The following is a 57,671-nucleotide window of genomic DNA, read 5'->3' as shown; positions in this document are numbered from 1 at the left end:
ACCATCCCGCTGACGCGCGGCAGGCGGTGAACCGCCTCTTAAGAGCGGCAAACACGCTCAAGTTTTACGGCTGAGGCAAGGCGCGCCAACGCCGGCGCTACGGGAATCGCTCAAGTCGGCGCACGCGGCATCAGGGTTGCTTGGCCGCGCTAGCGGTTCAAGACCGCTCGATTAGGGGCAGGGCCAGGCGCGGCGGTCTCAAGGGCGGAATGCGCCAGGGACGCATGCGCATCCTCAAGCCGCGATTGCTGCGCCGCGTCCCGCCAGGCGCAGCGGCTCTTGAATGGCTAGGCAAGAGGCTGTATCAACGTCTCGCGAGCCGGAGCGAGTCAGGGCGGAAACCGCTGAGAAAGCGGGATGCGCGCGCGGTGCGTCAGCATTTCGAAGCGGCGCTCGCCGCGCCGTGTCTTGTAAAGCGCGGCAGGCTTTGAACCGGATCTAAGGAGAGCCGGCGGCTGAGCCGCGGCGGGGACGGCAAATCCATTGCCGGGTATGTTGTAAAAAGAAAGGCTTGAGCGAAAGCGGGCCAAGGAAAGGCTTGCGTTTGATAGTTATCAAACAACAATGATGCAATACGAACATAAAATTTTCGTGAATCAACAATCAGGGCAAGCGCAGACGCGGGAACCAATCAAGGATGACAGCCAACCAAGCCAATGCCGGAAGCAGGCCGGGCCGGGCAAAATCCGGCAAAACCTGAAAACGGCATCAGCAGTTGATAGGCATTGCATCAAGATGGACCCGCGGCTGGCGGCGTTGCCCAAGCTCGCGAAATGAAAAACATGAATCACGCCTCCACACTCGCCTACGTCGCGGCAGAAGCCGCCGCCAAACAGACCGTGCTGCGTCAGCACCCCGGCCGCTATCTATTGAGCGCCGGCATGGCCGGCGCGCTGATCGCCGTGGTGCTCAGCGTCAGCCTCAAGCTGGGCCAGGTCTTCTTCGCCGTCGGCTCCCCCGGCTACTACATCGCCGTGGCCGGCTTCTTCGGCGTGGCCCTGGTCAGCATCATCGTCTGCAAGCTGGAGCTGTTCACCAGCAATGTGATGTACTTCAGCGTGGGCGTGCTCAGCGGCGACTGCCGCGTCTGCAACCTGCTGCGCAGCTGGACCATGGTCTACCTGGGCAATCTGCTGGGCGTGTTGCTGTTTACCGCCGTGTTCGCCGGCGCCGGCGGCATGGGCAGCCTGCCGGCCGACCACCTGCTGTTCAATGTGGCCGCGCACAAAGTGCACGCCGGCGGCTGGGAAATCTTCTGGAAGGGTGCGCTGTGCAACTGGGTGATCTGTCTGGCGGTATGGGTGCCGCTGCGCATGGCCGGCGACGCCGCCAAGATGCTGATGATCCTGCTGCTGGTCTTCGTGTTCTTCTTCTCCGGCTTTGAGCACAGCATCGCCAATATGGCCTTCTTCTCGCTGGCCCTGCTGCACGGCATGCAAGGCCTGGACGCCGCCGCCATCCTGCACAATATGATTCCGGCCACCCTGGGCAATATCGCCGGCGGAGCGCTGGGCGTGGGCCTGGTGGTTTATCTGCTGGAGCGCCACACCCTGCCGGCGCGGCGCGAAGCCGCAAAACCGGCCGCGGCGGCGCTTGGAACGAGTGTTTGATGTTCGTTTTCGAATGTAATGCGCCGGCTACAATGACGTCGTGTTGATGTGGTTTTTCAGGATATTGAAAATAAAGAGTTTTTTGAGGGATTTTGCCGCCGTCCTGGGCGGGGCCGCACGCGCGTTTTAGTCTGCGGCAGTTGATCTTTATCAAACGATTTTTTTCGAAACCGAATGTACAATATGTTCAGTACTCAACATTTACTGATAGTTACTAGGAGGCACACATGGATGCTCTGAATCGTGACGCGACTCAAGCCAACCCCTGGCGCGATTTCACCGGCGGTGAATGGCAAAGCAAGGTGGATGTCCGCAACTTCATCCAGCTGAACTACAAGCCGTTTGAAGGCGACGCCAGCTTCCTGGCGCCCGCTACCGCGCGCACCCAAAAGCTGTGGGACACCCTGAGCGAGTTGCTGAAAGAAGAACGCGCCCGTGGCGTGCTGGATGTAGCCGCTGACCGCGGCAGCTCCATCACCGCGCATGACGCCGGCTACATCGACCAAGCCAGCGAAGTCATCGTCGGCCTGCAAACCGATGCGCCGCTCAAGCGCGCCATCATGCCCAACGGCGGCCTGCGCATGGTTGAGAACGGCCTGGAAGCCTTCGGCTTCAAGCTGGACCCGGTCATCAAGGACGTGTGGACCCACTATCGCAAGAGCCACAACCAGGGCGTGTTCGACACCTACACCCCGGACATCATGGCCGCGCGTAAATCCGGCGTGATCACCGGCCTGCCGGACGCCTACGGCCGCGGCCGCATCATCGGCGACTACCGCCGCGTGGCCCTGTACGGCACCGACTTCCTGCGCGCCGAACGCCAAAAAGTATTCCATGAGCTGGACGACGCCGTTTTCAACGAAGACGTGCTGCGTCTGCGCGAAGAACTGTCCGAACAATTCCGCGCGCTGGACGAACTGAAGCAGATGGCCGCCAAATACGGCTTCGACATCAGCCGCCCGGCCGTCAACGCCCGCGAAGCGGTGCAGTGGACCTACTTCGCCTACCTGGCCGCCGTGAAAGAACAAAACGGCGCCGCCATGTCCTTCGGCCGCGTCGCCACCTTCCTGGACGTCTACATCGAGCGCGATCTGGCCTCCGGCGCGCTGACTGAAGAACAAGCCCAGGAAATGATCGACGACCTGGTGATCAAGCTGCGCATCGTGCGCTTCCTGCGCACCCCGGAATACGATCAACTGTTCTCCGGCGACCCGACCTGGGTGACCGAATCCATCGGCGGCATGGGCGAAGATGGCCGCACCCTGGTGAGCAAGAGCAGCTTCCGCTTCCTCAACACCCTGTACAACCTGGGCCCGGCGCCGGAACCCAACCTGACCGTGTTGTGGTCCACCCAGCTGCCGCGCGGCTTCAAAGACTTCTGCGCCAAAGTGTCCATCGACACCAGCTCCATCCAGTACGAAAACGACGACCTGATGCGTCCGCACTGGGGCGACGACTACGGCATCGCCTGCTGCGTGTCCGCGATGCGCATCGGCAAGCAAATGCAGTTCTTCGGCGCCCGCGCCAACCTGGCCAAAGCCATGCTCTACGCCATCAACGGCGGCGTGGATGAAAAATCCGGCGTGCAAGTGGCCAAGGGCTTCGAGCCGATCAAGAGCGACGTGCTGACCTACGACGAACTGATGCCCAAGTTCGACCTGCTGATGGACTGGCTGGCCGCCACTTACGTCAAGGCGCTGAACTGCATCCACTACATGCACGACAAGTACGCCTACGAACGCATCGAAATGGCGCTGCACGACCGCGACATCCTGCGCACCATGGCTTGCGGCATCGCCGGCCTGTCCGTGGCCGCCGACTCCCTGTCCGCCATCAAGCACGCCAAAGTGCACATCATCCGCAATGAAGCGGGCCTGGCGGTGGACTACAAGATCGAAGGCGACTACCCGGCTTACGGCAACAACGACGACCGCGCCGACAGCATCGCGGTATGGCTGACCGAAACCTTCATGGACAAGATCAAGGCCCAGCCGCACTTCTACCGCAACGCGATGCCGACTCAGTCCGTGCTCACCATCACCTCCAACGTGGTGTACGGCAAGAAAACCGGCAACACCCCGTGCGGACGCCGCGCCGGCGAACCGTTCGCCCCGGGCGCCAACCCGATGAACGGCCGCGACGTGAAAGGCTTTGTCGCCGCGGGCGCATCGGTAGCCAAGCTGCCGTATGAAGCCGCGCTGGACGGCATCAGCTGGACCGCCTCCGCCACCCCGGACGCATTGGGCCATAGCGAAGAAGAACGCGTAGCCAACCTGGCCAACTGCCTGGACGGCTTCTCCGACGCCGGCGGTTTCCACGTCAACGTCAACGTGTTCAAGCGCGAAACCCTGATGGACGCGATGGAACACCCGGAGCTGTACCCGCAACTGACCATCCGCGTGTCCGGCTATGCGGTGAACTTCGTCAAGCTGACGCGCGAGCAACAGCTGGACGTGATCAACCGCACCTTCCACGGCAGCATGTAAGTCCAACGCCGCTGGCCACCGCGACGGCCAGCCGGCACAGCGCCAAGCCTCCCTTAGGGGAGGCTTTTTTTATGCGTGCGGCGAGATCGCCAAAATTGTCTACCATGACAAATGTATGTTTCGGGCATGCGGCCATTGCTCGTTCTTGTACATGGCAATGGCTTGTCTTTGAGCGATATGAGCCAGCAAAGGGATGGGGAATGGGCAAAAACACCATCTGCCTGTGGTACGACGGCGACGCCGAAGACGCCGCGCGCTTCTACGCCGCCACCTTCCCGGACAGCCGCGTCGGCGCGGTGCTGCGCGCGCCCGGCGACTACCCGGCCGGCAAAGAAGGCGATGCGCTCACTGTGGAGTTCACCGTGCTGGGCATTCCCTGTCTGGGTATCAACGGCGGCCCAGCTTTCAAACACAGCGAAGCCTTCTCCTTTCAAGTGGCCACCGAAGACCAGGCCGAAACCGACCGCCTGTGGCAAGCCATCGTCGGCAACGGCGGCCAGGCCAGCGCCTGCGGCTGGTGCAAGGATAAATGGGGCCTGAGCTGGCAAATCACCCCGCGTGTGTTGACCGAGGCGCTGGCCGATCCCGACCGCGCCGCCGCCAAGCGGGTGTTCGACGCGATGATGGGGATGGTGAAGATTGATATTGCCGGGATTGAGAAGGCGAGGAGGGGATAGTTGTTATTGTTCAGGTGGCTGTTGACGGCCAAAAGTGGCTGATGTCGGGCAGCAACACGCCATTGGCTTACTCCTGAGCCCAATGCTTTTCTTGTTTCAATTGCGTAGAACGTGTTTACGATCTTGCGAGCAAGAGCGAGACAAGGCGAAAACGGCTGAGAAAGCGGAATGTATAAGTGGTACATGAGCATTTCGAAGGCGTACTCATCGTGTAACGCTCCACGCAGCGCAGCAGATCGTAAACAGGTTCTTAGAAACGTCAGGCGCCTGCTACAGGAAATTTAAAGGGGCCAGATTGCAGTTGCATGCCTTTCGCCGATCGTTCTTCGAGCAGGACTCACTTCGAATATCCGGCTTGGTCAGTCGAAGCTGGTTATGAAAACCGAGAATAAGCAAGGAGCATGTTGTGGCTATCACCCTCGTTTTGGCTTGCAAACAAAGTGACTTCAACGCACGGCATAGTGGCTCCTGCGAAGGCATTTCCTTTTATTTCTGCATGCGCGCGCTCGACTTGGGTCCGGTGCCGGGACTTGCCGACATGTTGGAACAGCGGAATATCAGTCGGAAGGTTGAGCGCATCATGGCTTTGCAGGACCAGATCTGTGATGGCCTCATGACATCCGGCGCCTATGAAACCGACATTGACGACCAACCGATCAGCGACCCCAGAGGGGGCAACCTTCCCGGTATTCGCAACCAGGGCAAGGCCATCCAGGCGTTTCATAACCTGTACTCACAGGAGGCGCAGACCCTGGGCTGCAAGTCGATTGGAACCTTGTCTTCCTTCTTCGAAGGAGGCTTCGTCCAGTTGCTGACGCACACCATCGAACTGTTGGTGAGCAGCAGGCGCGGCGCGGCCCTGGTCGCCATGCAAAGCTCTACGCCCCACTCTGTGGCGCTTGCCTATGACGGTAGCGATCTCTATTTCTTCGATCCCAATTCTGGCGTTCACACATTGACGAACCTCGCCACGGCAGCGACGGAGCTGGAGAACCACCTGATGACTTACTATGCCGTCCCCTCCTGCGTTCACGTCAATATGTTCAAGTTGAACCACTGAAACGAACTTCCCAGTGAACGGTTGGGGACAGTTCCATTTGATGGACAGACTGGCCGCTTGCGGCCCTCCACGAGGGACAGCTAAGGGGCGTAAGAGGCCGTAAGCTAGGCAATTATTATTTCAGAAAGCGTCACGCCCCAAACCAAGCCCCGGCCAAAGCCGGGGTTCGTTCTTCCTTACTTCTTCTCTATCCGCCGCGCCGCGCGGCTTTCCAGGGTTTTGCGTTTGAGCAGCGCCCGCTGCTGGCGATGCCATTCGTCAACGTCCTCAAACACGTCCACCTTGCGCGCGGCCTGCGTGAGCATGGCTTCCAGAGTGTTGAAGAAGCCCACCCGGAAGCCGCGTTGTTCCGGCTTGCGGAAGTCGATGTCGCGGCTGAGTAGGCTTTTTATGCGCGGCTGTTTTGGATCAATGCCGCGGAAAATGCCTTTGTGCTATAAAATGGTTTAATTTATACGTCATTTTTCCTGGCCGCCAGCGACAGATCAGCGGACCAGAGGAGGGGCCATGCACAAAAACACCATCTGCCTGTGGTACGACGGCGACGCCGAAGACGCCGCGCGCTTCTATGCCGCCACCTTTCCGGACAGCCGCGTCGGCGCGGTGCTGCGCGCGCCCGGCGATTACCCGGCCGGCAAGGAGGAGCACCCAAAAGCACGACCATAACTGCGCCATCCGCGGGTACTTGTAAAGATAATAATGCAATGGGCATATTGTTGCTCAGTCTGTAAGCTGTACTACTGATACCGGAGGCGCTCACACAATTGGTCTAATACCTTGACTGAGCGTAACGGTGGCAGAGATTTGGTGCAGGCTTTCATGCGCGGTAATGCTGCAAACGCATTCAGCATGTATGGTTGCCTGCAGCCAAAGGGGTCTCATCCTTGCCACGGTGACGATAGCTATGCAGTAAGTTCAATGTTACGCGGTAGTACTGTCTCACTAAAATGAAGTTAGGCTTCTCGTGCCCGTCAAATATTGCCTCAACATCAACCAGCCAAAAGAAAATCATGGAACACAGAATACTTCAATCTTACGTCACAGATTTCTCTTCATCTGCACAAATAAATAACCTACCAGACTTCAAGAAGTTCGAATATTTCACAAACTATTCAATCATCTCAAATATCCATCCAGAAGCGTTTACAGAAATTGGAGACTTGGCGGCAGTCGATGTGGATGAGTCGGGCACATTTGGAATAGATGCGATTGCGATCATAGTAAACAACAATATCGTTCAATGCACAGATGACATTGATATTCTAGCAAAAAGCAATCACATAGACATTACAGTTCAATTCATTCAATCAAAGACATCAAAATCAATTGAATCCGGCGACGTATTGAAGTTCATGGAGGCAGTAAAGACCTTTCTCTCCAACTTGGCAGGGGGTGATGACCAAGAGTCCCTTGAGCGTCCAAGAGAATTGCTTCAATATATATTCGAGCCAAAGATTGCAAAGTTACATTCAAAATATTCGCCCAAGTGTCATATGGCGTTTTCGTGCACTGGTAGTCACCAGACAGATGGTTTTATCGAGAGCCTTGCGAAAGGTCGTTGCCAAGAATTAAAGAATTCCATACCTGATTTCAAAGAGTTTTATTTGGAGTTCTACAATGCGGAGCGGCTAATTGATACTTACAAACAAGTAGAGAATCAATTTGAAGTGGAGATTAGATTTAAAAATAACCTGCCGCTAGACACTATTGCCGGCGTGGAGCAAGCGTATATTGGCTATATAAATGCCAGCGAATTTTTGAAGTTAATTACAGATCCAAAGGATCAAATTAGAAGAAACGTTTTCTATGACAATGTTCGAGACTTTCAAGGTATAGAGAATTCTGTCAACAATGAAATAAATGAAACAATATCATCGGCAGATCAGGTTGATAAATTTATTCTATTTAACAATGGAATAACAGCAGTTGCTGGTCTGGTAAAAAATCTAGGTGCAAACAGATTTTTGCTAAGGAACTACCAAATAGTAAATGGATGCCAAACGAGCAATGTACTTTACATCAATAGAAAAGCCGAGCACATTGACTCTATTTCCATCCCTATAAAGATAGTTCACACCAACGAATCCGAAGTTGTGGGAGCGATCATTAAAGCCAATAATCGGCAGACGCCCATCCCAAACGAGGCTTTCTTTGCACTGCAGGAGTGGCATAAGCGACTACAAGAGTATATATCCGTAGAGTCGCGTCGAATCGGAGAGATTTTGTTTTACGAACGAAGATCAAAAGAATTTACCCTCCTTGAGCAGGCCCCGGAAAAAAAGAGGATCATCGGCCTGCACAGCTTGATTAGATCTTACACCTCGACGGTTCTGCAAAAGCCACACTCAGTTATAGCGAACAACCCAAACGAAATACTTCGATCACGTGCCGGGCAATTATTTGGGGCAGATCACACTCACGGCCTATATTTTGCGTCTGCACTGCTGCTGTATAAGATCGGTGAGCATCTTGGCAGTATCCCCAAAGATAGTTTTACCTATAAGCATAGGTATCATATAGCAATGTTGTTCTGCTACGACAACGCAAACTTTCAAAGTTTGCCTCCGCCAAACTCAAAAGCTGCAACAAAACTTGCGGACGAAATTATTTCAAAAATCATGAACACGAATCTATTCTCAGAAAATGTGAAAAATATTGCAACCTTTATAAAGGCAAGGCACAGCGATTTCACGAAGGAAAACGGCTTCACCCCCAGAAACCCACCTATGAGATCTACAGATTTCACTGATTTCCTGCTTGGCACATTTCCAAATTCCCAAAAAGCCTAACTGGGCACTTAACGCGGATGCCACTACAGGCTATGACTTCGGCACTTTCATGACCTATGTCGGTACCCTCCGCACTTCGTGCTCCGCGCCGGTTAACCAAGGTGTTAGTGTCAGCTTTTCCATGAAGGCTTAGACTGTTTTGGGTCGTAAATTATCATAAGCTAACCACCCATTACCCCAACAAGCCCACATCCAAACCAAACCCCGGCCAAAGCCGGGGTTCGTTCTTCCTTACTTCTTCTCTATCTTCCGCACTGCACGGTTTTCCATATTCTTGCGTTTGATCTGCGCCTGTTGCTGGCGGTGCAGCTCGTCAACGTGCTCGAACACGTCCACCTTGCGCGCGGCCAGCGTGAGCATGGCTTCCAGATAGTTGAAGAAGCCCACTCGGTAGCCGCGCTGCTCCGGTTTGCGGAAGTCGATGTCGCGGGTGATGCGCGCCAGCAGGCTTTGGCCGCAATAGCCGGGGTTGTCCTTCAGCCATTGGACGAAGTGAGCGCCGCATTCGCGGCCATAGGCGCAGTCGGCGGCGTAGTCCGGGTGGGCGGCCGGCATCTGCCAGTAATCGGCTTGCGGCCGTCCTGGGCGTCGGGACACGAAGGGGAGCAGGGTTTCGCGCGCTTCCAGCGAGGCTTGGCGATAGCGGCGGCGAGTGGGAAAGGTTTTCGACATGGTGTTTCTCCTGCGCTGACACAAGATAAACCACCTGCCTGTGAGTCGTTGGGTAGGTATAGGCAAGCGCGAGACAGGATTGGCGTACCGAGAAACAAGGAATCGGTGAGCGCTAGGCGCTCTCCCACCACGCACCCGCCAGCCATGCATGAAGTACAGACGTAGAGCGGGTACGGATGAAGGCGCAGACGCGCCTTCATCCCCCTGTTTCGAACGGGACGCCAATCCCGGTGCCGTGAATAACAGCACCCGGCGATTGTTACCGAGTGGGCCGGCAGGGTCAAGCCAGCGGGGACGCGAGAGCAGGGGCTGGCAGGAGGATTTGTCCGTGATTTGAATGTCATGATTCTGCTGCGTTGCGGTATACTTCACTGCCCATTTCATCACTTTATTTTTTGAACCTGTTTACGTTCTCACGAGCAAGAGCGAGATAAGGCGAAACCGGCTGAGGAAGCGGAATGTACTCGTGGTATATGAGCATTCCAAAGCGGTTCTCACCATGTCACTTCTCATGAAGCGCACAGAACGCAAACAGGTTCTTAAGACAGGGCATTTCTTATGACCACAGTCTCTCTCCCACCGGAAGCGGTGGGCAGCGCTTTCTCCCTGGACAAAATGATCGTCGCCCGCGACAAAACCATGGCGGCGGTACGGCGCATCGCCGCGCAGATCCGCCCCGGCATGACCGAACAGCAGGCCAAGGATTTGGCCAAGGCGGAGCTGGAAAGCATGGGCATGGACCGCATCTGGCACGGCATCATCATCCGCTTTGGCCGCAGCACGCTGAAAATCTTCAAGCAGCAGATCGACCCGGACAATGTGCTGCTGGACGACGATATCTTTTTCATTGATCTGGGCATTGTCTGGGACGGCCACGAGGGCGACGCCGGCGATACCTTCGTGGTCGGCGACAACGCGCGCAAGCAGGCCTGTGCGGAGGCGGCGCGCCAGCTGTGGCAGGAGGTGGCGGACAAATGGCGGCGCGAGCGGCTGGCCGGCCCGGCTTTGTATCAGTACGCGGCGGAGCGCGCCGAGGCAATGGGCTGGCGGCTGAATCTGGACATCAAGGGCCACCGGGTATCGGACTTTCCGCACGCCATTTACAAGGCCGGCAGCCTGGGCGATTTCGCCCAATGCCCGGACACCGGTTTGTGGATTCTGGAAATCCAGATTGCCGATCCATCTGGTGAATTCGGCGCTTTCTATGAAGACCTGTTGGTGATCGAGGGCTGATCCATGGAGGGCGGCGGCGAGCCGCCCGCCAGCTTTGGCGCTTGGCCGGGGTTTGCGTCCGCGACGCGGGCGAATTGAGAAAGGCTGGCAAAACCCCGCAGAGCACCTGAGGCAAGGCGGTATCGCTGACGCGCAGCAGATTATGAACTGGTTCTTAGAACGTGTTTACGCTCTCGCGAGCTAAGGCGAGACAAGGCGTTGCGGCTGAGAAAGCGGAATGTACGCGTGGTACATGAGCATTTCGAAGCGGTTTTCAACGCCGTATCGCCGACGCGAAGCAGATCGTAAACCGGTTCTTACTGCACCACCGACTGCACCTTCCAGGCATTGCCTTCCACCGCGGAGATCGTCACCGGCGCTTGCTTCAGATTGCCGTTTGTGTCGAAGCTGAAGTCGGCGCTGACGCCCTGATAGCGGGTTTGGGCCAGCAGCGGCAGGTATTTGGCCGGTTCCGGCGAGTTGGCGCGCTTCATGGCGTCGGCCACCATCATGACCGCGTCGTAGAAGTGCGGGGCGAACAGGACGACGTTTTGCTGGTAACTGGCCTGGTAGCGCGCTTGAAATGCCTTGCCTGCCGGCCGCGCTTCAAGCGGCCCGCCGGGTACGGCGGAGATGTGGCCAAGCGCATTGGCGCCGGCCAGTTTGATAAAGGTCTCGGTGCTCAGCATGTCGCCGCCCATCAAGGTGGCGCTCATGCCCAGGCGCTTCATCTGGCGCGCCATCGGCGCGGCTTGGGCGTCCGCGCCGCCGTAGAACACGATGTCCGGTTTCTGCGCCTTCAGCGCGGTCAGGATGGCGCTGAAATCGGTGGCCTTGTCATGGGTGTATTCACGCTTGATCGGCGGCTTGCCCAGGCGGGTGATGGATTTGATGAATTCGTCGGCAATGCCCTGGCCGTAAGCGGTGCGATCGTCGATGACCGCGATGCGCTGCGCCTTGAGCTGCTGTACCGCATAGCGTCCCAGCGCGCCGCCCACCTGGCTGTCGCTGCCCACCAGACGGAAGGCGGTTTTGTAGCCGGCGGCGGTGTAGGCGGGGTTGGTGGAGACCGACAGCTGCGGGACGCCGGCCTTGGCGTAGATGCGCGAGGCGGGAATGGTCACGCCGGAGTTGAAGTGGCCGATCACCGCTTTGACGCCGGCATCCATCAGGCGTTGAGCGGCTTGCGTGCCGGCCCGCGGGTCCGCCTGGTCGTCTTCGGACCGCAGTTCGAACTTCACTTTTTGGCCGCCGAGGGTGATGGGCTTGGCGTTCAGCTCGTTGATCGCCAGCCTGGCTCCGTTCTCATTGTCCTTGCCGTAGTGGGATTGCGGGCCGGACAAGGGCGAGGAGAAACCTATTTTCACCACGGTGTCGGCATGGGAGGGGCTGAGGGCGAAGAGGGTCATCGTGCCGCCAAGAGCCAATAGGGCGGTCAGGCTGCGAGGATGCTGCTGTTTCATGCGTGTCTCCTTTGCGCTGCTCTGTTTTGATGGCTGGCCGCGCCATCGCCTTGCGCGGCCGGGGGCCGCCACGCAAGCGTTCAATGCAGTAGAAAGCCCCGGCCAATCAAATCGTCAGGCTCCAATGACCAACTGGCTTTGCCGCTGTAGTGGGCGCGCCCGGCCACGCGTACCGTCACCGCGTCATGGCCCGGCAGTTGGGCTTGGCGGGTCACTGTGCCGCTGAACAGCGCTCCGGTCAGGCTTTGGAATTCGCAGGTTTCCCCAGGCGCGACCAGCCCCTTGGCGTGTCGGATGGCCATGCGCGCGGTGACGCCGGAGCCGGTGGGGCTGCGGTCGACTTCGGCGTCGGCAAAAACGCAGACATTGCGGCTGCCGCCATCGGCGGCCCGGTCGCGGCCATCGGTGAGGATGCTGCCGTACAAGAAGCTCAGGTCGTCGGCAATGGGGTGGCGCACCGCGATGGCGTCGCGCACCGCCTGGGTGAGGGCGGAGGCGGCGTCCACCAGCTCGCGCAGGCGGCCATCCAGCGACACGCCCAGTTTTTCAGCGGCGACGACCGCGTAGAAGGCGCCGCCGTAGCCGATATCGACGACCACTTCGCCAACGCCCGGCACGGTGACGGGCAGGTCCAGGGCAAAGGCGAAGGCGGGCACGCTCTCGAATTGCACGGCGCCGGCCTTGCCGTTCTGGATTTCCACCAAGGCTTCCACAAGGCCGCATGGGCATTCGATGCCCACCCGCGTCAGCGGCGCCACGGCGGGCACTTTGCCGCTATCCACCGCAAAGCGGGCCAGGGCGATCACGGCATGCCCGCACATGGTGCTATAGCCTTCGTTGTGGGTGAACAGCACGGCGAGGTCCGCGTTTGGCATGGAGGGCTGCACCAGCACCGCGCCATACATATCGTAATGGCCGCGTGGTTCATGCATGAGCAGGCGGCGCACGGGGTCCAGGCGCTCGCTCATGAAACGGCGTTTGGCCAGGATGTCCGCTCCTTGAATCCTGTCGCCAAGGTTGAGCACGATGCGCACCGGCTCGCCGCCGGTGTGCATTTCCACGGTCTCGATGACAAAATCCGCAGGCAATGGATTCATGTGTTCACTCCTCCTAGTTATCGTCGGGTGCGTTGGCGCACCGTTCGTTTAGACCCGCTAACAAAACCCCTGATCCAGCGTTGCGCCTCCTTGTCGTACGGCTTGTACTGCCTGCGTCGGCGCGCCTTGGCTCAGGTACGCTGCGCGGTTTTGTTAGCGGCTCTTGGCTAACTGGACGTTGCCGCCCGGCTAACCGGCCTTCCAATGCGCCAGCGCGCAGCGCGCCGCCGCCAAATCCCAGGCCGCGGTGCCCACGCTCTTGAACAGCCGCGGGCGCTTGGCGTCGTAGCGTCCTGCTATCGCCTCAGCCAAGGGCCGCACGGCGTCCCAGTCCACGCCCGCCTGGATCAGGTCTCCGGCTTCATGCCGCGCTCCGACAGGGTCGTCAGAGAACAGCTGGCTGCCGGCGATGGCGGCCGGCCCGATTTCGGCCATATCCGGACGAAACGCTCCCACTCCCACCAATAGCCGGTTGCTGCGGGCGTCCTCGTGGTAGATCGGCGCTTTGCTGGTGGTCAGTGTGATCACCACGCCGACATCGTCCGCTACGCGGCCGCGGCATGGCCGTAGCGCTAAGGGAAGGGGGGCGTGCCGGCGGCAGAACTCGGCGCTGTCCGCCATTTCCCGGCCATGCACATCCACGCGGATGTCCGGGAACAGGGCGGCAATGGCTTCCAGATGGCCGGAGGCCTGCTTGCCGGTGCCAATCAGCGCGATGGCGGCCGGCCTGCCGGCGTACAGGCTGTTGATCGCCAACATGGAAATGGCGGCGGTGCGCTGGGCGGTCACCGTGGGGCCGTCAAGAATCAGCAGCGGCTGGCCGGTGAGGGCGTCGTACACGCTGACGATGCCATGGATGGTGGGGAGGCCCTGCTTGAGGTTGTCCGGGCACACGTTGACCAGTTTGTGAATGCCGATATCGCTGGCGCTGGCCGGCATGGACAGCAGCACGGCGTCGCCCCGCAAGGGCAGCACCTGCCGCTCCGGGCTGACGATCCGCCCTGCCGTGTATTCGGCGGCGGCAAGGGACAGGGCCTGACAAAGATCGGCAATCGGCAACAAGCTCTTGGTTGCGGAGGCGGGCAGTACGGGGATGGACATGGTGCTCCCTCATCGATAAGTGGCAAAATTCAGACCAAATCCGCGGTTTACCCTTGGGGGTTTTGCCGGAATCCATAAAACTGGTCTTAAAATTACCTTGTTATATCGTTAACTTGTTTTGTAAATTACCAATTTAGAGGCGGCGTCACAAGGGCTTCTGCTGCGGCGGCGGGGGCATGGTCGTAATTGTCACCAATTCACAACAAATTGGTTTTGGGGTAACCAGAATGGATGCCAGTACTCTGGAACAGAGCCACTTTCAGCCGCTTCCCATCTATGAGCAGCTTGCTGAACAGATCCGCAACGGCATTGTTGGAGGGGAGTTTCCTCCTGAATCGCGGCTGCCCTCGGAAAGAGAGCTCGCCGCCCGCTACCGCGTGAGCCGGCCTGCCGTACGGGAGGCCATTGGCGCTTTGCAGAATCAGCAACTGGTGATGACGCGCCGCGGATCGGGCACCTATGTCTGCCAGGATGCCTTGCAACGGCTGCGGCAAGCCGTGCCCGCAAACGAGCGCGGGCAGGCGGACGACAGTCCGATATCGACGCTGGAAGTTAGGCTGATACTAGAGCCGGCCATTGCCCGCATGGCGGCCAGAAAAGGCCAGCGCGATGAAAGGGCGGAGTATTACCTGGCGCAAATGAAGGGGGTCAAAAACATAGACATTCCGGCGCAGCAAGTGCTCTGGAGCGAAAGCGACCGCTTGTTCCACCGGCAACTGGCGGTGATGACAGGCGATGCGCTGATGGTGCGCATCGCGGATGAGGTGGCTAAAGCCATGGCGCAGCCTCTCTGGCAGCGCTTGCGCGATGATGGCATCTATGACGAGGAGCGTATTGGCTTGTACGTTGCGGAACATCAGCTGATTTACGAATCCATCATCATCGGCGATGAGGATGCCGCGGCCTTTTACGTTGAGCAGCATTTGCGACGGGTAAGGCGGGATATCTCCGGCTAAGCCGCCAGCGCATGGATCCGCATGGCCGAACGGCTCCGGCCCCGCAAGCAGCCCTGTCCAGTGACGGGCGCGCCTGCGGGGCCGGAGCCGTTCATTCGTATCCTGCCGTCAAGGCCTTGCCAGACCGGGCATGGCCAGGCGCTATTCCTCCCGGTGCGCTCCCGGATAACGCACTTCTCCCTCCGGTATGCCGCAGCCCCACAGCGAATAGGGGTCGGCCATTTCATTGACGCCTTCGCCGTAACGATTCTCCGCCGGCCGCAGATGCGCCAGGCAGCAGGCGCCCAGTTCGGTGGCGTAGAGCCCGTGCACTGTGCTGAGCACGCGGTGGCTCATGCTGTGCTGCGAGGGGAAGGCGATGGTTTGTTGCGCTTCCACGCGGCTGTAGTCCGCGCTCATCTTCACTTGCACCACGCCGTTGAGGGCGTTGGCGCTGGCCATGGACGAGGCCAGCAGATACAGCCGCGGCTCCGGGCCGGCGGCGGGCGGAAAGCCCAGATGGATGAAGCCGGCGCCGGTGGCCGGGGCGGTGGTGAGCTGGAACCAGTCGATGTCGCCGCCGGCCAGCACGCGGCCGAAGCCGCCGTTGCCGCCGGAGGCGTTGCCCAGCAGCGCGAACCACAGATTGCCGTCCGGCCCCGGCACCATGCCCACCGGGGTGTTGCCGTGTTCGGCGGGGATTTCTATGGCGGCCGGCGCGTCGCCGTTGGCCGGGATGCGGTAGAGCTGGCTGGATTGGTCCAGCGTGGCGTACACGTCGCCGCTGTCCGGGTGGAGCTGGACGAAGATGGGCCGCGGCGGGCAGGGATAGAGGGTGGCGTCCGCGGGCATGAGGCTGTTGATGCGCACGATGTGATGGCTGTCCTTGCAGGAGGTCCACAGGATGTCGCCGTCTTCCGCCACCACGTGCGGGCCGCGCGCCGGCGGCGGCAGCGGCACCCGCTTGAGGATTTTTGGCGGCGTGGTGAGGTCAGACGCTATCGGGTCTATCAGCAGCAGCTCGGACTGGAATTGCAGCGTCACCCACAGGCAGCCGGGGTGGGTTTTGGAAACGGTCAGCCCGTGCAGGCCGGAAAACGGATTGTCGATGACGTGGGACACGGCGGCGCGCGGCTGGCCGCTGTGCGGGTCCACGCGCATTTTGACCAGGGCGCCGGACGGTTGCTGGGAGATCAGCAGCAGGTCCGCCCCGATGGCGGCCACTTCATGGGTTTGGCTGGAGGCGGGCAGCGGATATTCGATCACGCTTTTGAGGGCGAGGCGCAGTGCGTTCATGGCGGTTTACCGAAGGTTTGAAATCCCTTTGGCATAATAGGCGGCGGCCATGACGTTTGCAAAAACGGGGCTTGCCTTGATCCAGCTCAGCCGCGGTCCGGCGCTTGCGGGGCCGGGTTTATGACCCCGGCGTGTGATGACGATGTTCGTGAACGAGCGGAAATATTGCAGTGCAAGGTAAAACTAACGACTGTTTTAACTAGAACTCCACGTAAATCAAGGGTTTGCCGGGTGGGGTGTGTGGGGCGATGTGGCGTGCGCACATCACAATGTACGCTTTTGACCTGTATCAAACACATATTTTCGTTTTAGAATATAAAATGTGTTCGTAAAATAACATTTGTGTTCGGCTCTGGCGTTTTGGGCTCGCCCCCGTTCGGAACCGCGCACTATGCTTTAAAAGGCGGCCTGTTAAGGGCCGGCCTCTGTCGGCCATAGGAGCACAAACGCATGCCAGATACCCAAACCGCCGTGGACACGGTCCCGCAAGAACACGCCATGTCTCCCGAATCCGTGGTGGGTTACCTGCACTCCACGGAGAGCGGGGCCGGGGTGGATGGGCCTGGCATGCGCTTTGTCTTCTTCACCTCGGGCTGCCAGTTCCGCTGCCTATACTGCCATAACCCGGATACCTGGAAGCTGCACAACGGCCGCCAGGCCACGGTGGAGCAGGCGATGGCGGAGCTGGAGCCGTACGCGCGCTTTTTGAAGTTCGCCGGCGGCGTGACGGTGTCCGGCGGCGAGCCGCTGATGCAGGACGGTTTCGTGGGCGCGCTGTTCCGCGAGGCCAAGCGCCGCTTCGGCCTGCACACGGCGCTGGATACCCAGGGCTTTTTGCACGAGCGGGTGAGCGACGAGTGGTTCGACGCGGTGGACCTGGTGATGCTGGACATCAAGCATTCGGACCCGGAGCGCTATCACGCGCTGACCGGCCAGCCCTTGCAGCCGACGCTGGACTTTGCCCGCCGGCTGCAACGCCTGGGCAAGAAGATGTGGGTGCGTTACGTGCTGGTGCCGGGTTTGACCGACGGCGACGAGGACATCAGCAGGCTGGCGGATTTCGTCGCCGGCCTGGGCAGTGTGGTGGAGCGGGTGGAGGTGTTGCCCTTCCATCAGTTGGGCATGGACAAGTGGCAGAAGCTGGGCATGGAATACCAGTTGGCGGATACGCCGATTCCCACGCCGGAGCAAGTCAAACGTGCCCGCGAGTTGTTTTCCTGTAAAGGCTTGAAGGTGACTTGAACGCCTTCCGGCCGGTGGTTTTTGGCTGGCAGCGTCGCCCGGAGCGGCGCTGCTTGTTTATCGAATTATCTATCATGAATCGCTGATATATTATGACGACATCTTCTGAAATTCTGGTGATCAACTGCGGCAGTTCCTCGCTGAAATTCGCGCTGCTGCCCAAGGGCTCCAGCGAGCCGCTGCTGTCCGGTCTGGCCGAGTGCCTGGGCCTGGCGGATTCGCGCATCATTTTCAAAACCGCGGAAGGCAAGAAGACGGAGTCGCTGAACGGCGGCAGCCACGCCGAGGCGATGGAAGCGCTGACCCGTTTCATGGGCGAGCATGAGTGGCTGGACAGCGTGGTCGCCATCGGCCACCGCATCGTTCACGGCGGCGAGCGCTTCCAGGCGTCCGCGCTGATCACCGACGAAGTGCTGGCCGGCATCGAAGAATGCTGCGCGCTGGCGCCGCTGCACAACCCGGGCCACTTGGTGGGCATCCGCGCCGCGCAGAAAGCCTTCCCCAAGCTGCCGCAGGTGGTGGTGTTCGACACCGCCTTCCATCAGACCATGCCCAAGCCGGCCTATATGTACGCCGTGCCGCAGCGCTTCTACAAAGAATACGGCGTGCGCCGCTACGGCATGCACGGCACCAGCCACCGCTTCATCGCCGGCGAAACCGTGGCCGAGCTGAAGCTGGACCCGGCTAATCACGGCATCCTGATCGCCCACCTGGGCAACGGCGCGTCCGCTTCCGCAGTGAAGAACGGCAAGTGCATGGACACCACCATGGGCATGACCCCGCTGGAAGGCCTGATCATGGGCACCCGTTCCGGCGATATCGACCCGGCCGCGGTGACTTTCATCGCCCGCAAGGAAGGCCTGGATCTGGACGGCATCGACAATCTGCTGAACAAGCAGAGCGGCCTGCTGGGCATTTCCGGCGTGTCCAGCGACTGTCGCGCTCTGGAAGAAGCGGCGGCGGAAGGCAATGTGGACGCGCAACTGGCGCTGGACATGTTCGCCCACCGTCTGGCCCGCCTGCTGGGCGGCCTGGCCACCTCGCTGGACCGCATCGACGCGCTGGTGTTCACCGGCGGCATCGGCGAGAACTCCAGCCTGCTGCGCGAGAAGACCCTGAACCACATGAAGGTGCTGGGCTTCGCCGTGGACGCGGCCGCCAACGAGCGCGCCGTGCGCGGCAACACCGGCGTGATCAGTCAGCCGGGCAGCACCACCGCGCTGGTGATGGCCACCAATGAAGAGTGGATGATCGCCAAGGATACCGCCGACCTGGCCGGTATCTGATAGGACTTCGCGGCGCAAGCCGCGTCCGTATCGCGCGGCCGGCGCTCCGTCGGCCGCCGCCTGATTCTGAACGCCGGGCCGCTTTGCGGCGGCGCGCGCGTCGAAAGTAAAACTCATGACATCGCAACAACCGAAACGAGTGTTTTTCCTGGCTTCCTATGGTTCGGACGCCGGGCTGACCTCCATGACCCTGGGCCTGGTGCACGCGCTGGAGCGCGACGGCATCAAGGTGGGCTTCGTCAAGCCCATCGCGCAGCCCGCCAGCGTGGGCGCAGAGCTGTCCAGCCACTTCGCCCGTCAGCTGTGCAATATCGACGCGCCGGCGTCCATCCCGTTTGCCCGCGCTCAAGCCATGCTGCGCGAAGGCGAGCTGGCCACCTTGATGGAAGACGTGGTGCGCCTGGCGGAACAGGCGCGGGACAATCACGATGTGCTGATCGTTGAAGGCCTGGTGCCGGACAGCGACGCGCAAACCGCCATCCGCCTGAACGCGGAAATGGCCGGCAGCCTGTCCGCGGAACTGTTGCTGGTGCTGTCCGGCGCCGGCCGCGGCGCGCGCGACATCGCCGAATGCGTGCAGCTGGTGCAGCGCCAGTTCGGCGCCGACGGCAACGGCAAACTGGCCGGTCTGCTGCTGAACCGCGGCGCGGAGTGCGGCAATCTGGCCGGCCTGCGCGCGGAGCTGGCGGAGCAGGGCTGCGCCACGCCGCTGCTGGGCTGCGTGCCTTACGACGCCAAGCTGGACGCGCCGCGCGTGCTGGACGTGGTCAGCGCGCTGGGTTTGAAGATCGAACACGCCGGCCAGATCGAGCAAGCGCGCATGCGCGAAACCGTGGTGGCGGCCCGCACCGTGGAGAAGATGGCCGAACGCCTGCTGCCGGGCACCCTGGTGGTGACGCCGGGCGACCGCAGCGACGTGGTGTTGGCCACCTCGCTGGCCATGCTGCGCGGCGTGCCGCTGGCCGGCCTGCTGCTGACCTGCGGCGAACCGGTGTCCGGCAGCATCCTGCCGCTGATCCAGTCCGCGCGCCAAGCCGGCCTGACCATTCTGTCCACCGAGCGCGACACCTATGAGACCAGCACCATGCTGGCTAATCTGGACCGTCACGTGGCGATGGAAGACGCCGAGCGCATGCAGGCGATGATCGACTTCGTGGCCGAGCGCATCGACACCGCGGTGCTGGTGCAGAAGATCGGCGAGCCGCGCGAAGTGCGCCTGCCGCCGCCGGCCTTCCGTCATCGTCTGATCGAGAGCGCGCGCCGCTCGCAAAAGCGCATCGTGCTGCCGGAAGGCGACGAGCCGCGCACCATCCAGGCCGCCGCCATCTGCCACGAGAAGGGCATCGCCCGCTGCGTGCTGATCGGCGAACCGGAGCGCATCCGCCAGGTGGCGGAAGCCCAGGGCGTGACCCTGCCGGCCGACATTGAAATCCTGGCCCCGAAAGAGGCCGCCGGCCGCTACGTGGCGCCGATGATGGAAATGCGCAAGAGCAAGGGCCTGACCGCGCCGCAGGCGGCGGAGCAGCTGGAAGACAGCGTGGTGATCGGCACCATGATGCTGGCCCTGAACGAGGTGGACGGCCTGGTGTCCGGCGCGGTGCACACCACCGCCAACACCATCCGTCCGGCGCTGCAGCTGATTAAGACCGCGCCGGGCGCGAGCATCGTGTCCAGCATCTTCTTCATGCTGATGCCGGATCAGGTGCTGGTGTACGGCGACTGCGCGGTGAACCCGGACCCGAACGCGGAGCAGCTGGCCGACATCGCCATCCAGTCCGCGGATTCCGCCAGCGCCTTCGGCCTGAGCCCGCGCGTGGCGATGATATCTTACTCCACCGGCACTTCCGGCAGCGGTTCGGACGTGGAGAAAGTGCGCGAAGCCACCCGCATCGCCAAGGAAAAGCGCCCGGATCTGATGATTGACGGCCCGATGCAGTACGACGCCGCCAGCGTGGAATCCGTAGGCCGCCAAAAGGCGCCGGACAGTGAAGTGGCCGGCCGCGCCAATGTCTTCGTGTTCCCGGACCTGAACACCGGCAACACCACTTACAAGGCGGTGCAGCGCTCCGCCGGCGTGGTGTCGGTGGGCCCGATGCTGCAAGGCCTGCGCAAGCCGGTCAACGATCTGTCGCGCGGCGCGCTGGTGGACGACATCGTCTACACCATCGCCCTGACCGCGATCCAGGCGGACGCGCAGTAAGCGTCGAGAGCGCTTGATCTGAAAACAGCCCCCGGTGCGAAAGCGCCGGGGGCTGTTGTCTTATGCGGCCTTGTTAGTGGCGCTGCGCGGCGATGGGGCGCGTCAGCGCCACCCATTGCTCGGAGGCGGGAGAGCCGGCCAGTTCCACGCCGTTGTCGGCGAAATACACTTTGGAGACTTTGCCGTCGAACAGCTCGGGCTGACGCAGCACGGAGCGGACTTCGGAGTAGGTGATCGGCTCGTAGCTGTGCTGGAAGCGGCGCTGCTGTTCTTGCCAGGGTTTTTGCCGTATCGCTTCAAGGTCCATCTTGCCGCGGCCGGCGTCGTTCCAGGCAAAGGCGATTTCCGCGCCTTGCTGGGCGAAGAATTCCAGGCCCAGTTTGCTGGAGTTGCGGAAGAAGTGCTTGATGAACAGTTCGGACAGGTCCAGCAGGTCGCGTTGTTCCAGCGTGCGCTTGCCGAGCGCGGCGGCGACGTCGTCGGCGTTTTTGCAGCCGCAGGCGTGCACCAGATAGAGCAAGGTGTTGACCGTGGTTTCCGTGCGGCAGCCGCCGCTGGTGTTCTTCAGCACAAAGCGGGTGGCCACGGCGGAGCGCTCCGCCGGCGGCACGTCGGCCAGCAGCGCGTTGAGCCGGACAAACGGGTCCAGCCGCGTGTGATGGGCGCCCAGGTAATCGGCCCAGGCCTGGAGGATGGGGGCGACCGGCTGCGGCGCGCGCTTGACCAGCTTGCCGGCGGCGGCGTCGCTGATGTGGCGGCTGAATTCCTGGATCAGCTTGCGAGGCGAGATGCTATACATGGCGTCGTCGCGGCTGTAATGGACGATGTTCAGCTGCTTATTGTAATTGGCGATGGTGGCGACGTTTTGCATGTCCAGTTCGCCGCGCACGAAACGGGACAGCTGCATTTGCGCGTGACTCAGGCCGTATAGCGCCACCGCTTGGTCCTGACGCGCAGGGGAGGCGTTGACCTCGCCGTTGGCCACCCGGAACAACAGCGACTGGAAACGGGCTTGTTGCGGAACGGGCCCTTGCGTGGTTTGCGGGCGGTCCGGCGCGGCGGCGCAGCGATTCGAGGCGCTGGCCAGCTGCCGGCCCAGGCCCAGTTGTGGCTGAGCAGCGGCGGCGGCGCGGGCAGTCGGCAAGGCCGCGGGAGCGGCGAGGGGGCGAGTGGCGCTGTGGGCGGTGATGTTTGGCATGGGGTCGGCTTTCAAGTGGAAGACATGGAGTGATTCGACCCCGCTACTGTCGTCAAAAAGCCGGAGGGCGGCTTGCAGAATTCACTCAGCGCGCCACCCGCGGCGATGGGCGCGAGTTTGCCCGGCGTTGCCGTTTTTTTGCCGAAAATCAATGCAGATGGGATTGTGTTATAATCAAGGCGAGGTTGAACTTCCGATAAACACTTAATTAGAAAGGGAACCTGCTTATGCTGAGCCTGTTTTTGATTACTGTTTTTCTGATTATCAGTCTGGTCCATTGCTATTGGGCGCTGGGCGGCACCGTGGGCATGGGGGCCGCCGTGCCCGAAGTGGACGGCAAGCCCTTGTTCCAGCCCACCCGCGGCGGCACGTTCGCCGTGGCCGGCGTGTTGGCCTTGTCGGCGCTGGCGGTTGCGCTGCATGGCCATCTGACGCGCTTCTGGCAAATGGAGACCGTGCGCTGGGGCTTGCTGGCGCTGGCGGCGGCGTTGCTGCTGCGCGGCATCGGCGAATTCCGCTACGTCGGCTTGTTCAAGAGCGTGCGCGACAGCCGCTTCGCCCGCAACGACACCCGTTTCTATTCCCCCTTGTGTTTGTTGCTGGGCAGTTTGTTGCTGATCCTCGCCTGGTAACGCTCCTGAAAGCGGGCGGCTAGCCGCCCGCTGTTCTCGTTGGAATCTGTTTACGATCTGCTGCGCGTCGTGAGACGTGACACGGCGAGTACCGCTTCGAAATGCTCATATACCGTGTGTGCACTCCGCTTTTTCGCCCGTTTTCGCCTTGTCTCGCCTTGGTTCGCGAGATCGTAAACACGTTCTTAGCGCTTCTTATTCTGCGCGTAAATCAATTGCGCTTTCCAATCCTGCCGCTGCGGCTGGCGCGCGATGCCGACGCGGAAGCGTTCGCGCGGGCCGACGCCGGGCTGCCATAGATAGAGCTGGCCATCGTGAGCGCCGCCGTTCCAGGCGGTCAGATAGTAATCGCTCTGCCGCGCCCAATCCTTGAAACTGACGATGTCGCCGTCCCGCAGGCAGCCGTCCGGCCGCTCCTGAATCTGCAGCCGCAGTTCCGTGGAGGCGTTGAGCGGGCCTTGCTTGGTGTAGTAGGCGTATTGATTGGCGTCCAGGCCGCCCCACCAGGTCCAGAACCAGCCGGGGCGGTCGGCGCGCTCCACCCGCAGATAGTCGCCTGAGCGCAGGCAGCCGTTGTCGCGCATGGCGAAGTTGTTGGACAGATTGAAGCGAGCGGCGGGGCCGTTGCCGGGGCCGGTCTTCAGCCAGCCGTCGTTGGCGGCGGCGCTTTGCAGCCATTGGCCGTTGCCCAGGTTTTGCAGGCTTACCTGGCGGTAGCTGCCGGCCTGATCGGTATAGGATTGCGTGGGCGTGGCGGCGTCGGCCCAGGCGAAGGCCTGTACCGGGTAGTGGTCGCTGTAGTCGGTGTAGGCGTAGGTGTGCTTGCCGACGGATTGCACCGTCCACTGCGGGGACGGCGCGTCCAGCGCCAGATTGTGCCAGGCGGACGGCTGGCGGTGGGCCTTCAGCGTCAGGATGTAGTCCAGGTATTCCGGGATGTCGCCGCCGCGCGCGCCGTAGCGCTCCAGCGCCAGGCCGTTGCGCGCGGTGTCGAAGCTGTCGGCGACGCCGGCGTAGCGCGGCTCGCTGGCTTGAAGGATGTCCAGCATCGCGCGGTATTCCGCCGGCTTGCGGCGGTCCACGTTCATGTCGCCGGCAATCAGCACCATTTCGTCCTTGGGCAGTTGCCGCGCGCGCAGCCAGTCGGCGATTTCGCGCAGCTGGGCCTGGCGCACCGCGGCGTGGTCCTTGCAGCCGCTGTCTTCCGACTGCAGGTGGGCGCCCAGCACGTGATAGTAGCGGCCGCCCGCTTGCAGCTTGGCGTAGGCGAAGCCCTTGAGCGCGTATTGTTCCCAGCTGCAGCCGGCGGTGCGGAACAGATATTGCCGTTTTTCCACAATCGGCCAGCGGCTGACGATGGCGACGCCGCCGTCTTCCGGCCTGGCTCCGTTCCAGCCTTCGGTGCCGTCCCAGCCGCTCTGGCTGCGGCCTATCACCGGGGTCTGGTGCGGGAAGCGGGCTTTCAGGCCTTGCAGCAGCGCTTCGGAGCTGCTGTTGTCCTGCAATTCCTGAAACACCGCCACGTCCTGGTTTTGCAGGATGGGGGCGGCGGCGATCAGCCGGGCGCGCTGTTCCTGGCCGTAATTGGGATAGAGCGACTGCGGCAGCAGCATCGCGTTCCAGGTGGTCAGCCTGAGGTCGTCGGGATAGGCGGCGAGGGCGGGGGCGGCCAGCAGCGCGGCGCACAGTGCCAGGCAAGCTTTCATCATGTCTCCGATGGGTGAGGGAGCGCAAAGCTTGAATGGCCTTGTTTGCAGAATTGCTATGTCATTTAAATTTGATCTGGCGTAGAATGAGCGTCTGCGCCGCCAGGCTTGCGCGGTTTGAATCTCTTCTGTGTTGTCCCGATAGGAGCGCGCCGGAATGAAGCTGTAATGCCCGTCACTCGTTTGCCCAGCCAGGGCCGTTTGCCGCATTGCCGTTTCGTTTGGTCTTCCGCTTCGTCTTTGCCCCTTCGCGGGGGCTGTCCATTTCGCTATGGATGCGGTTTTGGCTGGGTGTCCTCAATTTTCTGAATGGAATAGGACTCCCCATGTCGGAACACGTTTCTCTCGATATTTTTTCGCATAATCAGGCCGCCTGGGACCGCCAGGCCGAGCAGGCCGGTCCGTGGTCGCAGCCGGTGGACGCCGCCGCCGTCGCCGCCGCGCGCGCGGGCGATCACCGGGCGCGGCTGACGCCGGGGCCGTTGCCGGCCGGCTGGCTGGATCAGGTGGCCGGCTGGCGCATTCTGTGCCTGGCCAGCGGCGGCGGCCAGCAAGGCCCGCTCCTGGCGGCGGCCGGGGCCGAGGTCACGGTGTTCGATGCCTCGGAACAGCAACTGGAGCGCGACCGCCTGGTGGCGCGGCGCGAAGGGCTGGGCCTGGCGACCGAGCTGGGCGATATGCGCGATCTGTCGCGCTTCGCCGACGCCAGCTTCGACTGCGTATTCCACCCGATTTCCAATCTCTATGTGCCGGATGTGCGCCCGGTGTGGCGCGAGTGCTTCCGGGTGCTGCGTCCGGGCGGGCGTTTGCTGAGCAGCTTTTTCAATCCGGCGGCCTTCATCGGCGACCGCGATCCGGAATACGCGCGCCAGGGCCTGATCCGGCCGCGCTATCCGGTGCCGTATTCCGATCTGCGCGATCTGGCGCCGGAGGCGTTGGCGGCCAAGCGGGCCGGCGGCGAGGCGCTGGTGTTCGGCCACAGCCTGGCGGAGCAGATAGGCGGCCAGCTGGAGGCCGGTTTCTTGCTGGCGGGGTTTCACGAGGAGATGCAGCCGACGCCGCGCTTTGTCATCGACGGCTATCTGCCGGCCTTCATCGCCACCTGGGCGTGCAAGCCGGGGGCCGGCGGCTTGCCGTCATAGCGGCCGCGCCGGCCGCGTCAGCGGGCGGGATGCAGCCGGCTGTTCAGATAGCGTTCGCCGCGTCGGCGCAGCGGCGACGGCGCCAGTTTCAGCCATTGGTTGAAGTGCAGGCCCAGCAAGGTGTTGTTGCCGGCTTTTTCCTGCAGGGCGATGGCCAGGTTGTCGTAGACCGGGTCTTCGTCGTGGAGGTCGTCGGCGCCGGCTTGGCAGAAGCTGTCGGCGTCCGCGCTCCAGCGGCAGTCCGCGCCCAGGCGCAGGCCGTAGCCGCGGGGCAGGCCGGAGGCGAGCAGGCGCGCGTATTGGCGTTCGAAGCCGTCGGGGTCGAACAGATAGCTGTCGCAGTGCAGCCAGCGGCCGTCCAGCCGCGCTTGCACCAGGCCGTGGAACAGGTGTTCCGGCAGGCAGAGGTAGATCGGGGCCGGCACCGCGTGGCGCAGCACGCGCTTGTCCAACCGCACGAAGCGCAGCCGCGCCGGAATGCCGGCGGTGGTCAGCAGCGCGCGCAGCAGATCGCCCTGGGCGTTGCAATGGCCGCGGCCCAGCGCCAGCGTGCGTTCCGGCGTGACGGTTTCAAACTGGCTGGTGAAGCCGAAGCGCACGCGGTCGCGCACGAAGTCGTGCAGCGCGCGGCAGTAGTCGCGGTCGTTGTCCGGGGAGGCGTCGCTTTGCACCTGGCGCAGGACTTGGCTCAGGCTCAGCCCGGCGCAGGGCGCTGGGCGGACGGGGTCGGGCTGGGGGCTTGGGTGCATGGAATGCTCTGGCGGCAAGTGTTAAGCATATTGAATATTCTGAGCCGGGGATTGTCAATGCACAGTTTGATGACGGTGGGGCGGAAAAGCCGCCGGCCCGGAACAGGGGCCGGCGGCGAGGGGTCCGCGCCTTAAGAAGCGGTTCAAAGTCCGCAGCGCATTGTGAAGCGTTGCACGGCGAGTACCACTTCGAAACGCGCGTCTACCGTGTGCGCGCTCCGCTTTCTCAGCGGTTTTCGCCTTGTCTCAGCTTGGCTCGCGAAACGGTGAACACGCCCTAAGCGCCGATCAAACGTGCAGCAGCAGGAAGCGCCGCTCCCACGGGCTGATCACGTCGAAGTATTCGCGGTACTCGGCTTCCTTGATCGCGCTATAGGTGCGGATGAAGTGTTCGCCGAAGAGATTGGTCAGCGGTTCGCACTTGAGCAGCATGTCGATGGCGTCGTCCAGGTGGCGGGGCAGCTGGTGCGGTTGCTCGTAGGCGCTGCCGCTTAGCGGTTCGGACGGCATCAGGCCCTGTTTCATGCCCAGATAACCGCAGGCCAGGCTGGCGGCGATGGCCAGATAGGGGTTGACGTCCACGCCGGCCAGGCGGTTTTCCACTCGCCGCGCCTGCGGGTCCGAGTGCGGCACGCGCAGGCCGCAGGTGCGGTTGTCGTAGCCCCAGGACAGATTGATCGGCGCCGAGGTGTAGCGGCTCAGCCGGCGGTAGGAATTCACATAGGGCGCGAAAAAGGGCATCGCCGGCGGCAGATAGTTTTGCAGGCCGCCGATGAAATGGAAGAATTTCTGCGAGGGCTGGCCGTCCTTCAGGCTGAAGATGTTCTTGCCGCTCTCCCTGTCCACCACGCTCTGATGCAGGTGCATGGCGCTGCCGGGCTGGCCCTGCATCGGCTTGGCCATGAAGGTGGCGTACATATTGTTGCGGATCGCCACTTCGCGCACGGTGCGTTTGAACAGGAAGACCTGGTCCGCCAGCGCCAGCGGGTCGCCGTGGTCCAGATTGATTTCCATCTGGGCGGTGCCCATTTCGTGGATCAGGGTGTCCAGCGCCAGGCCCTGGGCTTCGCACCAGTCGTACATCACGTCGAAGATGCCGTCGTATTCGTTGACGGCGTCGATGGAGAAGCTCTGCATGCCGGCTTCAGTGCGTTTGGTGCGGCCAACCGGCGGGCGCAGCGGGATGTCTTCGTCCGGCTGGATTTCCACCAGGTAGAACTCCATTTCCGGCGCCACCACGGCCTTGAGGCCTTCGTCTTCGTACAGCTTGAGGATGCGCTTGAGCACATTGCGCGGCGCCAGGTCCACCGGGCGGCCGTCGAAAAAGGCGCAGTCGTGGATGATCTGGGCGGTGGGCTCCAGGTTCCACGGCACCGGACGCAGGGTGCTGGCGTCGGGAATCAGCCGCATGTCGGGATCGGCGAGGGAGGTGAAGTCCTGGTCCGGGTAGTCCCCGGTCACGGTCATGGACAGCACGGCTTCCGGCAGGCGCAGGCCTTCGGCCGGATTGTATTTATGGCGCGGCACGATCTTGCCGCGGGCGAGCCCGGTCATGTCCGGGATCAGGCATTCCACTTCGGTGATGCGATTGTCGTCCAACCATTTGTTGATTTGTTCTGCGTTATTCATAAAGCCTCTGTTGTCATGTGTGCGCGCCCGAGCTGCTGTCGCGCTGGGCGTCGTGCCTCAGCGTATGCGGCCGCTGCGCTTGTACTAAAAATAATCTACGGTCCAGTGTGCGGCAGCCGGGGCTGCGCGGGCAGGCGGGACGGGGCTGGAATCGGGCCCAATGATGGATCGGCAATCCGTTTGCTCCTCTCTAGGTTTGGTGGCGCGACACAATGCCGCTTTGAAAGCATTGATCGTTTTTGGTTCGAAATGTTCAATATTTTGAACGAATGCATGCTAGTCCCGGCGCGTGGACATTCGCAATGATTATTGATTGGATGCCGGTCAGTTGTTGGTTTGCGGCAACAGGGAAATCTGCCCAGGGGACTGTTAAGACCTCTTTATGAGTATTAGAATTAGACGATATGGAAAACGATACCGAACAGATCACTCCCGCTTCAGATTCCAAGCCGCCAGCGTCTAAACCGCGCCGTCGTTGGCTGCGCTGGCTGGCGGTTCCCATCGTCTTGCTGGCCCTGCTGTGGGGCTTCCTGGGCTGGCTGGCGCCGGGCATGATCAGCGACGCCGCGGCCAAGTGGGCAAAGAGCATAGGCCGCACGCTGAGCATGGGCGAGGTGAGGATCACGCCTTGGGACATGTCGCTGGAGGTCAGGGATCTCAAGCTGAGCGAGGGCGACGGCCGGCCGCTGTTCGCGGTGAAGCGGGCGTATCTGAACCTGGATCCGTCCATGCTCTTGATCGGCCGCTGGCAGGCGCAGGAGTTTTCCCTGGAAGAGCCGCGGCTGGCCCTGGCGCGCAACCGCGCCGGGCAGTGGAACTGGGCCAGCTTCGTCGCCGACGCCGCCGGCCCGGCCAAGCCCGAAGGGGGCTCGGACAAGCTGCCGCGGCTGATGATCAAGGCCTTGAACATCCGCAAGGGCCAGGCGCAGTTGTCCGATCAACTGGGCGGCGACGAGCGCTTCACCCTGGTGCCGTTGAATCTGTCGCTGCTGGACCTGTCCACGCTGCCGGAAAACGGCAGTTATACGATGCAGGCGGCCATGACCGACGGCACCCGCTTCAACTGGAAGGGCAGCATCAATCTGCAACCGCTGAAGTCGGACGGCGAGGCGCAGATGGCGGAGTTGCCGCTGGCCTCGGTCTGGCCCTATGTGCAGCCGCATTTCAACACCGCCGCGCCGGAAGGGCGGCTGTCCGTGTCCGCGCGCTACCATTTTGAAATGTCCGGCAAGACGCCGGAGCTGACGGTGTCGCCGTTCCGCGCCAGCCTGCTGCGCTTCGCGCTGAAGGCGCCGGGCGGCCGCAGCGAACTGACGATTCCGGAAGTCCGCGTCGAAGGCGGCGCGCTGGATCTGGCGCGTTCAATGCTGAAAGTGCAGTCCATCGAGCTGGATCAGGGGCTGGCGATGGCCGGGCGCGACCGCGACGGAACGGTGGACTGGCAGAAGGCGATTCCGGCCGCGCCGGCCGCCGCCAAGCCGCAGCCGGCGGCCGCGCCGCTGCCGTGGCTGGTGAACATCGAGGCGATCAAGCTGCGCAATTGGCGCGTGAGCTACGCGGATCAGGGTTTCCGCCAGCCCTTGGCGCTGGAGGCCAAACTACCTTTGCTGTCCGGCCGTTTCTCCTTGTCGCCGGACAACGGCTTCGCGCTGACCGGCCTGCTGGCGCGGCTGGACGAGCTGAAGCTGGGCGCGCAGGGCGCGGCGCCGGTCTTGAGCCTGGCCAGCGCCGAGCTGGCGTCCAGCCAGCTGTCGCAAAAGGGCCGTCGCATCGAGCCGGGCAAGCTGAGCTTGAGCGGCCTGGATGCGCAGGTGGAGCGCGACCGCGCCGGCCAGATCAATCTGGCCCGCTTGTTCGAGCCGGCCGGCGGTTCCAAACCGGCCGCCGCCCCGGCGCGCGCGCAAGGCGAGGCCGCGCCGGCCTGGAAGTTCGATTACCCGGAAATGGCTTTGCAGGACAGCCAGCTGCGCTGGACCGACCGCAGTCTGTCCAAGCCGGCCAGCATGACGCTGTCCGGCCTGGGCGGCACGGTGGCGGTGGACGACGGCCGGCAATTGGCGCTGGATCTGGCCGGCGGGCTCAACGGCGGCAAGCTGGCGGTCAAGGCCGATATCGACGCCGCGGCCGGCGCGCTCAAGGGCAGGCTGCGCGCCGACGGGGTGCAGCTGGCGCCGCTGGCGCCGTACGCCTTGAGCGGAACCTCGCTGCGTTTCGGCGGCGGCGCGTTGTCCGCGGATCTGAATCTGGATGTCGGCGCGCGCGGCTGGCGCGTCGGCGGCTCCGCCGGCGTGGCGCGGCTGGCGGTGTACGAGCCGGGCGAGAAGCTGCCCTTGCTGGGGTGGCGCGATCTGCAAGTGCGCGGCCTCAGCGCTCAGGGCATGCCGCTGAAAGCGACAATCAACGATGTGCGGCTGCAAGGGCCGGCGGCGCGGCTGGTGCTGGATGAAAAGCGCGAGCTCAATTTGACCCGGCTGTTCGCCGGCCAGGGCGGCAAGCCGGCGACGCCGGCGCCGTCGGCCAAGGCGGCGCCGCTGCCCTTGGTGGAGGTCCGGTCCATCCATGTGCAGGGCGGGCGGGTGCAGTTCGCCGACCACGGCATGAAGCCGGACTTCGCGTCCGACATGCATAATCTGCGCGGCTCCATCCAGAACCTGTCCACCCGCGCCAAGCAGCGCGGCAACATCACGCTGGACGGCGACGTGGACCAGTTCGGCGACGTCAAGGTGCGCGGCGCGCTGTCGCCGCTGGCGCCCACGGACAACACCGACATCACCCTGGCCTTCCGCAATATCTCCATGGGCACCTTGAACCCGTATTCGATGAACTTCGCCGGCTGGCAGGTCAAGGACGGACGCTTGTCGGTGGACCTGCGCTATCTGCTGGAGCAGCGCCAGCTCAAGGGCGAGAACCGGGTGGTGATCGATTCCCTGCAACTGGGCGACGAGCTGCCGGACAGCGAATACAAGGGCCCGCGGCTGCCGCTGCGGCTGGCGGTGGCCATTCTGGAGGACAGCGACAAGCGCATCGATCTGGACCTGCCGGTGGCCGGCAGCCTGGACGATCCGCAGTTCAGCTACGGCAAGATCATCTGGAAAGCCATCGTCAACGTGGTGACCAAGGTGGTGACCGCGCCGTTCCGCGCGCTGGGCGCCTTGCTGGGCGGCGAGGGCTTCGACGATATCCGCTTCGTGGCCGGCGAGGCCAATGTGACGCCGCCGGAGCGGGAGAAGCTGGTCAAGGTGGCCGGGCTGATGGTCAAGCGGCCCAAGCTGATGCTGTCCATCAGCGGCGGTTACAACGCCGACGCGGACCGCAAGGAAATGGCGCGCGCGCAAACCGATCTGGCGATCTTCGCCGCCGCCGGCCACCAGCTGGGCGCCGGCGAGCCGCTGCCGCTGCCGGACATGCAGGACGAGGAAATCCTGTCCGCGGTCAAATCGGTGTACGGCAAGCAGATCGGCCGCTTCAAGCTGCTGGGCCACACGCTGAAGCCGGGCGGGCCGTCCGGCGCGGCCCTGGGCAAGCTGCTGCGGGACGAGTTGATCGCCGCGCAGAGCATCACCGACGCCAGCCTGCAGCAACTGGCCAAGCAACGCGCCGCCAACGCGCGCGCGGCCATGCTCAAGACCGATCCGGCCTTGCAGGAGCGCATCCAGCTGGGCGAGCCGGTCAAGGTCTCCGCCGGCCGCGACGGGGTGCCGCTGGAGGTGAAGCTGAAGACGCCGTGAGGCGGCGGCCGCGCGTCGTGTTTTTACCCATGACAAGCGGGAAAAGCGGCGGCGGCGTGGAATAGCGCTTGATATGTGTCAACGAACGGCGTAACTACATATAGTGTAATACGCCGTTTTTCTTTTCCAGATATTGCGTATCGGACGTGTTGAAACCTTTTGCGGCCCACACGGTCCATTGCATGCTGGAAGGGGGCCGCCCTGGCCGCCGCAGGCCGCAATTCAAGAGGAACCGGGAACCATGAAGCAGGAAAACATCGCCGCCATGACCGAGCAGGACATCTCCCGCGAGGTGCTGTTGGAAAAATACGCCAAGAACGGCGAACACAGCGTGAGCGAAGTGCGCCTGCGCGTGGCCAAGGCGCTGGCGGCGCTGGAAAGCGAGCCGGCTCGTTTCGAGCCGTTGTTCTATCAGGCGCTGGAAAACGGCTTCATTCCCGGCGGCCGCATCAATTCCGCCGCCGGCACCGATCTGCGCGCCACCTTGATCAATTGCTTTGTGCAGCCGGTGGGCGATTCGGTGTCCGAAACCGAAAACGGCAAGGTGGGCATTTACGAGGCCTTGCTGCAGGCGGCGGAAACCATGCGCCGCGGCGGCGGCGTCGGCTACAACTTCTCGCGCATCCGTCCCAAGGGCGCGCGGGTCAAGGGCACCAATAGCCGCGCGTCCGGCCCGGTGTCCTATATGCGAGTGTTCGACCGCAGCTGCGAAACGGTGGAGTCCGCCGGCGCGCGCCGCGGCGCGCAGATGGGGGTGCTGGACATTTCCCACCCGGACGTGGAGGACTTCATCCACGCCAAGGACCAGGGCGATCTGCGCAATTTCAATATCTCGGTGGGCGTCTCCGACGACTTCATGCGCGCGGTGGAGGCGGACGCCGCCTGGGAACTGACCCACGCGGTGGAGCCGTCGTCCAACGCGTTCCCCGACAGTTATCAGCGCGCGGACGGCCTGTGGGTCTACCGCGCGGTGCCGGCGCGCGAGCTGTGGCGGCAGATCATGGCCTCCACCTACGATCACGCGGAGCCGGGCGTGCTGTTCATGACCCGCATCAATCAGGACAACAATCTGTCCTATTGCGAGGTGATCGAGTCCACCAACCCCTGCGGCGAGCAGCCGCTGCCGGATTACGGCTGCTGCGATCTGGGCTCCATCAATCTGTGCCGCCACGTGCGTCAGCCCTTTGGCGACAAGCCCAGCTTCGACTTCAAGAGCTTCGAGAAAGTGGTGCGCATGTCGGTGCGCATGCTGGACAATGTGCTGGACCTGACGGTGTGGCCGTTGGAAGAGCAGCAGCGCGAGGCGCAGGCCAAGCGCCGCGTCGGTCTGGGCTTCACCGGCCTGGGCGACGCGCTGATCATGCTGAAAATACGCTATGACAGCGAGGAGGGCCGCCGCTTCGCCAGCCGCATTTCCGAGGCGATGCGCGACGCCGCCTACGACGCCTCGGTGGATCTCGCCATCGAGAAGGGCGGCTTCCCGCTGCTCGACGCCGACGCCTACCTGGCCGCGCCGCATTGCGCCAGCCGGCTGCCGGAAGCGATCAAGGCGCGCATCCGCAAGCACGGCATCCGCAACTCGCACCTGTTGTCCATCGCGCCCACCGGCACCATTTCGCTGGCCTTCGCCGACAACGCCTCCAACGGCATCGAGCCGCCGTTCTCCTGGTTCTACACCCGCAAGAAGCGCATGGCCGACGGCAGCCAGCAGGAATACCTGGTGGAAGACCACGCCTACCGCGTTTACCGGATGCAGGGCGGCGACACCAACGCCTTGCCGGACTACTTCGTCTCCGCGCTGGAAATGAGCGCGCTGGACCATATGCGCATGGTGGCGGCGGTGGCGCCCTATATCGACACCGCCATTTCCAAGACGGTGAACGTGCCCGGCGATTACCCCTTCGACGATTTCGAAAGCCTCTATCTGGAAGCCTGGCGCGCCGGCCTGAAGGGCATCACCACCTACCGGCCCAATAATGTGCTGGGTTCGGTGCTGTCGGTGGAGCCGGCCAAGCCCAGCGCCGCCACGCCGCAGGACCTGTCCGGCAGCGGCGACGGCGACCCGGACCGCCGCGTGGTGCTCAACACCGCGCCGACGCCGGCGCTGTCCAGCCTGAAATGGCCGAACCGGCCCAAGCTGAAGGAAGGCAACCCGTCGTGGACCTTCATGGTGGAAGGCGACGCCGGCGATTTCGCCGTCGTGGTGGGCCATGTGGAGAACGGCCGGGTGTCGCCGTTCGAATGCTGGGTCAACGCCACGGAAGAACAGCGCGGCCTGGGCGCGGTGGCCAAGACTCTGTCCATGGACATGCGCTGCCGCGATCACGGTTGGCTGGCGGCCAAGCTGGACGCGCTGTCGCACACCAACGGCGACAAGCGCTATGTGTTCGATCTGGGCGAGCGCACCGTTTACGCCACCTCGGCCTCGGCGGCCCTGGGCCAGGTGGTGCGCCACCGCGTCGAGCAACTGGGCGCGCTGCCGGCGGACCAGAATGAGCCGACGCCGGTGATGGACGCGCTGTTCGCGCGCAAGGAGCCCAAATCGGGCACCGACGGCACCATGAGCTGGTCGGTGGACGTCAGCAACCCGCAAACCGGCGACGACTTCGTGCTCTTCATCAAGGAACTGGTGCTGCCCAACGGCCAGCGCCGGCCGTATTCGATGTGGCTGGCCGGCGCCTACCCGCGCGAGCTGGACGGCCTGTGCAAGATGCTGAGCCTGGACATGCGGGTGATAGACCCGGCCTGGATCGGCCTCAAGCTGCGCAAGCTGCTGAGCTACGCCGAGCCGCAGGGCGATTTCTTCGCCCGCATCCCCGGCGTGGAAAAATCGCAGAGCTGGCCGTCCACCGTCGCCTATCTGGCGCAGCTGATCATCCACCGCTACGCGATGCTGGGCGTGCTGACCGAGGAAGGCGTGCCGCTGGAGGAGATGGGGGTGATGGTGCCGGAGCAGAGCGATCTGTTCAGCCCGGAAGCCAGCGCCGCCTTGAAACAGGTGCCGGGCAAACCCTGCCCGGAATGCGGCAACCACGCGCTGATCAAGAAAGACGGCTGCGAGTTCTGCACCGCCTGCGGCCATGTCGGCGCTTGCGGTTGAGCTTTAAACGGGTCGACTAAATGCAATGGCCCCGGCGTTTGCCGGGGCCATTGTCGTTTGAGGCAAGCGTCAATACAGCCCGTGTTGAACCGCCTTGCTGCGGCACTGCACATAGGGCAGGCCGTTGGATTTGCCCGGGAAGGGATAGCTTTCCCCCACCTTGCTCAACATCGCCGCGCTGCTGCTCTTGCGCTGGGTTTTCTTGATCGCGCTCTTGATGGCGGCGGCGTCGCCGTCCACGAACAGCGCCAGGAAACCGCCGTCCACTTCGGACAGCTGCACGGAGCGGATAGGCAGGCCGCCGTAGTCATAACCTCCCGGCAAGGCCAGCTCATGTTCCCATACCTGATTGGGCGCGGTGCCGGCGGCGGCGGCCAGCAGTTTGGCGACGCCGTTTTCGCTGAGGTTGAGATTGTGGCAGCTCAGCTGCGCCGCCAAGGCCTTGTTCTTGCCGCCGCCGGCCTGGGCGCCGCCGGTCGCTTTGCTCAGACGATAAACGCCGTCGAAGGGCACGTCGCCGAAGGCGCTGGCGCACCGCTCCACCTGTACTTGCACCGCGGAGGCCTGGGGCAGGACGTTCATCGTGCAGATGCCTTCGCTATAGCGCCACTGTCCGCCGTTGGCCTGCAACTGTCCGCTGCCGGAGCCGGAGCGCAGTTGGCCGGGTTTGCCTTTTTGCATGACTTCCAGCTCGAACTTGCCGTTGGGACGGATGGTCAGCGTGCGCTCGAACTGTTTGTCGGAGCCGTCGTAGACGCCGGGAGCCATCGGGGCGGCGGCGCCGTCCGCGGCGGGGTCTTTTTGCAGCGCCTTCTTGATGCCGTCCTTGAGAATGGCGCCCAGGTCGAAGGTTTCGGCGTGGGCCGCCAGCGGCAGCGCCGCGGCCAGCGCCAGCGCGGCGGCGAAGCGTTTACGGTTTGAATGGGTCATGAAAGAGGCCGTTTAAGTGGCGTTGCGATGAAATGAGGTGCCGGCGTATGTCTTGATTATTTAAATTTATCAGGACATTAGCATGACTTCTGGGCAAAAACAATGTGGCGATGATGTGATAAAAACCAAGGGAGGAGGACTGGCCTTAGCGCCTGTTCAAAGGTGCTTGCGTTTCGTGAAAACATGGGGCGGGAAGCGGAGTGTTTATCGCCGTGCGCGCGCATGGCCTCTTTCGCTTTTGGCTTGCGCGGCGAGGGCTGCCCCAAGGCCAGGCGCGCCGACGCGCCAGCGTAGGCGGCGCGGCGCGTCGGGCAAGGCAGCGTCGGTTGTGTTGTGAATCGGCGCTTATAAGAGCAAACCCGCCCAGGTGCTGCCGCCGGACATCGCCGCCGCGTGCCAATGGCCAAATTCAGCGGCAAAGTGATCCAGGTGTCCTTGCAGCCGCGAACAGGGAAGGGCTCCAGGCAGCGCGATAGTCGATTTCAAGCGCATGCCCCCATGAATGTCGCGCATTTCATGCGCGGCATAGGCGATGGCTGCTCCATGACCGTCATAGGCACGCACCGCAAAGCCCAAGGGGTAGTCTTTGTCGGCTGTCATGGGGTGTTCGGTTTGGATGGGGCTGATACAGCTCATTGCGGGGCTTGGGCAAGGCTGCGGCCCTAGGCATTTGAGGGAGGGATACACGGTTTGCAGCGCCTGCGCGTCATCCATCGCCAGCATGCCCATCAACAGCGTGTGGAATAGGGCGGCATTGGTTTGAGGGAGGTCCAGAAGCACGCTGGCGGATTGCCACTCGTCGGCCGGGCGGGTCGCCTTGTCCGATTTCAGCTTCGGCGCGGTCTGCTTGCTCAAGTTGCCAAGCAGCGTGTGGCGGCTAGCGGCGGCGGGGCTGAGGCCATCCTGATGATTCGTTACCGTATGGTTTTTCATCGGGTAACTCCTTGCAATATTGCCGGTGGCGGCGCGCCGGCAGGCGCCGGCATGGCCGCTCGATTTTGATTGGGCTTGGCGCGCCCTGCTTTGCGATCAAGCCGGAGGCGGGGACAGGCGTAGGCTGTCCCCGGATTTGAGTCGTTTGCGCGATGCTGTTCGGTCTCGCGGAGGTCCGCGAGACCTTGAGCGGGCTTTAGGCCAGGTCGGAAATCACCAGCATGGCGATATTGAAGTAAATCACCAGACCGGTGCCGTCGATGAAGGTGGCGATGAAAGGCGCCGACACCACGGCCGGGTCGATGCGCATTTTCTTTAGCAGCATCGGGATGATGGAGGACACGATGGCGCTCCAGATGGTGATGGCGATCAGGGTCAGACACACCACCAAGGCCACTTCGTCGCCCACGCCCAGCATCCAGGCCCGTATCCAGGCCACCACGCCGATGGCCAGCGCAATCATGAAGGAAGTGGTCACCTCTTTGCGCAGCACCGTGCCGATATTGCGCAGGCTGACTTCGCCCATCGCCATCGCGCGCACCAGGGTGGAGGTGATCTGGGTGCCGCTGTTGCCGCCGGTGCCGATCAGCAGCGGGATGAAGAAGGCCAAGGCGATGGCGGCTTCCAGCTGCTCTTCGAACACTTGCAGGATGGTGCTGGTGTAGGCTTCCGCGAAGAACAGCAGCAGCAGCCAGGGCAGGCGCTTTTTCCACAAGCTCCACGGGGAGCTTTCCAGGTAGGAGGTCTCCAGCGGCAGGCTGGCGCCCTGGCGTTGCGCGTCGTCGGTGCCTTCGTCGCGGATCAGCGCGGCGATTTCCTTTTCGTACAGAGCGCCCAGCAGCTTGCCGCCGCTGACCACGGGCGCGAGGTCCACGCCCTTGTCTATCAGCTCCGGCACGATATCGCGGCGCTGTTGGTTAGGCTCGACGACAAAAGCGGTGGGGCCCATCAGTGCGGAAACCGGCAGCGTCAGGTCGGTTTCGGTCAGCAGGCGCTTGACCGAGAGTTGACCGTGCAGGAAGCGGCTGCCGTCGATGACGAAAATCTGGGCGGGAATGTCTTCGTCGCGCAGCTGTTTGAGCATGTGCTCGCGCGCTTCGCTGACTTTCATGTCGCGGCTGAGGGTGATCAGCGAGTCGCTCATGTAGGAGGCGACGGTTTCTTTCAGATTGACTTCGTTTGCCTGAGCGGTAGGCAGGGTGATGCTTGCAAAAGACATTTTGAGGTATTCCCCGTTAGCTGTTTTATAACCACAAACAGTTGTCACAATGGGGGCGTAAACCAGAAGAGAGAGTGCAGAAAAGCTATCTCCGCGTCTAAGTTTTGGCACTATGCAACGTATCCCGACTGCATGCGGGAAGTCACTTTGGGCTATACCTTAATCCGATAAAGCCTGTCCTAACCTTGGGCGTCTCTCGACGTCGTCAGATCAGTGACCTGTGTTTGCATAGGAGCCTCGCCGAACGAGACACTGCATCTGAGAGCCTATTCAATTGTCCGCGTTTGTAAGGCGGGACGCGGTGACTGGGTGTTCAGAATGCTCGCGCGCCGTAGGCGCATTCGCATCTTCAACTCTCCTCGCCTTGTCTCGCTTTGCTCGACGGACTGTGAACGGACTCTGAGAACCGCGTGATTCCTTGCCCGGGAGCCGCGTGCGGCTTGGGCGAGATCATGTTCACGGCTCTGAATGGAAGGCCGGGCGCGTGGCCGGGCGATTCCGGCGCCGGACTCGACGCCGCTCTAGCGGCGGTGCGTCGCGTTGGGCGCGATGTTATTGGACGGCGACCTCCTTAAGCTTGGCTTGCGATTAGGGTTTCGGGAGCGCGGGCGGGCGGCATGCGCCGCCTGCCTGCGCCGTCTTCGTCGCGACCGGTGTCATGGTGCAGTGCAGTAGAGCCGCGACGAATAACGGTTATGAAAGAATGGTTATCAAGTAGTTCCGTAATTTTTCACAGTTTGTGTAATAAAACTCGTTTGCATGAATATTTTTCGCAAACATGCCATACGGCCGCAGGATGGATGCCGCTCACATATGTTTTTCGAATTGGCTGACCAGACGGCGCAGATCGCTGGCGGTGGTGTGCAGCTTCTGCGCCACTTGCAGGGTGGCGGCGATGCTGTGGCTGTTCTGTTCGGTCAGCGTGCTCATGGTTTCCATGCTCTGGGCCACTTCGGTGGAGGCGGACGATTGCTGCTGCAGCATATTGGCCACGCTGGAGGAGGACTCCGCCACTTTCTCGTTGGCGTTGCGGATCGCCTCCAGGCCCTCGGCCGCCGCTTGTATGGTTTCCTCGGCGGTATGGACCTTGTTCACCGCGGCCTTCACTTCCTCCAGCGCCTCTTGCGAGCGTTCGCGCAGGAAGGACACCGATTGTTCTATCTCCAGCGTGTTGCCGGCGGTGCGTTCCGCCAGCTTGCGCACTTCGTCCGCCACCACGGCGAAGCCGCGGCCCTGTTCGCCGGCGCGCGCGGCTTCTATTGCCGCGTTCAGCGCCAATAGATTGGTCTGGTTGGCGATGTCCTTGATCACGCCGGTGACGGTGTTGATCGACTCCACCGATTGCTCCAGCTTGATGATGATGTCGCGGGTGCAGGACACCTCGCTGACCACGGCCTGGGCCGCCTGGCGGGTGTCGCTCATCTGAGCCTCGCCCTGGCTGGCCAGTTCGGTGGCCTGGTCGGCGAACTCGGCCCCGGTGCGGGTGGATTGCGAAATCTCGTTCACCGACACCGACAGCTGCTGCAAGGCGGCCGCCACCCGGGTGATGCCTTCCAGCGTGGATTCGCCGCGGGCGTTCAGCGATTCGGCTTCGGCGTGGGTGGCGGTGGCGGCTTCGCTGACGTCCTCTGCGCCGGCGACCACGTCGGCCAGGATGGCGCGCAGGTGGATGCGCAGGGTTTCCATCTCCTCCAGCACCGCGCGCGGCTCGCGCGGGCCGGAGGGGGGAATCTGGGCGCTGAAGTCGCCTTCGGCCAGCCGCATCAGCGCGCGCTGCGCCGCGTCTATCGGCCGCGCCAGCCAACGCCCGGCCAGATAGGAGGCCGCCAAGGCCCAGACCGCCGCCAGCGTCAGCAGCGTCAGGCGCAAGGCGCCGTCCGCGGCGGCGCCGGCCAGGATCAGCGCTGCGGCGGGCAATTGCGCGCACAGTAACAGCGAGGCCGTCGTCGGCGGGGCGGCGTGGCGGGTTTCCGGAAACGCCTGACTCCGTTCGCGGACGCGGGCGTAAAGCTGCTCGGCGTCGGCGGTCTGCTGTTTGGACGGGGCGCTGCGCACCGACATATAACCCACCGGCTGGCCGCCCTCGCAGATGGGCGTGACATAGGCCTCCACCCAATAGAAATGTCCTTGTTTGGTGCGGTTCTTGACCAGGCCCTTCCAGGGGCGGCCGGTCTTGATGGTGCTCCAGAGGTCGTCGAAGGCGGCCTGAGGCATGTCCGGATGGCGGACGATATTGTGCGGCTGCCCGATCAATTCTTCTTCGCTGAAACCGCTGATATCGATGAAGGCGCGGTTGGCGTAAGTGATCTGGCCTTTCAGGTTGGTCTTGGTGACGATGGGGCGGTGGGGCAGCAAAAACACCTCGGTGCCATCCACGGGAAGATTGCTTCTCATTGCCGGGCCTCCTGCTTGACGTTGCCGGTATACGACGCGGGCGCCGGACGCGCTCATTCAATTTGGGTCAATCCGGGCTGTGGCCGTCGTTTTTCGCGCTATTTGCTTGATTGGACTGGGATTTCATCTTGGCGGTCTCCAATGGTGATATAGAACAAAAACGCGCTCTCATGCGGCAAAGTTTGATGCGATTTTGATAAGAGCGGAAAAAACCATATCTGGAAATTCACCGGCAAATTCAGCATCTTCCTATTCCTTACACTTGGGCCGGCTAAGGAAAATAGCGCTCTGAAAGGGACAGAGAACATGCCATGGAACCGATAACCGCCAAACCCGGCCCGGCGCCGATGCGGGTTTTGATCGTGGACGATCACGATTTGCAGCGTTGCGCGCTGAGCCAGGCTTTGCGCCAAGTGGGCATCGACCGCATCGACGAGGCGCGCGACGGCGCCGACGCGCTCGAGCGTTTGCAGCGACATCGCTACGACTTGATGATCAGCGATCTCAATATGCCGGGGATGGACGGCATCCTGCTGTTGCGGCATCTGTCCGGCCTGCCGGCGGTGCCGCCCATCGTGTTCAACAGCTCGCTGTCCAAGGACATGCTGATGGGCGCTTACCGCGTGGCCGCGTTTCACAATCTGCCGGTGATAGGCAGCCTGAACACGCCCTTGTCCATGGAACAGCTATGCAAGCTGTGGGAAACGGTGGCGCGCCGGCCGGCATGGGACGGGGCGTCGTCGGATTTCGACCGTCAGGAGCTGGAGCGGGCATTGCGGTGCGGCGAAATCCTGCCCTGGTATCAGCCGCAGGCCGATTCCGCCCGGCTGAGGGTGGCGGGGGTGGAGGCGCTGGCGCGATGGCGTCATCCGGAGCGGGGGTTGCTGGAGCCCTCGGCGTTCTTGCCCGGTCTGGAGCACTACGGTCTGGACGAAGACTTGTTCTTCGTCATTTTCCGCGCGGCGGTGGAGGACTATCGCCGTTGGAGCGGACAAGTGGCGCTGTCCGGCCTGAGGGTCTCGATCAATCTCACCGCCAGCCAGTTCTGCAACCCGGATTTGCCGTCCAGCCTGGCCGAGGCGGCGGAGGAACTGGGCATGGCGCCGGCCCTGTTGACGCTGGAGCTGACCGAAACCCAGCGGCTGAAAAACATCTATCAGGCGCTGGAAAACGTGATACGGCTGCGCATGGCCGGTTTCCGCGTGTCCTTGGACGATGTGGGCTGCGGCTACAGCGGCCTGGAGTATCTGCGCGAACTGCCGGTGAGCGCGATCAAGATAGACCGTTCGCTGGTGGCCGGGGCCGCTGACGACAGCGTGGCGCGGGAGATTCTGGAATCCACCATCCGGCTGGCCAAGGACCGCAATATCCAGGTGGTGGCCGAAGGCATAGGCGAAGAGGCGGATTTGCAATTGATGCTGAGGCTGGGCGTGGACTATGTGCAAGGCTATCTGCTGGGCTGGCCGATGCCGGCCGAGGAAGTGCCCGATTATCTGCGCCGGCGCGGGCAGGCTTGAGCGCAGGGCTCAAGGCCGGCCCGCGGACCGTGAACAGGTTCTCAGCCCGGCTTGCCGTCTGCGCGCCGCCGCCAGTAGCTGGGCATGAAGGCGCGGCCCCAGACCGCCAGCGTCAATAGCCAGCCCAGGGCCGCCGCGCCGTACAACCAGCCGGACCAGACGCCGGGCAGCATTTCGGTGGTTACCCGGGTCAGCGCCAGCCAGTGCGCGGCCAGGTAGAGCCGCCACAAGCCGGGGCCGGCCTGCAGCGGCTGGCCGGAGTGGCCCAGCGTCACCCGCGACACGAAGGCGATCATCATGGTCAGGAAAAAGCCGACGGTGACCGCGTGCAGCGCCGCCAGCGCCAGGCGCGGCGAAGCCAGCCAGCCATTGAGCGCGTATAGCCCGAAGCCGACCGGCAGCCAGGCGAAAGCCAGGTGCAGCATGCCCAGCAGCCTGACCCGCAACGCCGCGACCAGCCGCCAGCGCCAGCTGACGTAAGCCAGCAGCGCGGCCATCGCCGCGTCCAGCGGCCAAGCGGGCAGGCCGAAGCCGTCCAGCAGGCCATGACCCAAGGAGCCGGCCAGCAGCGCGGCCAGCAGCCAGCCCGGCCGCCAGGGCTGGTACTCCGGCAGCGCGTTGGCGGAGAAGAAGGGCAGCATGCGATGGCAGACGGTCAGAAACACCGGCAGCAGAAAGCCCCACAAGGCCAGATTGCGCATCCACAGCCAGGCCTGGCCGTCCTGGAAGATCAGCCAGTAAGCGCCGGCCAGCAGCGCCAGCGCGCCGCAGAACAGCGCGGCCAGCACCGCGCAGGCGTGGCGGCGGTCCGCTTGAGGGCTGGCCAGCAGCAGGCAGGCGAAAGTCAGCGTGAGACCGCTGAAGCCCAGCGTGTACAGCGCGTGGCCGATCAGCGTCCAGGAGATGCCCAGCCACAGCCCGGCCAGCCACAGCAGCAGCCCGCCCACCATCAGCGCCGGCACGCCGACGAAGATAAGACGGCCGGGCGGCTCCACGCCCAGCCAGCGCGGGCCGGCGGTGAACAGAAAGCCGGTCATGAACAGCGGGAAGAAGCCGAACAACATCAGGAAGCCGTGGGCCAGCGAGGAGGGCACCGCCAGCGCGGCGTGGACGCCGAGCAGGCGGCTGGTCAACTCGGCGCTCCAGGCGGCCAGCAGCAGGATGGCGAACAGCATGCCGGGCAGAAAGGCGGCGCGATGCGGCGCCTGGGCCAGCATCGCCGCGGGGTGGGGGTGTTTCATCGCGGGCTCGGGATAAGGTGTGGGCGCCTCAGTATCGCCGCGTCCTGGCGGACGCGGACATGATTTGGATCAAGGCTTTCCGAGCCTGCCTTCCAGGCTCAGGCGCGCTGCTGCAGCAGCTCCGACACGTCGCGCACCACTTGCACCACCTCCTTGGCGCCGGCGCGGATCTCGGCGATGGAGTCGCGCGCCTGTTCGGACAGCTGCAAGCTGGTGTCGGCCAGGCCGCGCACCTGTTGCATGGAGGTGATGGCGGACTTGGAGTCCTCCTGGATGCTGCGCACGATGCCGGAGATCTCGCCGGTGGATTGGCTGGTGCGCTCGGCCAGCTTGCGCACCTCGTCCGCCACCACGGCGAAGCCGCGGCCCATCTCGCCGGCGCGCGCCGCCTCGATCGCCGCGTTCAAGGCCAGGAGATTGGTCTGGTCCGCAATCTCGCTGATGGTGCTGATGATGGTGCCGATCTGACCGGAGCTGTCGCCCAGCTTGGTGATGATGATGGAGGAGCTTTCCACGCTGGACGCCACCTTGGTGATTTCGCTGGCGGCCTGTTCCAGCACCGCGCTGCCCTTGACCGACAGTTGCTCGGTATTGACCGAGACTTCCACCGCGGACTGGGCGTTCTCCGCCTGGGCCTGCAATTGCTGCACCCGGCGGCTGATGTCCTGGGCGAACTTGACCACCCGCACCGGCTTGCCGTTGAGGTCGTAGACCGGGTTGTACGTGGCTTCCAGCCAGATGATCTGCCCGTTTTTGCTCAGGCGCTTGAACTGGCCCTGGAAAAACTTGCCCTGGCGCAGCTGGCGCCAGAACTCCGCGTAGTCCGGGCTGGCGGCGTAGTCGGCGTCGCAGAGCATGCGGTGATGCTTGCCGCGGATTTCGGCCAAGGTATAGCCGAAGGTGTTGAGGAAGTTTTCGTTGGCGTCCTGGATATTGCCGTCCAGATCAAACTCGATCTGGGCCATGGAGCGGCTGATCGCCAGGCGGATGGCCTGGTCGTTCTGTTCCTGATGCACTTGGTCGGAGATGTCGGACGCCACTTTGACCACGCCGCACACCTGGCCGTCGCTGGACAGCACCGGGGTGTAGCTGGCTTCCAGCCAGATTTCCTCGCCGTTCTTGGCGTAGCGGCTGAAGCGGCCGTTGACCGGCTCGCCGCGTTTCAGCTTTTGCCAGAACTCGGCGTAGGCGGCGCTGGAAACATGGTTTTTATCGCAGAAGATGCGGTGATGCTTGCCGATGACTTCTTCGCGCCGGTAGCCCATGGTGCGCAGGAAGTTTTCATTGACGTTGGTGACGATGCCGTCGGGAGTGAATTGTATCATCGCCATGGAACGGTCGATGGCGGACAGCATGCCGCGCAGGCCGTCCAGTTGGCCGGTCAGCTCGTTGAGCTGCTCCTTGAGTTTTCCGGAAAAAAAGGGCATGGCTGCCTCCATTGTAATTGCCATCCAGGAGTGCCATTGGAGCACGCCAACCTCATTTCAAACTAATACATTCCACATGATTTAGAAGGGAAATTTATTTTTGAATGAATTGCTTATTGGTGGGCGGCGTTGACCATAGGCACGGATTAACAGTGTATCCAGCTATTGCGTCAATAACATCTCGCCATTGACGAGCTGCTGATTTAAGACAAATGCAAAAGCCGGGCTTATCATGGGCGCGCAACCCACCCGTCCAAACTCAATGGAGCGCGTATGAGCGATTTATCCGCCTTTCCCATCACCCGCAAATGGCCTGCGAAATATCCGGAACGCATCCAGCTGTATTCGCTGACCACGCCCAACGGGGTCAAGGCGTCCATCATGCTGGAAGAAACCGGCCTGCCGTATGAAGCGCACCTGGTCAGCTTCGACAGCAACGATCAGCTATCGCCGGAATTCCTGTCGCTGAACCCCAATAACAAGATTCCCGCCATTCTCGATCCGGCCGGCCCGGGCGGCAAGCCGCTGGCCTTGTTCGAATCCGGCGCCATCCTGCTGTATCTGGCGGAGAAGAGCGGCCAATTGCTGCCCGCCGATCCCGCCGCGCGCTACGAGGCCATACAGTGGCTGATGTTCCAGATGGGCGGCATCGGCCCGATGTTCGGCCAGGTGGGTTTCTTCCACAAGTTCGCCGGCAAGGACTACGAGGACAAACGTCCGCGCGATCGTTATGTGAACGAGTCGCGCCGCCTGCTGGCGGTGCTGGAGCAAAGACTGACTGGCCGCCAATGGGTGATGGGGGACGAGTACGGCATCGCCGACATCGCCATCTTCCCCTGGGTGCGCAATCTGATCGGTTTTTACGAGGCCGGCGAACTGGTGTCGATTGCGGACTTCCCGCAGGTGACGCGCGCCTTGGACGCCTTCCTGGCGCGGCCGGCGGTGCAGCGCGGGCTGACGATTCCGGCGAGATCGTAAACCGGTTCTCACCGCGTTTGCCCGTAGCCCCAAAAGCCCCCGTCCGGGGGCTTTCGCTTGTTCAGTCCACCGGATTGACCTCGCCCGGCAGGCTGGCGCGGGCGCGTATCACCTTGCCGGTGGCGCTGTTGCGCACGCGGATGATTTCGCCCTGGCGGCCGTTGCCCAGCGCCTCGCCGGCGGCGACCACCTCGATGCCGCTGTTGCGCGCGACGATGCGCACTTCCTCGCCGCGCTTGACCAGCAGGCTGGCTTCCAGCGCCTTGAGCCGCAGCGGCTGGCCCTGGCGCAGCGCGGTGCGGTTGCTCAGGCCTTCCAGCTTGGTCTTGGCGCCCACCATGTCGGCCGGGTCCAGCACCGGGCGTTCCTGCCATTCGATGTCGCCGGCGTCCAGCAGGCTGCGCGCCGGAATGTCGCGCGCCGCCACCGCCACGCGGGCGCTGATTTCGGCGCGGACGATGAATTCAGCGTCCCAGCCGGCGGCGTCGCAGCGGGCTTGCAGCCGCATGCGGCTGGGGGAGCGCTCGTCCAGCGCGGCGACGCGCACCGGCTCCGGGCAGGGCGGGGCGTTGAAGCCGCGCGGCGGCAAGGCCTTGAGATTGACGCGGGCCGCCGCCAGACCGGCTTTTTCCAGTTTTTGCAGCAGCAGAGAACGCGCGGTCTGCTCCACCGCGGCGACGGCCGGATAGGGGGCCGCCAGCGCCGGAACGCAGGGCAGAATGAGCAGCGCAGCCAATAGCGGCGCGGTTTGATGCCGAGAGGATGTGAAAATTCCCATTACAGATGACTTGGTAATTATCCCGTATACGTGAGGGGGTGCGGTTATTAGTATCGCTTTTCAATCGACCGGCCATTTAATGTGAATTAGATAGCCGATGTTTAAATATGGTAGAGAACCGCATGGGTCTAGGCAATGGGTTTGCACCTTGATAAAGCATTGAGCGTCCACCCGGCTGCCTTGCAGTTGAGGGCGGAGCGCACCCGTATTCTGGCGTCCAACATCGCCAACGAGAACACGCCCGGTTATCAGGCGCGGGACATCGATTTCAAAACGGCTTTGGCCGCTTCGGCGGACGACGCCGCGTTTCCGCTGGATTCGCCGTCCGGCGAATTGCAATACCGGCTGCCCAATCACCCGGCGCGCGACGGCAACACCGTGGAGCTGGGCGTGGAGCAGGCCGAGTTCGCGCAGAACGTTTCCGAATTCCAGACCAGCCTCGCCTTCCTGAACATGAAGTTCCGCGGGCTGGCCAAAGTGATAGCAGGTCAGTAAGCCATGTCCTTCCGCGATATTTCCCGCATTGCCGGCTCCGCCATGACGGCGCAGACGGTGCGTCTCAACACCGTGGCCAGCAATCTGGCCAACGCCGACACCGCCGCCGGCAGCGAACAGGCGGCCTACCGCTCCCGCAAGCCGGTGTTCGCCACCCAATACCGGGGCGGCGACGGCTTCGACGGCTGGCGCGGCGCCAGCGTGGGCGTGCTCGACGTGGTGCAGAACCAGGAGCCGGTGCGCAAGGCGCATGAGCCGGGCAATCCGCTGGCCGACGCCGAGGGCAATGTTTTCTATTCCAATGTGAACGCGGTGGAGGAGATGACCGACATGCTGTCGGCCTCGCGCGCGTTCCAGACCAATGTGGAAGTGCTGGCCCGGGTCAAGGGCATGCAGCAGGACCTGCTGAAACTGGGAGACAACGCATGAGCGTGAACGCCGCGCAAAACGGGCAGCAGAGCCCGTCCGCCGCCTCCAACGGCGCCAATCCGGCGGTGGCGCCGGCCGCCGGACAAAACCCGGGCATGGACGATATGTTCATGAAGCTGCTGCTGGCTCAGATCCAGAACCAGAACCCGCTGGACCCCACCGACGCCTCGCAGTTCGTCAGCCAGCTGGCGCAGATGAGCCAGATGAAGAGCTCCGCCGACATGCTCAAGCAGTTGCAGGGCAACGCTTTGATGCTGCGCGAGCTGCAGGGCGTGTCGCTGGGTTCGCAAGTGGGACGCCAAGTGCTGGTGCAGGCCGACCAGGCGCATCTGAGCGGCAAGGACCCCTTGTCCGGCCGCGTCACCCTGTCCGGCGAAGAGCAGCAGGTGTCCCTGGTGCTGACCGACTCCGGCGGCCAGCAAACCGTGATCGATCTGGGCAAGCGCCCGGCCGGCGAGTTCGATTTCAACGTGGACCCGAGCAAGCACGGCCTGGTGGAAGGCGATTACAAGCTGGAAGTGCGCACCGCGTCCAAATCCAAAGCCGGGCTGGAAATGCAGGCCACCGTATCCGGCGTGCGCCTGCCCATCAACGGCGGCGAGCCTACGCTGACGCTGGCCGGCCTGGGCGAATTCCCCGCTTCCGCCATTACCCGCCTGCTGGGCAAGACCCAGGCCTGAAGCGCCGATTCAAGACACCTACGAACTTTGGAGCGACCATGAGTTTCGACATTGCTTTGTCCGGCATTAACGCCGTCAACAACCAACTGGGCAATATCAGTAACAACATCGCCAACACCGGCACTTACGGCTTCAAGTCCAGCCGCACCAGTTTTTCCGCCGCCTACGCCGGCGCGCAGCCGATGGGGGTGGAAGTGGTCGGCCACAGTCAGAACATGGCGCGCAACGGCAATACCGTGCGCACCGGTCGTCCGCTGGACGCCGCCATCGACGGCCGCGGCTTCTTCGTCAGCCGCGATCTGAACGGCGGCATGGCCTATTCGCGAGTCGGCATCTTCAATGCGGACAAGGACGGCTACCTGGTGGACGGCTTCAACCGCCGCGTGCAAGGCTACGGCAAGGCGGACGGCAATGCGCTGGGCGCCTTCGGCGACATCAAGATCCCCAACGGCAACATCCCGGCCAAGGCCAGCGACAAGCTGCAATACGTCGGCAATATGTCGGCGGGCTGGAGCGTGCAGACCGTGCCGTTCGACAAGGCGCAGAACACCTTCAACAGCTCGGCGGTGTCCACGGTTTACGACTCCCTGGGCAATAAGCTCAACCTGACCCAGTACTTCTGCAAGACCGGTCCCAGCACCGTCACCGTGCACTACACGCTGGACGGCGTCGACCTGCCCACCACCGCCACCCTGAATTTCGACACCGACGGCAAGCTGACCAGCCCCACCGCGCCGGTGGCGCTGAACCTGGGCACCCCCGCCGGCGCGTCCCCGCTGGCGGTGAAGCTGGACTACACCGGCACCACTCAGTTCGCCGGCGAAAGCAGCCAGACCCTGAACGCCAGCAACGGTTACCCGTCCGGCTCGATGACCGGCACCAGCCTGAACGACAACGGCGACGTGGTGGCGGCCTACAGCAACGGCCAGAAGCAAGTGGTGGGCACCTTGGCCATCGCCAATTTCCCCAATGAATCCGCGCTGCAAGCCACTTCGCAGACCAGCTGGGTGGAAACCGCCGGCTCCGGCACCGCGGTCTACTCGCGCCCGGGCGCCGGCCTGTCCGGCAATCTGCTGGCCTTCACCCTGGAACAGTCCAATGTGGACATGACCTCCGAACTGGTGGACCTGATGACCGCGCAGCGTAATTACCAGGCCAACACCAAGGTGATTTCCACCGAGAACCAGACCATCCAGGCGTTGATGCAGGCGGTCTAAGGCGGGGCAAGGATAAATGGACGCACTGATCTACACCGCGATGAGCGGCGCCGACCGCATGCTCAAGGCGCAGCAGATTCACGCCAACAACATCGCCAACGCCGAAACCGGCGGCTTTCGCGCCGACATCGGCGTCAGCACCAGCCAGACCGTGCCCGGCTACGGCTACGACGCGCGCCACCTGAGCCAGAACGGCGCCAACGCGGTGGACGTGCGCAGCGGCGCGGTGGTGGAAACCGGCCGCGACCTGGACGTGGCGGTGAAGGGCGAGGGCTTTTTCGCGGTGCAGGGGCCGGACGGCAACGAGGCCTATACCCGGGCCGGCGCCATGGTGGCGGACGTGGACGGCAAGTTGAGCGTCAACGGCCATCCGGTGCTGGGCGACGGCGGCCAGATCACCTTGCCGCCGGACTACGTCAAGCTGCACATCGGCAGCGACGGCGTGATCTCGGTGCTGGCCGCCGGCGAAAGCGAAATGCAGCCGATAGACAAGCTCAAGCTGGTCAAGCCGCAGCCGCAGGACATCGCCAAGGACCCCAACGGCCTGGTGATCAGCCGTCAGGGCGGCGTGCTGGCCGCCGACGACACCGTCAAGGTGCAGGGCGAGCATCTGGAGCGCAGCAATGTGTCGGCGGTGGAGGAAATGGTGGCCACCATGACGCTGAACCGCAACTTTGAAATGCAGATGCGCTTGTTCAACTCCGCCAGCGACATGGTGGAGGCGGGCAACCGCCTGGTGCGCGCCTGATCCGGCCTTCCAATAACAGCGCCGCGGCCAAGGCCGACGGCGCAAACCATCGGGGAATCGAAACATGAATCCAGCAATGTGGGTGAGCAAGACCGGCATCCAGGCGCAGGACGCGCGCCTGACCGCCATCGCCAACAACCTCGCCAACGTCAACACCGTCGGCTTCAAGCGCGACCGCATGGTGTTCGAAGACCTGTTCTACCAAGTGGACCGCCAGCCGGGCGGCAAGACCGACCAGGACAACACCGCGCCGCTGGGCGTGCAGCTGGGCAACGGCACCCGCTTGGTGGGCACCCAGAAAGTGTTCACCTCGGGCACGCTGACCACCACCAATCAGTCCTTGGATCTGGCCATCGTCGGCCAGGGCTTTTTGCAAGTGAAAATGAGCAACGGCGAAACCGGCTACACCCGCGCCGGCCAGCTGCAGCGCAACGACCAGGGCGCCATCGTCACCCCGCAGGGCCTGCCGCTGGAGCCGTCCATCACCATTCCGGCCGACGCCTCCTCGGTGACCATCAGCGAAACCGGCACCGTCAGCTACACCCGCGGCAGCGGCAGCACGCTGGAAACCGCCGGTCAGATCGAACTGGCCAGCTTCGTCAACCCGGCCGGTCTGCTGGCGCTGGGCGACAATCTGTTCCAGAAAACCGCCGCCAGCGGCGATGCCACCACCGACGCGCCGGGCTCCGGCTCCCTGGGCAAGCTCAAGCAGGGCGCGCTGGAGGGCTCCAACGTCCAGGTGGTGGAGGAAATGGTGGACATGATCGCCGCGCAGCGCACTTACGAGATGAACACCAAGGTGCTGAGCGCCGCCGACAATATGATGCAGTACCTGGCGCAGTCGGCCCGATGAAGCTGCTGGCCCTGAGCGCGCTGGCGCTGCTGCTGGCCGGCTGCGCGCAGCCGATTCCGCCGCAGACCACGCAGGAATTCGCCTTGCCGGAATTGCTGCAGCAGCCGCAGCGCGGCAAGGGCGGCGGCGTGTTCACCGTCGCCGGCGCGCAATCGCTGACTTCGGACAGCCGCGCCTTCCGCCCCGGCGACGTGCTGACCGTGGTGCTGGAAGAAACCACTCAGGCCAGCAAGAAGGCCGGCACCAGCTTCGGCAAGAAATCCGGCGCCAACATCGCGCCGTCCTTGTTGGGCAATACCACCTTCCGCGCGCAAGTGGGCGTGGACGCGGGCCGGGACTTCAACGGCTCCTCCACCTCAACCCAGCAGAACATGCTGTCCGGCGCGCTGACCGTGGTGGTCCACAAGGTGCTGGGCAACGGCCTGCTGGAAGTGAAGGGCGAAAAACAGCTGGTGCTGAACCAGGGCGAGGAATTCCTGCGCCTGGCCGGCTATGTGCGGGTGGAAGACATCGACACCGACAACCGCGTGTCCTCGCTGCGCATCGCCAACGCCCGCATCGGCTACTCCGGCCGCGGGGCCTTGTCGGACGCCAACGAACCCGGCTGGCTGATGAAGTTCTTCGCCAGCCCGCTGATGCCGTTCTGAGCGGCGGAGCGGCGGGGAGTCCGGGCGGGACAACAGGCGGGCGCTGACGGGCGTCCGCCGTTCGCGTATGCGGCCCTTGGGGCGGGCATGCGCAATCACAGAATCATTCAGGGCGGATCATGCACGGTTTTATCAAGCAAATAACGGGATGGACACTGCTGCTGGCGGCGACGCTGGCGACGGCGCAGCCCTTGCGCAATCTGGTGACGGTGGAGGGCATCCGCGAAAACCAGTTGATCGGCTACGGCATCGTGGTGGGCCTGGACGGCACCGGCGACAACTCCCAGGTTAAATTCTCCGGCCAGTCGGTGGCCAATATGCTCAAGCAGTTCGGCCTGAAAATGCCGGAACGCACCGACACCAAGGTCAAGAACGTGGCGGCGGTGATGGTCAGCGCCAGCTTGCCGCCGGGTTACGGCCGCGGCCAGACCATAGACGTCACGGTGTCCTCGCTGGGCGACGCCAAGAGCCTGCGCGGCGGCACCTTGTTGCTGACCCAGCTGAAGGCGGCCAACGGCGAAATCTACGCCTTGGCTCAGGGCAATGTGGTGGTGGGCGGCGTGTCCGCCCAGGGCAAGAGCGGTTCCAGCGTCACCGTCAACACGCCCACCTCCGGCCGCGTGCCCAACGGCGCGTCCATCGAACGCGAAATTCCCAGCGATTTCGAAGAGGGCGACAGCGTGCGTCTCAGCCTGCGCCGGCCCAATTTCGAAACCGCCACCAATATCGTCAAGGCCATCAACGCCAGCTTCGGCCGCGTGGCCAGCACCCGCAACGCCACCACCATCCAGGTGCGCGCGCCGCTGGACCCCACCGAGCGCGTCGCCTTCGTCGCGCGGCTGGAGCGGGTCAATGTCGGCGTGGGCAGCGAAGTGCCGCGCGTGGTGTTCAACTCGCGCACCGGCACCGTAGTGATCAGCCAGGGCGTCACCGTGCGCCCGGCGGCGGTGTCCCACGGCAGTCTGCGCGTGGTGATCTCGGAAAACCCGAGCGTCAGCCAGCCCGGGCCGTTCAGCAACGGCCAGACCACGACTGTCCCCAACTCCACCGTCAACGTGGACCAGGGTTCCGGCCGCATGTTCCAGTGGCCGGCCGGCGCCAGCCTGCGCGCCATCATCGACACCGTGAACAGCACCGGCGCCACGCCGGACGACATCATGGCGATACTGCAGGCGCTGGATCAGGCCGGCGCGATCGACGGCGAACTGGTGGTGATCTGATGGAAAGCAAACAGATACAAGCCGCGCTGGCGATGCCGGCCGACGCCAAGGACGAGCCGGCGGTGCAGCCGGCCTCGCCGGAATACCGCCGCAAGGCCGGCGCCGCGGCGGAGCAGTTCGAAGCCCAGTTCGTCCGCGAGATGTTCAAGCAGATCCGCAAGACCACGCGCGAAATCGCCGGCGAGGACAGCATCTTCGCCAACTCCATCAACGGCGACATGATGGATTTCGCCGACGGCGCGGTGGCTGACCAACTGGCCAAGCAGCGGGTGTTCGGCGTGGCCAACGCCATCCTGCGCCAGCTGCTGCCGGAAGAGGGTGGCAATATTCACCTTAAGAACGGCGGCGCGCCGGTCGCAAGCGATAAACAGAACCCCGGCTCGCTGCCGGACGCGCAGGGTCTGGCCGCTTTCGCGCCGCCGCTGCTGCCGCTGAATAAAAGGTAAGAACCGCCATGCGCATGATAGACAACGCGCTGACCGGCGCCGTCGCCTCCCAGGCCGCGCTGAACGCCGTCAGCCAGAACATCGCCAACCAGATGACTCCCGGCTACTCGCGCCAGGGCGTGGTGCTGACCGCGCTGATGCCCGGCAGCGGCGACCCGTACAGCTCCGGTTCCGGCGTGGTGGTCAACGCGGTGCGCCGCTTCAACGACGACTTCAAAAACCTGCAGCTGTGGCAGGCGGCGTCCAGCCAGGGCGAACTGGTGGCGCAGAATCCCTACTTCGGCCAGTTGGAGCAAGTGATGGGCCGCGACGGCAGCAGCCTGTCCGCCGGTTTCGATCAGTTCTTCCAGGCGCTCAGCGCCGCCAGCCTGTCCGGCGACGCGATGCGCGACCCGGTGATCCGCAGCGCCGAAGCGCTGGCGCAGCGCTTCAACAATCTGGACAAGGTGTTCGGCTCCCAACTGAGCGCCATCGCCGAGCAGCGCTCCGCCACCGTCACCCAGATCAACAGCTCGGTGTCCAATATCGCCGACCTCAACGCCAAGATCTCGGCCGGCAAGGCCATCGGCACCAATACCTCCGGCCTGGAAGACGAGCGCGACCGTCAGATCGATTCGCTGTCCGCCCTGGTGGAAGTGCGCGTGGTGTCGCAGCCGGACGGCAGCAAGAACGTCAGCCTCAAGACCGGCCTGCCGCTGGTGGCGGACACCCAGGCGGCCACGCTGAGCAATACCAGCCAGCCGGACGGCAGCCAGGTGCTGACGCTGAACTTCTCCAAGGACAAATACACCCTGGCCGGCGACGGTCTGGGCGGCCAGCTGGGCGGGCTCAATCAATACGAAATCCAGACCGTGCGCCCGATGCGCGCGCAGGTGAAAACCCTGGCCAGCGAAATGGCGAAGCGCGTCAACGATCAATTGGCGCTGGGCTACGACAGCAACGGCCAGCCGGGCAAGCCGCTGTTCGTCTACGACGCCTCCGGCGTCAACGGCATCCTGAAAACCAGCGGCATCACCTCCGCCGAGCTGGGCTTCTCCGGCGATCCGGCCAAGCCCGGCGACAATAGCAATCTGCTGGCGGTGATCGGCCTGCAGCAGCAGAAAATCACCATGCCCGGCGTCGGCGCCGTCACCATAGGCGACGCCTACTCGCAAATGGTGGGCAAGCTGGCGGTCAGCAGCAAGCAGAACAAATCCGGTTTGGAAAGCGCCAAGGTGATTCGCGCCGAAGCGGAAAAGAGCTGGCACAACACAAGCGGCGTCAATCGCGACGAAGAAGCGATGGACCTGCTGGAGTTCCAGAAAATGTACCAGGCCAATATGAAGGTGATCAGCGTGGCGAACCAGCTGTTCGAAAGCACCTTGTCCATCTTGTAAGGAAGACAGCATGCGCGTTTCCAGCAATCAATACCTGTCCACCATGCAATTGGCGATGCAGACCAGCAACTCCGCGCTGGCCGAGCTGCTGCAACGCATGTCCAGCGGCGACCGGCTGCTGGCGCCGTCGGACGACCCCATCGCCAGCGTGCGCCTGTTGCGTTTGCAGCGCGAAGAAGCCGCGCTGGACCAGTACCAGCAAAACATCGGCGCGCTCAGCTCCGCCTTGTCCAAGAACGAATCCATCCTGGACAGCATCAGCCTGGACATTCGCGACGCCAAGGACCTGCTGACCGCGGCGGCCAACAACCCGCCGGTGGACGATCTCAAGGCGATGGCGACGCCGCTGCGCAGCTTGCGCGAAAGCCTGTTCTACTCGGCCAACACCAAGGACGCCGAAGGCCGCTACATGTTCTCCGGCTCCAAGCCGGCGGTGGCCGCCCTCGCTTACGACGCCGCCCAGCCGGCGGGCAGCCGCTACAGCTTCACCGGCAATACCGACAAGCAGCAAGTGGTGGTGGGCGACGGCATTACCCAGGCTTCCAACGTCACCCTGGAAAACATGGCCGACATCCTCAATCAGCTGGACAAAACCATAGGCCGGCTGGAAGACCCGGCGCTGGACAATAAGGATCCGACCGTCGCCGCCGACATCCGCAGCGCGATGAACGCCAGCGACAAGGCGCTGGAAGGCATTTCCAGCAAGATCGCCCAACTGGGCGGCACGCAGAACATCATGAAAACGCTGGCCCTCAATCACGACAATGTCAGCCTTTCCAATAAGCAGACCATGACCAAATTGGGCAGCTTGGACTACGCCGACGCCTTCATTCAGATGAACGGCTACACCATGGCGCTGCAGGCCAGCCAAAAAGCCTATGGCCGCGTCAGTCAGCTGTCCCTGTTTGACGTGATTTGATCGAGAGCGGCATGAACACCCCGATTTCCTCCGTCAACGTCAAACAAAGCGGCAAGCGCTGGGGCAAGGACGCCGGCGCGGTCGCCGCCGCCAGCGTGATCGAGCGCGCGCCGGCGCCGCAGGCGCAGCCGGCCGCGCAAGTGCGCGGCGCGCCGGCCTCGGGCTGGCGCTACAGCGCCCAACTCAATGAGCAACTGACCTCGGCGCAGCAGGCCCTGTCCTTCGTCGACGGTTTGCTGGGTCAACTGGAAGGCGTCAAATCTGGACTCAGTCGCGAGCTGACCCTGCGCCAGTTGAATCAGGGCGATTTGCAGCGCCAGCTCGAGCAATTCAATGAGCAGTGGCGCAAGCGCCAGACCGCCAGCGGCGGCAGCCTGGACGGCCAGCTGCGCTTCCATCTGGCCGCCGACGCGCGCCAGGGCTTCACCGTCAAAGGCCTGGATCTAGCCGCCCTGTCCGGCGGCCAGGCGGAAACCCTGGTGTTCTCCACCGGAGAATCCGGCGCGGCGCCGGCGTCGGTGCAAGTGGGCGGAGCGTCCGAAGAAGAGGATCTCCTGCGCCGCTTTAATCGCGGTCTCGCCGCCAGCGGCGTGCGCGCGGAAATGAATGAAGACGGACAGCTGGCGTTCAGCGTGCCGGAATCGCAATGGGGCGCGCTCAGCGAGCGCATGACCGTGCGCGGCGGCGGCATTCGTTTTCCCGGCGGCATTCCGCAGCGGCTCAAGCTGCAGCCGGAGGCCGAAGCGTTTCAGCCCGAGCGCTGGAAAGTGGGCGACCACGCCCAGGTGCGCCAGGCGCTGCAAAGCGTGGTGCGCTCCATCGGTCAGCTGCAGCAAACCCGCGCGGCGATCAATAGCGCGATCGCCGAGGCGCAGCACTCCATCGAACAGCTGTCGCATATGAACGAGCAAAGCTGGGCCAGCCAGTTCGTGTCCGATTTCAACGCGCGTCTGAATCAGCCGGACGGCTATCGCAACTTCTATGAGTTGGTGCCGGCCCTGATCGGCGTCAGCCGTTACCGGGTGGTGTCGCTGTTGTCGTTGGGCTAGAAACGGCTCCAGCGGCAACGTTGGAGGGTTTCCAGGGCGTCGATGGCCTTCGGGTTTATTGACGCCGGTTCGCGATCTTCACACAATCAGCCATTCCCACCTCAAGGACGGGCTGGCCATTCATGACTTCCCCCGGTAACAAGCCGGCTCGGCGCGTAGAAGTAGGGGGGCGCAGCGTCTACCTTCACAGCGTCCCTCGCCACTCGCTGCAAGACCTCTACCATTTCTGCATGACCATCAGCTGGCCGCGCTTCTATCTATTCATCGCCGCCGCCTTCATCGCGCTGAATCTATTGTTCGCCGGGCTCTACCAGGCGCGGGCCGGCGGCATCGCCAACCAGTATCCGCCGGGTTTCCTCGGCGCCTTCTTCTTCAGCGTGGAAACGCTGGCCACCGTCGGCTACGGCGATATGCATCCGCAAAGCCTGTACGCCCATTGGGTCTCGATGCTGGAGATCTTCATCGGCATGATGAGCATCGCGCTGATCACCGGCGTCACCTTCGCCCGCTTTTCGCGGCCCAGGGCGCGCATCGTGTTTACCCATAGTCCGGTGGTGCGCTTGCTGGACGGCAAGCCCGCGTTTATGCTGCGCGCGGCCAATGCCAGAAATAATGTGATCATCGACGCCAGCGCCCGCTTGCGCCTGTTGCAGCATGAGGTCAGCGCTGAGGGCGTGAGCTTCCGCAAGCTTCACGATTTGGAACTGGTGCGCGACCAGCACCCTATGTTCGTGCTCGGCTGGACGCTGGTGCACAAGCTGGAGGAGGGCAGTCCCTTATATGGTCGCGACGCCGAATCGTTGGCGGCTGCGCGCGCGCAACTGATTCTGTCCATCAACGGCATCGATGAAACCACCATTCAGCCCATGGTGGCGCGTCACACCTTTTCGCACCAGGACATTCGCTGGAATCACGCTTTTGCCGACCTGATCTATACCGACGCGGAAGAAAACGACCATATCGACTATCGGCGATTGCAGGAAGTCAGCCCGCTGCCAAGGGATTCCGGCCGGCGCGAAGAGGGTTGAGCGCCCGCGCTCGTCAGCGCTTTCATTGCAATTCAATGGCTTAATGCAAGAGGGCGCTTTTTTGTGTCGAAAGGTGTTGACTGGTTTAGGGGGCTGACGTATAGTTCGCCTCCTCAGCAGACAACGCAGCGACGGAA

General features: G+C 63.1%; 48 protein-coding genes and 1 riboswitch. Of the genes, 31 read left to right on the top strand and 17 right to left on the bottom strand.

The features are described 5' to 3' along the window. Positions 1-564 precede the first annotated feature (564 nt). From ACODRW_RS21275 to ACODRW_RS21255, 5 genes are all read left to right on the top strand, one after another. Positions 565-777: a hypothetical protein gene (locus ACODRW_RS21275; RefSeq protein ID WP_107800125.1), complete on the top strand. Its 213-nt coding sequence runs from the start codon at positions 565-567 to the stop codon at positions 775-777. A 5-nt stretch (positions 778-782) separates the two neighbouring features. Continuing rightward, complete coding sequence (locus ACODRW_RS21270; protein ID WP_158274312.1) at positions 783-1,610, top strand: formate/nitrite transporter family protein; 828 nt, start codon at positions 783-785, stop codon at positions 1,608-1,610. A 227-nt stretch (positions 1,611-1,837) separates the two neighbouring features. After that, on the top strand, positions 1,838-4,096 hold the full coding sequence (gene pflB / locus ACODRW_RS21265) for a formate C-acetyltransferase (protein ID WP_107800127.1): 2,259 nt from the start codon (positions 1,838-1,840) through the stop codon (positions 4,094-4,096). 200 nt (positions 4,097-4,296) lie between these two features. Continuing rightward, a complete protein-coding gene (locus ACODRW_RS21260) occupies positions 4,297-4,773 on the top strand; it encodes a VOC family protein (protein ID WP_488906643.1) in 477 nt (158 codons plus the stop codon). Positions 4,774-5,179: 406 nt separating this feature from the next. Further along, the gene (locus tag ACODRW_RS21255; RefSeq protein ID WP_488906642.1) at positions 5,180-5,833 is read left to right on the top strand and encodes a hypothetical protein; all 654 of its coding nucleotides are present in this window, start codon (positions 5,180-5,182) and stop codon (positions 5,831-5,833) included. 176 nt (positions 5,834-6,009) lie between these two features. Here the strand turns inward: ACODRW_RS21255 and ACODRW_RS21250 are convergent, their stop codons facing one another. Beyond that, complete coding sequence (locus ACODRW_RS21250) at positions 6,010-6,138, bottom strand: hypothetical protein (protein ID WP_488906641.1); 129 nt, start codon at positions 6,136-6,138, stop codon at positions 6,010-6,012. A 202-nt stretch (positions 6,139-6,340) separates the two neighbouring features. Here ACODRW_RS21250 and ACODRW_RS21245 point away from each other — a divergent pair, with 202 nt between their 5' ends. Together ACODRW_RS21245 and ACODRW_RS21240 are read left to right on the top strand one after the other, a co-directional pair. Further along, entirely contained in the window at positions 6,341-6,499 is a 159-nt protein-coding gene (locus ACODRW_RS21245; RefSeq protein ID WP_488906640.1) for a VOC family protein, read from the top strand. A gap of 344 nt (positions 6,500-6,843) precedes the next feature. After that, positions 6,844-8,622, top strand: coding sequence for an AIPR family protein (locus ACODRW_RS21240; RefSeq protein ID WP_488906639.1), 1,779 nt, complete (start codon positions 6,844-6,846; stop codon positions 8,620-8,622). A 231-nt stretch (positions 8,623-8,853) separates the two neighbouring features. Here the strand turns inward: ACODRW_RS21240 and ACODRW_RS21235 are convergent, their stop codons facing one another. Then, positions 8,854-9,294, bottom strand: coding sequence for a hypothetical protein (locus ACODRW_RS21235; protein WP_107800132.1), 441 nt, complete (start codon positions 9,292-9,294; stop codon positions 8,854-8,856). A gap of 558 nt (positions 9,295-9,852) precedes the next feature. On the opposite strand from ACODRW_RS21235, the gene ACODRW_RS21230 reads away from it, so the two are divergent. Beyond that, the gene (locus ACODRW_RS21230; RefSeq protein WP_227107776.1) at positions 9,853-10,527 is read left to right on the top strand and encodes a M24 family metallopeptidase; all 675 of its coding nucleotides are present in this window, start codon (positions 9,853-9,855) and stop codon (positions 10,525-10,527) included. Between the two features lie 296 nt (positions 10,528-10,823). Here ACODRW_RS21230 and ACODRW_RS21225 read toward each other — a convergent pair whose 3' ends face one another. The 3 genes from ACODRW_RS21225 to lhpI all read right to left on the bottom strand — a co-directional run bounded on the left by ACODRW_RS21225 (position 10,824) and on the right by lhpI (position 14,167). Beyond that, positions 10,824-11,969: a branched-chain amino acid ABC transporter substrate-binding protein gene (locus ACODRW_RS21225; RefSeq protein WP_488906638.1), complete on the bottom strand. Its 1,146-nt coding sequence runs from the start codon at positions 11,967-11,969 to the stop codon at positions 10,824-10,826. A gap of 80 nt (positions 11,970-12,049) precedes the next feature. Further along, positions 12,050-13,066 carry a proline racemase family protein gene (locus tag ACODRW_RS21220; protein ID WP_488906637.1) on the bottom strand — a complete coding sequence of 339 codons (1,017 nt, stop codon included), beginning with the start codon at positions 13,064-13,066 and terminating at the stop codon, positions 12,050-12,052. Between the two features lie 189 nt (positions 13,067-13,255). Further along, entirely contained in the window at positions 13,256-14,167 is a 912-nt protein-coding gene (gene lhpI, locus ACODRW_RS21215) for a bifunctional Delta(1)-pyrroline-2-carboxylate/Delta(1)-piperideine-2-carboxylate reductase (protein WP_488878056.1), read from the bottom strand. 176 nt (positions 14,168-14,343) lie between these two features. On the opposite strand from lhpI, the gene ACODRW_RS21210 reads away from it, so the two are divergent. Then, positions 14,344-15,123 (top strand): FadR/GntR family transcriptional regulator, encoded by a 780-nt coding sequence (locus tag ACODRW_RS21210; RefSeq protein ID WP_235087920.1) that lies wholly within the window; start codon positions 14,344-14,346, stop codon positions 15,121-15,123. Between the two features lie 141 nt (positions 15,124-15,264). Here the strand turns inward: ACODRW_RS21210 and ACODRW_RS21205 are convergent, their stop codons facing one another. After that, positions 15,265-16,398 carry a Vgb family protein gene (locus ACODRW_RS21205; protein ID WP_488906636.1) on the bottom strand — a complete coding sequence of 378 codons (1,134 nt, stop codon included), beginning with the start codon at positions 16,396-16,398 and terminating at the stop codon, positions 15,265-15,267. A gap of 450 nt (positions 16,399-16,848) precedes the next feature. On the opposite strand from ACODRW_RS21205, the gene pflA reads away from it, so the two are divergent. The 3 genes from pflA to pta all read left to right on the top strand — a co-directional run bounded on the left by pflA (position 16,849) and on the right by pta (position 21,126). Beyond that, positions 16,849-17,640, top strand: coding sequence for a pyruvate formate-lyase-activating protein (gene pflA / locus ACODRW_RS21200; protein WP_107800139.1), 792 nt, complete (start codon positions 16,849-16,851; stop codon positions 17,638-17,640). 92 nt (positions 17,641-17,732) lie between these two features. Beyond that, entirely contained in the window at positions 17,733-18,926 is a 1,194-nt protein-coding gene (locus tag ACODRW_RS21195) for an acetate/propionate family kinase (protein ID WP_043594375.1), read from the top strand. Positions 18,927-19,041: 115 nt separating this feature from the next. Then, positions 19,042-21,126 (top strand): phosphate acetyltransferase, encoded by a 2,085-nt coding sequence (pta, locus tag ACODRW_RS21190; protein WP_107800140.1) that lies wholly within the window; start codon positions 19,042-19,044, stop codon positions 21,124-21,126. 73 nt (positions 21,127-21,199) lie between these two features. Here pta and ACODRW_RS21185 read toward each other — a convergent pair whose 3' ends face one another. Continuing rightward, positions 21,200-22,324: a hypothetical protein gene (locus ACODRW_RS21185; protein ID WP_488906635.1), complete on the bottom strand. Its 1,125-nt coding sequence runs from the start codon at positions 22,322-22,324 to the stop codon at positions 21,200-21,202. Between the two features lie 227 nt (positions 22,325-22,551). Here ACODRW_RS21185 and ACODRW_RS21180 point away from each other — a divergent pair, with 227 nt between their 5' ends. Then, complete coding sequence (locus ACODRW_RS21180) at positions 22,552-22,956, top strand: DUF3995 domain-containing protein (RefSeq protein WP_107800141.1); 405 nt, start codon at positions 22,552-22,554, stop codon at positions 22,954-22,956. 185 nt (positions 22,957-23,141) lie between these two features. On the opposite strand, the gene sph is transcribed toward ACODRW_RS21180, so the two are convergent. After that, on the bottom strand, positions 23,142-24,665 hold the full coding sequence (gene sph / locus ACODRW_RS21175; RefSeq protein WP_488906634.1) for a sphingomyelin phosphodiesterase: 1,524 nt from the start codon (positions 24,663-24,665) through the stop codon (positions 23,142-23,144). A gap of 323 nt (positions 24,666-24,988) precedes the next feature. Here sph and ACODRW_RS21170 point away from each other — a divergent pair, with 323 nt between their 5' ends. Beyond that, positions 24,989-25,804, top strand: a complete 816-nt coding sequence (locus ACODRW_RS21170) for a class I SAM-dependent methyltransferase (RefSeq protein WP_488906633.1) — start codon at positions 24,989-24,991, stop codon at positions 25,802-25,804. A 17-nt stretch (positions 25,805-25,821) separates the two neighbouring features. On the opposite strand, the gene ACODRW_RS21165 is transcribed toward ACODRW_RS21170, so the two are convergent. After that, on the bottom strand, positions 25,822-26,553 hold the full coding sequence (locus ACODRW_RS21165) for a transglutaminase domain-containing protein (protein ID WP_107800144.1): 732 nt from the start codon (positions 26,551-26,553) through the stop codon (positions 25,822-25,824). Between the two features lie 288 nt (positions 26,554-26,841). Further along, positions 26,842-28,182, bottom strand: coding sequence for a glutamine synthetase family protein (locus ACODRW_RS21160; protein WP_107800145.1), 1,341 nt, complete (start codon positions 28,180-28,182; stop codon positions 26,842-26,844). Positions 28,183-28,586: 404 nt separating this feature from the next. Here ACODRW_RS21160 and ACODRW_RS21155 point away from each other — a divergent pair, with 404 nt between their 5' ends. Next, positions 28,587-31,910, top strand: a complete 3,324-nt coding sequence (locus ACODRW_RS21155; RefSeq protein ID WP_253314391.1) for a DUF748 domain-containing protein — start codon at positions 28,587-28,589, stop codon at positions 31,908-31,910. Between the two features lie 241 nt (positions 31,911-32,151). After that, positions 32,152-35,010, top strand: a complete 2,859-nt coding sequence (locus ACODRW_RS21150; RefSeq protein ID WP_488906632.1) for an adenosylcobalamin-dependent ribonucleoside-diphosphate reductase — start codon at positions 32,152-32,154, stop codon at positions 35,008-35,010. 69 nt (positions 35,011-35,079) lie between these two features. Here ACODRW_RS21150 and ACODRW_RS21145 read toward each other — a convergent pair whose 3' ends face one another. The 4 genes from ACODRW_RS21145 to ACODRW_RS21130 all read right to left on the bottom strand — a co-directional run bounded on the left by ACODRW_RS21145 (position 35,080) and on the right by ACODRW_RS21130 (position 40,486). Beyond that, complete coding sequence (locus ACODRW_RS21145) at positions 35,080-35,940, bottom strand: hypothetical protein (protein ID WP_488906631.1); 861 nt, start codon at positions 35,938-35,940, stop codon at positions 35,080-35,082. Positions 35,941-36,285: 345 nt separating this feature from the next. Next, complete coding sequence (locus ACODRW_RS21140; protein ID WP_488906630.1) at positions 36,286-36,873, bottom strand: hypothetical protein; 588 nt, start codon at positions 36,871-36,873, stop codon at positions 36,286-36,288. A gap of 196 nt (positions 36,874-37,069) precedes the next feature. Continuing rightward, positions 37,070-38,092 carry a magnesium transporter gene (locus ACODRW_RS21135; RefSeq protein ID WP_227107802.1) on the bottom strand — a complete coding sequence of 341 codons (1,023 nt, stop codon included), beginning with the start codon at positions 38,090-38,092 and terminating at the stop codon, positions 37,070-37,072. Between the two features lie 82 nt (positions 38,093-38,174). Further along, positions 38,175-38,348, bottom strand: a riboswitch (M-box (ykoK) riboswitch). A gap of 551 nt (positions 38,349-38,899) precedes the next feature. Beyond that, positions 38,900-40,486 carry a methyl-accepting chemotaxis protein gene (locus ACODRW_RS21130; protein WP_486635403.1) on the bottom strand — a complete coding sequence of 529 codons (1,587 nt, stop codon included), beginning with the start codon at positions 40,484-40,486 and terminating at the stop codon, positions 38,900-38,902. 311 nt (positions 40,487-40,797) lie between these two features. On the opposite strand from ACODRW_RS21130, the gene ACODRW_RS21125 reads away from it, so the two are divergent. Continuing rightward, positions 40,798-42,003, top strand: a complete 1,206-nt coding sequence (locus tag ACODRW_RS21125) for an EAL domain-containing response regulator (RefSeq protein ID WP_227107804.1) — start codon at positions 40,798-40,800, stop codon at positions 42,001-42,003. Between the two features lie 41 nt (positions 42,004-42,044). Here ACODRW_RS21125 and ACODRW_RS21120 read toward each other — a convergent pair whose 3' ends face one another. Then, positions 42,045-43,244 (bottom strand): NnrS family protein, encoded by a 1,200-nt coding sequence (locus ACODRW_RS21120; protein WP_488906629.1) that lies wholly within the window; start codon positions 43,242-43,244, stop codon positions 42,045-42,047. Positions 43,245-43,342: 98 nt separating this feature from the next. Continuing rightward, positions 43,343-44,671 carry a methyl-accepting chemotaxis protein gene (locus tag ACODRW_RS21115; protein ID WP_227107807.1) on the bottom strand — a complete coding sequence of 443 codons (1,329 nt, stop codon included), beginning with the start codon at positions 44,669-44,671 and terminating at the stop codon, positions 43,343-43,345. Positions 44,672-44,944: 273 nt separating this feature from the next. Here ACODRW_RS21115 and ACODRW_RS21110 point away from each other — a divergent pair, with 273 nt between their 5' ends. After that, positions 44,945-45,649: a glutathione S-transferase N-terminal domain-containing protein gene (locus tag ACODRW_RS21110; protein ID WP_474453767.1), complete on the top strand. Its 705-nt coding sequence runs from the start codon at positions 44,945-44,947 to the stop codon at positions 45,647-45,649. A gap of 61 nt (positions 45,650-45,710) precedes the next feature. Here ACODRW_RS21110 and flgA read toward each other — a convergent pair whose 3' ends face one another. Next, on the bottom strand, positions 45,711-46,427 hold the full coding sequence (flgA, locus tag ACODRW_RS21105; protein WP_488906628.1) for a flagellar basal body P-ring formation chaperone FlgA: 717 nt from the start codon (positions 46,425-46,427) through the stop codon (positions 45,711-45,713). 135 nt (positions 46,428-46,562) lie between these two features. Here flgA and flgB point away from each other — a divergent pair, with 135 nt between their 5' ends. From flgB to ACODRW_RS21040, 13 genes are all read left to right on the top strand, one after another. Then, a complete protein-coding gene (gene flgB, locus ACODRW_RS21100; protein WP_039755772.1) occupies positions 46,563-46,922 on the top strand; it encodes a flagellar basal body rod protein FlgB in 360 nt (119 codons plus the stop codon). Between the two features lie 3 nt (positions 46,923-46,925). Next, positions 46,926-47,351: a flagellar basal body rod protein FlgC gene (flgC, locus tag ACODRW_RS21095; RefSeq protein ID WP_107800156.1), complete on the top strand. Its 426-nt coding sequence runs from the start codon at positions 46,926-46,928 to the stop codon at positions 47,349-47,351. Then, positions 47,348-48,031, top strand: a complete 684-nt coding sequence (locus ACODRW_RS21090; RefSeq protein ID WP_107800157.1) for a flagellar hook capping FlgD N-terminal domain-containing protein — start codon at positions 47,348-47,350, stop codon at positions 48,029-48,031. The genes flgC and ACODRW_RS21090 overlap by 4 nt, the downstream gene beginning before the upstream one ends. Positions 48,032-48,069: 38 nt before the next feature. Next, entirely contained in the window at positions 48,070-49,248 is a 1,179-nt protein-coding gene (locus ACODRW_RS21085; protein ID WP_227107813.1) for a flagellar hook protein FlgE, read from the top strand. 16 nt (positions 49,249-49,264) lie between these two features. Then, the gene (locus tag ACODRW_RS21080) at positions 49,265-49,996 is read left to right on the top strand and encodes a flagellar basal body rod protein FlgF (protein WP_488906627.1); all 732 of its coding nucleotides are present in this window, start codon (positions 49,265-49,267) and stop codon (positions 49,994-49,996) included. A 64-nt stretch (positions 49,997-50,060) separates the two neighbouring features. Then, a complete protein-coding gene (gene flgG, locus ACODRW_RS21075; protein WP_082159140.1) occupies positions 50,061-50,849 on the top strand; it encodes a flagellar basal-body rod protein FlgG in 789 nt (262 codons plus the stop codon). Next, complete coding sequence (gene flgH, locus ACODRW_RS21070; protein WP_048415603.1) at positions 50,846-51,496, top strand: flagellar basal body L-ring protein FlgH; 651 nt, start codon at positions 50,846-50,848, stop codon at positions 51,494-51,496. Before flgG ends, flgH begins: the two co-directional genes overlap by 4 nt. A gap of 119 nt (positions 51,497-51,615) precedes the next feature. Next, positions 51,616-52,716 (top strand): flagellar basal body P-ring protein FlgI, encoded by a 1,101-nt coding sequence (locus ACODRW_RS21065; protein WP_019102956.1) that lies wholly within the window; start codon positions 51,616-51,618, stop codon positions 52,714-52,716. Beyond that, positions 52,716-53,162 (top strand): flagellar biosynthesis protein FlgJ, encoded by a 447-nt coding sequence (locus ACODRW_RS21060; protein WP_107800161.1) that lies wholly within the window; start codon positions 52,716-52,718, stop codon positions 53,160-53,162. Before ACODRW_RS21065 ends, ACODRW_RS21060 begins: the two co-directional genes overlap by 1 nt. An 8-nt stretch (positions 53,163-53,170) precedes the next feature. After that, complete coding sequence (flgK, locus tag ACODRW_RS21055; protein ID WP_107800162.1) at positions 53,171-54,538, top strand: flagellar hook-associated protein FlgK; 1,368 nt, start codon at positions 53,171-53,173, stop codon at positions 54,536-54,538. 10 nt (positions 54,539-54,548) lie between these two features. After that, complete coding sequence (gene flgL / locus ACODRW_RS21050; protein ID WP_107732399.1) at positions 54,549-55,457, top strand: flagellar hook-associated protein FlgL; 909 nt, start codon at positions 54,549-54,551, stop codon at positions 55,455-55,457. An 11-nt stretch (positions 55,458-55,468) separates the two neighbouring features. Further along, positions 55,469-56,506 (top strand): hypothetical protein, encoded by a 1,038-nt coding sequence (locus ACODRW_RS21045; RefSeq protein ID WP_488906626.1) that lies wholly within the window; start codon positions 55,469-55,471, stop codon positions 56,504-56,506. Between the two features lie 122 nt (positions 56,507-56,628). Beyond that, positions 56,629-57,534, top strand: a complete 906-nt coding sequence (locus ACODRW_RS21040; RefSeq protein ID WP_488906625.1) for an ion channel — start codon at positions 56,629-56,631, stop codon at positions 57,532-57,534. Positions 57,535-57,671: the final 137 nt, after the last annotated feature.

It is taken from the genome of Chromobacterium sp. FG89 (genome assembly GCF_057808735.1).
This window is presented reverse-complemented; position numbering and strand designations above follow the sequence as displayed.

Coding starts and splice junctions, on each gene's coding strand:
- ACODRW_RS21275 (WP_107800125.1), top strand. CDS start 565: ATGATGCAATACGAACATAAAATTTTCGTGAATCAACAATCAGGGCAA.
- ACODRW_RS21270 (WP_158274312.1), top strand. CDS start 783: ATGAATCACGCCTCCACACTCGCCTACGTCGCGGCAGAAGCCGCCGCC.
- pflB (WP_107800127.1), top strand. CDS start 1,838: ATGGATGCTCTGAATCGTGACGCGACTCAAGCCAACCCCTGGCGCGAT.
- ACODRW_RS21260 (WP_488906643.1), top strand. CDS start 4,297: ATGGGCAAAAACACCATCTGCCTGTGGTACGACGGCGACGCCGAAGAC.
- ACODRW_RS21250 (WP_488906641.1), bottom strand. CDS start 6,138: ATGCTCACGCAGGCCGCGCGCAAGGTGGACGTGTTTGAGGACGTTGAC.
- ACODRW_RS21245 (WP_488906640.1), top strand. CDS start 6,341: ATGCACAAAAACACCATCTGCCTGTGGTACGACGGCGACGCCGAAGAC.
- ACODRW_RS21240 (WP_488906639.1), top strand. CDS start 6,844: ATGGAACACAGAATACTTCAATCTTACGTCACAGATTTCTCTTCATCT.
- ACODRW_RS21235 (WP_107800132.1), bottom strand. CDS start 9,294: ATGTCGAAAACCTTTCCCACTCGCCGCCGCTATCGCCAAGCCTCGCTG.
- ACODRW_RS21230 (WP_227107776.1), top strand. CDS start 9,853: ATGACCACAGTCTCTCTCCCACCGGAAGCGGTGGGCAGCGCTTTCTCC.
- ACODRW_RS21225 (WP_488906638.1), bottom strand. CDS start 11,969: ATGAAACAGCAGCATCCTCGCAGCCTGACCGCCCTATTGGCTCTTGGC.
- ACODRW_RS21220 (WP_488906637.1), bottom strand. CDS start 13,066: ATGAATCCATTGCCTGCGGATTTTGTCATCGAGACCGTGGAAATGCAC.
- lhpI (WP_488878056.1), bottom strand. CDS start 14,167: ATGTCCATCCCCGTACTGCCCGCCTCCGCAACCAAGAGCTTGTTGCCG.
- ACODRW_RS21210 (WP_235087920.1), top strand. CDS start 14,344: ATGGTCGTAATTGTCACCAATTCACAACAAATTGGTTTTGGGGTAACC.
- ACODRW_RS21205 (WP_488906636.1), bottom strand. CDS start 16,398: ATGAACGCACTGCGCCTCGCCCTCAAAAGCGTGATCGAATATCCGCTG.
- pflA (WP_107800139.1), top strand. CDS start 16,849: ATGCCAGATACCCAAACCGCCGTGGACACGGTCCCGCAAGAACACGCC.
- ACODRW_RS21195 (WP_043594375.1), top strand. CDS start 17,733: ATGACGACATCTTCTGAAATTCTGGTGATCAACTGCGGCAGTTCCTCG.
- pta (WP_107800140.1), top strand. CDS start 19,042: ATGACATCGCAACAACCGAAACGAGTGTTTTTCCTGGCTTCCTATGGT.
- ACODRW_RS21185 (WP_488906635.1), bottom strand. CDS start 22,324: ATGCCAAACATCACCGCCCACAGCGCCACTCGCCCCCTCGCCGCTCCC.
- ACODRW_RS21180 (WP_107800141.1), top strand. CDS start 22,552: ATGCTGAGCCTGTTTTTGATTACTGTTTTTCTGATTATCAGTCTGGTC.
- sph (WP_488906634.1), bottom strand. CDS start 24,665: ATGATGAAAGCTTGCCTGGCACTGTGCGCCGCGCTGCTGGCCGCCCCC.
- ACODRW_RS21170 (WP_488906633.1), top strand. CDS start 24,989: ATGTCGGAACACGTTTCTCTCGATATTTTTTCGCATAATCAGGCCGCC.
- ACODRW_RS21165 (WP_107800144.1), bottom strand. CDS start 26,553: ATGCACCCAAGCCCCCAGCCCGACCCCGTCCGCCCAGCGCCCTGCGCC.
- ACODRW_RS21160 (WP_107800145.1), bottom strand. CDS start 28,182: ATGAATAACGCAGAACAAATCAACAAATGGTTGGACGACAATCGCATC.
- ACODRW_RS21155 (WP_253314391.1), top strand. CDS start 28,587: ATGGAAAACGATACCGAACAGATCACTCCCGCTTCAGATTCCAAGCCG.
- ACODRW_RS21150 (WP_488906632.1), top strand. CDS start 32,152: ATGAAGCAGGAAAACATCGCCGCCATGACCGAGCAGGACATCTCCCGC.
- ACODRW_RS21145 (WP_488906631.1), bottom strand. CDS start 35,940: ATGACCCATTCAAACCGTAAACGCTTCGCCGCCGCGCTGGCGCTGGCC.
- ACODRW_RS21140 (WP_488906630.1), bottom strand. CDS start 36,873: ATGAAAAACCATACGGTAACGAATCATCAGGATGGCCTCAGCCCCGCC.
- ACODRW_RS21135 (WP_227107802.1), bottom strand. CDS start 38,092: ATGTCTTTTGCAAGCATCACCCTGCCTACCGCTCAGGCAAACGAAGTC.
- ACODRW_RS21130 (WP_486635403.1), bottom strand. CDS start 40,486: ATGAGAAGCAATCTTCCCGTGGATGGCACCGAGGTGTTTTTGCTGCCC.
- ACODRW_RS21125 (WP_227107804.1), top strand. CDS start 40,798: ATGGAACCGATAACCGCCAAACCCGGCCCGGCGCCGATGCGGGTTTTG.
- ACODRW_RS21120 (WP_488906629.1), bottom strand. CDS start 43,244: ATGAAACACCCCCACCCCGCGGCGATGCTGGCCCAGGCGCCGCATCGC.
- ACODRW_RS21115 (WP_227107807.1), bottom strand. CDS start 44,671: ATGCCCTTTTTTTCCGGAAAACTCAAGGAGCAGCTCAACGAGCTGACC.
- ACODRW_RS21110 (WP_474453767.1), top strand. CDS start 44,945: ATGAGCGATTTATCCGCCTTTCCCATCACCCGCAAATGGCCTGCGAAA.
- flgA (WP_488906628.1), bottom strand. CDS start 46,427: ATGGGAATTTTCACATCCTCTCGGCATCAAACCGCGCCGCTATTGGCT.
- flgB (WP_039755772.1), top strand. CDS start 46,563: ATGGGTTTGCACCTTGATAAAGCATTGAGCGTCCACCCGGCTGCCTTG.
- flgC (WP_107800156.1), top strand. CDS start 46,926: ATGTCCTTCCGCGATATTTCCCGCATTGCCGGCTCCGCCATGACGGCG.
- ACODRW_RS21090 (WP_107800157.1), top strand. CDS start 47,348: ATGAGCGTGAACGCCGCGCAAAACGGGCAGCAGAGCCCGTCCGCCGCC.
- ACODRW_RS21085 (WP_227107813.1), top strand. CDS start 48,070: ATGAGTTTCGACATTGCTTTGTCCGGCATTAACGCCGTCAACAACCAA.
- ACODRW_RS21080 (WP_488906627.1), top strand. CDS start 49,265: ATGGACGCACTGATCTACACCGCGATGAGCGGCGCCGACCGCATGCTC.
- flgG (WP_082159140.1), top strand. CDS start 50,061: ATGAATCCAGCAATGTGGGTGAGCAAGACCGGCATCCAGGCGCAGGAC.
- flgH (WP_048415603.1), top strand. CDS start 50,846: ATGAAGCTGCTGGCCCTGAGCGCGCTGGCGCTGCTGCTGGCCGGCTGC.
- ACODRW_RS21065 (WP_019102956.1), top strand. CDS start 51,616: ATGCACGGTTTTATCAAGCAAATAACGGGATGGACACTGCTGCTGGCG.
- ACODRW_RS21060 (WP_107800161.1), top strand. CDS start 52,716: ATGGAAAGCAAACAGATACAAGCCGCGCTGGCGATGCCGGCCGACGCC.
- flgK (WP_107800162.1), top strand. CDS start 53,171: ATGCGCATGATAGACAACGCGCTGACCGGCGCCGTCGCCTCCCAGGCC.
- flgL (WP_107732399.1), top strand. CDS start 54,549: ATGCGCGTTTCCAGCAATCAATACCTGTCCACCATGCAATTGGCGATG.
- ACODRW_RS21045 (WP_488906626.1), top strand. CDS start 55,469: ATGAACACCCCGATTTCCTCCGTCAACGTCAAACAAAGCGGCAAGCGC.
- ACODRW_RS21040 (WP_488906625.1), top strand. CDS start 56,629: ATGACTTCCCCCGGTAACAAGCCGGCTCGGCGCGTAGAAGTAGGGGGG.